Source organism: Vibrio hepatarius (assembly GCF_001274785.1).
GTDB classification, from domain to species: Bacteria; Pseudomonadota; Gammaproteobacteria; order Enterobacterales; family Vibrionaceae; genus Vibrio; species Vibrio hepatarius.
This window is the reverse complement of the sequence record NZ_LHPI01000012.1, coordinates 230,687-288,357: the sequence shown is the minus strand read 5'-3', so window position 1 is coordinate 288,357 and position 57,671 is coordinate 230,687. Positions and strand designations below refer to the sequence as shown.

The following is a 57,671-nucleotide window of genomic DNA, read 5'->3' as shown; positions in this document are numbered from 1 at the left end:
ATGCCTAAAGCTGGTCCACAGCTTCTAGAGCCAATCATGAAAGTTGACGTATTCACTCCAGAAGATCACGTTGGTGACGTAATCGGTGACCTTAACCGTCGTCGTGGCATGATCAAAGACCAACAAGCTGGTACTACTGGCGTACGTATCAAGGGTGATGTACCTCTATCAGAAATGTTCGGTTACATCGGCTCTCTACGTACAATGACTTCTGGTCGTGGTCAGTTCTCTATGGAGTTCTCTCACTACGCACCATGTCCAGCAAACGTTGCTGAGCAAGTAATCGCAGAAGTTAAAGAGCGTAACGAGAAGAAGTAATTCTTTAAGTTAACTCAATAACTTAAAAGCCCCTGAAGTGAAAGCTTCAGGGGCTTTTTATTGCTTGCGATGTTTAAACCTAGACTACTCAAGGCTACGTGTATCGATGATTTCACAATCGAGTTCGCAAAAGGCTTGCGCTTCTTTTACTTGGTTGAAAATCCAATCACAGAAATGACGGATCTTTTCTCGCTTAAAGTAGGCGCTAGGTGCACAGAGGAAGTAGTTAAAGTCTGTTCGCTGCGCAAGGTGCCCGATTCGAACTAATTTCCCTTCTTTTATGTATCGATGTACAAGGCTGTGTTTTGCTAATGCAACCCCTTGTACTGCCAATGCAGCTTCCAACACAAAGTGTGAACCATTGTACTTCAACGTCGGCTTTTGTCGTTGATAGCCCACATTATGTAGCCAATTTCCCCAGTTCATATCTGGCCAATAGTCTTCAATTAAATCGGCTCCAGTTAAGTCACTTAACTCATAAATGCCGTGTTGTTGTTGATAGATCGGGTGGCAAACTGGATAAAGCAACTCTTCCATTAGGAATCGACTTTCTACATTTGAATATCGTCCTGGGCCGTAACGAATACATAGGTCGACACTGGAATTTTGAAAGTTCACCAGTTTGTTGGTGGGTTCGATCATCAGTTCCTGATTCGGGTAAAGCTCCCTAAAGTGACCAATTCGAGGCACCAACCAGTGTTGAGCGAATGACGGTATCGTGGAGATGGAAAGTTGGGTAGGGTTAGGGTCTTGGTTGATTTGTCTGACCCCTTGAGCAAGATGTTCGAACCCTCTTTGTGCTTGTTCAAACAACTGCTGGCCTTCTACCGTGAGCGCGACTTTTCTGTGCTGTCGAATAAATAGCTCTACGCCTAAAAACTCTTCCAACTGTCTTATTTGTTGGCTTATCGCGGCCGCAGTGACAAATAATTCACTCGCAGCAAGTTTGAAACTGCCAAGTTTGGCGGCCATGTAAAAGTAGTAGAGTCCTTGCAGGGGAGGTAACCGTTCTTTCACTTAAGTTTTCCTTAACCGAGTGTCAGGTAGTATCGTTTGAGAGAATCTCATCCATAGTCGATTATTTACTCATTGAATGCAATAGGAGTATAGATTATGGAAACTTCGGAATTTGGCTACAGAGTGAAATTAAGCGAGACGCTGAGTTGGAATAAGAAAATTTTAGCTAATCTGACTCGGTGGTGGAGAAACTACCGAACCAGAAAACAGCTACCGCAGCTGTCTAATCACTTGCTGGAAGATATTGGTATCACTCACGAGCAAGCCAGAAAAGAAAGCATGAGACATTTCTGGGATGGCTAAGTGCGTCGCTACTCGGCAATCTCGCTGTGGAGCCAGTTAGAAAACGCTGCGATTCTGTCTCGGCGAGGGGAACTTTCATCATAGAATAAGTTAAATTGGATACCCGGCGTCATACCGATATCAAATGGCTTAATGAGTAACCCTCGCTCAACATAATCGCTGGCTAACGAATCAGAGGCTAAGCACGCGCCATGGCCAGCCATAACGGCATTCATTGCGTGATCGAACGTACTGACATCCATCCATTGAACAGACTCTTTGTTCATCGTTACCCCTGCTTGTGCGAACCAACTTTGCCAAGGGTAACCACCAGATTCATAGTGAATTAACCAACAATTAAGTAGTTGTTCAGGCTTAGTCAGATTGATCGCTTTTGCTAAGTGGGGAGAGCAAAACGGATAGATGGTTTCTTCAAACAGGAAGCGTTTTTGCAGTTTATTCTCTGTGGTTAATTCTAGTTCTTCACCTTGCCAAATGGCGAGATCCGCAGCACCTTGTTTTAAGTTGGGCGCGTCACAACTGGTAAGAATACGAATTGGAATGTTAGGGTGCTGAGTGGAAAATTTCCATAGGCGGGGCAGTAACCAGCGAGAGGCAAATGAAGGCGTTGAGCTGACACATAATAGCCCTTCAACGGGTTCGCTTTGGATTTGATTCAAGCCGGTAACAATTTGTTCTAGTCCTTGCGAAACATGTTTATAGAGAATTTTTCCCTGCTCGGTTAGGCGCATTTCACGACCATCGCGAACAAACAGTTTGCATGCTAATCCATCTTCCAACTGACGTATCTTTTGGCTAACTGCAGCTTGGCTTACAAACAACTCATCTGCTGCACGGCTGTAGCTATTGAGTCGTGCAGCGACTTCGAAATAACGAAGTCCGGGTAAGTGGTGTAGCCTTGCGTCCATTCAAGCAGTCCTAATTTCTCATCCTTGGGCTAAGCATGATAATGGCTAGCCGCGTAAAAAAAAAGAGAGCCGTAGCTCTCCTTATATCTTTATTCTTCCCACACGACCAATTTGTCCTTTGGCCAGTTATGTCCGATATCATGGTACTTTTGTTCCAGCACGTGACGTTTGATTTTCAGCGTTGGCGTCAAAATGCCATTCTCGATAGACCACGGATCTTTGATCATCAGAACCCCTTTGATTTTTTCGTGAGATTCCAATTGGGCGTTCATTTTGTCGATGACCTTTTTCGTTGTGCGCTCATAGCGAGCTCGGTCGAAATTCGGGAAATCATGTGGGACAACCAACAAAATCGGTGCGGGTAACCCCAAACCAATTAAGCACATCATCTCGACGCGGCTGTACTCAAACAGTTTTTTCTCAATGGGCACAGGAGCGACAAACTTACCTTTCGCAGTTTTGAAAGAGTCTTTCTTGCGGCCTTGAATCGTTAAGTAACCGTCAGCATCAATTGCACCGATATCACCGGTGTGTAACCAGCCGTCAACATCGAACGATTCCTGCGTCGCAATATCGTTTTTATAGTAGCCAGAGAAGAGCCCTTTACTGCGCACCATGATCTCGTCGTCTTGCGCTATCTTTAGCTCGATACCTGGGCCTGCGTTACCGACACTGCCTATCTTGTCGGCACGGAACGGATAGTTAAGTGTGCTGTAGGCGAAAGATTCTGTCATTCCCCACGCTTCGGTAATATTGAGTCCTAAGCTGTGATACCACTCTAGCAGGGCCGGAGATACAGGGGCTGAACCACAGCCGAGCACTCGCGCTTGATCCAAACCTAAGCCTTGCGCCAGTTTCTTTTTCAGTAACGTATTCACCAAAGGGATCTTAAGTAAGATGTTGAGCTTCTTCTGTGGCAACTTATCTTGGATGCGCTGTTGGAAAAGCGTCCATAAGCGTGGGACCGAGATAAACAGAGTTGGGCGCTGCATTTTGACGTCTTCGATAAAGGTGTCGAGCGATTCAGGAAATGCGGTTGGTACACCTCCCATAATTGACGAACCAAAAATATAGACACGTTCCGTGATGTGAGCGAGAGGAAGGTAAGAAAACAAGCGGTCGTTTTCTTCGATACCAATGTGATTGATCAATTGCTGTGCAGACCAACTAAATGCGCCGTATGTCAGCATCGCCCCTTTAGGTAATCCAGATGTCCCAGAGGTGTACACCAAAGACATTAGCTTATCATCATAATGCTCGGGTCTTTCTGTACTAGGTTCTACGTTTTCAATTAGTTGTTTGAACTGATGCTGACAATTCGGTGCGGAGTCGTAGGGCAGTGCAATACTGATGAGTTCACTCTGAGCATCAATGATTTGTTGCGTGGCTTGTGCGTTATCTAGCTTGCCTGCTATCAGAGCTTTACTCTCACTATGCTTAATGCAGTACTCGATAGTCTCGGCACCTGCGGTAGGGAAAATTGGCACGCTGATATAATCGCCGAGCATCAAAGCTAAGTCGGTGATAAACCATTCGGCACAGTTTTTGGAAATCAGTGCGACTTTGTCTCCGGGCTTAACCCCGAGATTTCTTAACGCAGTGACCAGCTTAAGCGCTTGGTCTGCGACTTCCTGGTATGTGAATTCGACAAATTGTCGGTTGATAATTTGTTTTAGATATACGTCGTTTGGACGCTCTTCGGCCCATTTGAGGATCATCTCGTTTGGTGGAGGGAGAGCGCAACCAGCTATCATTCTCGAGTTTGGCTGATTCATGTTAGGTGACTCCATGTCTTTATTATCGGTATTTATATTTATAGTTGTTAATGCATTGTTAAATTTAGCATGATTTGTACTGGCAAGGGAATGGTGGTGAATATTTCTTCAGCAAGTTCTATGCAGACTTGTGATGGATGGAGGTTTTCGCTTTGAGGTATTGCTGTCGATACGTGGCTGGAGAAACACCAATCCGCTTTTTAAAAATGCGAGCGAAATAAGAGATATCTTGGTAACCACACTGATAAGCGATATAGGCGATTTTCACATTCGGTTGGTTCTTGAGAAGATCTTTCGCCAGTGTTAGGCGTTTTTCAATCAAGTAATCGCGGAAGCAAACGCCAAGGTGCTTACGAAAATACTTAGAGAAGTATGAGGCAGAGTAGTGGCAAAGCGCGGCGACGTCTTCCTCTCGTACTTCTTTATGGAGGTTTTGTTCAACATAGCGTAATACTTTATTGATCTCCTTTGTTCTGGGAGGTAGTCCACCGTTCAAAGTAGCGTGCTTGTTATGGGGATCGCTATAGGTCGAATAATATTTTTTATCTAAATATTTTAGCCATTTAGGGAATGATTTGACGTCTAGCTCGTGTTGCTCACACACCACGGAATGGTCGGGCAGATCGACAGCGCAGCCTTTTTCTAGCAAGACAAATAATCGTTTGTTTAAATTTTTACATAATGTGCTGACGCAAGAGATGGGCAGAGTCTCTGATCCGCTTAGGTAAACCACGCAAAAATGGACATTAGGCTCGCTTAACACCGAAATATCATCTGCGTATTCGTTGACATTAAACTCTTCTCTTAACGCATTCATACATGATGCTGGAAGCTCGTTAATACTTTTACCTAGCCAGTGGATTCTGGACTTCATTCTTATTTTATATCCTCAATTTCAAGGGTGAACTCAAGAAAATGCGGGTAGTGCTAAAGTTAAGCGTAGAAGAAAAAATCAAAAATAAAAGCCACCTAACTATCTGTAATGCTGGTGGAGTCACTGTTTGATAGCACTCAGATGAATAGGGCAAAAAAGTCCTACCTAAAAACAAAAAAGTCCTAACTAACAACTTAAACACTAACCTACTTTTTAAAATGTGACATCGACCTAAAGATTGATGGACACGAAATTCGAATCAACCTTCGAATAGGATATAGGGGAAGGAAAATGGACAAGTTCACTCACTTAATAAAAGAGTTTTGGAACGACGAGGAAGGCTTAACACTTTTGGAGTACATCCTAGGTGCTGCTTTGATCGTGGCTGCAATGCTAAACCTTGGCTTCTGGGACACACTAGCGGGCGTATTCTCTGATGTGTCTAGTGACATTGAAGGCATTGGTGGTGGCGCTGGCTCTGGTGGTTAACTAAGTAAAGCTTACGGATTTGGAATACTAACGTTAAGTACAGGGAGCGATAAATGGCTATGACATTTCATTTAGTAATCTGGTCCTTACTTATCGTGATTGGTGTCTCTGACGTGATGAGGCACCGTATTCCCAACAAAATGATTTTGCTGCTTATCGTCGCGGTACTAACAGAGCTGAGCTTTGGGAGTAATTTAGGTTGGCGTCTTCATTTGACTGGCTTTTTCTATACGACAACCTTGTGTTTTGTTTTCTACTTTATGAAAGCGATGGCGGGTGGAGACGTAAAACTGTTGGCTGCTATTGGTCTATGGCTTGGTTCAGAGCAAATGTGGCTAGCAACACCTTATATCGTTATCGCTGGTGGCGTAATTGCGACTCTTTTCCTAGCAAGGCATTTAGCCTCATCACCGGTAACGATGACAGAACAGATGCGTAGTTACGCAGTGCAGAAAGTGACACCAGGATGGAAATCCAGTCAACCTCTGGTGATTCCTTTTGCTCCAGCAGTCGTTATTGGTTTGGCTTACTTTTTCTACATTCATTAGCATTAGTGTCTCTTTTGATTAGCTGGAGACTGACCCGAGTGCCAATCATGGGAGGGCACAATTTATGGGAACGGTATTTAAGGACGATCTAATACCTCAAATCTCTCCGCCAGCGGTTCCTTCTGATGAAGAAAGTTTGGGCGTTCCTCCTGTCGTCACAGAAAACTTACTTCTCAAGCATCTTTCTGCTTACCCAAAGTCAGATTTGGTCGAGCTTACCCACCGGATGTGTGTCGTTTCTCATATTGTTGAGACAGCCTTGGCTCATTTGAGAAGTAAAAGTTGGGTTGAAGTCTATCAACCGATGTCTAGTTCTGGCAGTGCCTACAATAAAGTTCGTTACGGACTAACAGAGTTAGGTCTCGCTGAAGCTGAGCTCGCATTTCGTAAGGACGCCTATATCGGTCCTGTTCCCGTTTCCTTGACCCAATATTGGGACATCGTAAAACAGCAAGATCTTCGCAATCAACCGATTACTAGACCGGATGTGGAAAGAGCATTATCCGATGTCTATGGCGCAGAGCGAATTATTCCAGTGCTTGGTCCTGCAATTAATTCTGGTCGAGCGTTGTTGCTCTACGGCCATGCTGGTACGGGTAAGAGCTTCGTTGCAGCTCGAGTGTTGAATGCATTAAACACCTCAGTATTCATTCCTTATGCTGTATATGCGGATGGGAACATTATCAAAGTGTTTTCTGAGCACCACCATCGCCGCTTGGATAACACCCATTCGGAAATTTACGTCAAACTCGATCATCACTATGACAAGCGATGGATTTTGTGTGAGCGACCAAATATCCAAGTCGGTGGGGAATTGACAATGGATATGCTTGAAGTCAATCACAGTGAGCACAACCGAGTTTGGATTGCGCCACTACAGATGATGGCAAATAACGGCATCTTAGTGATAGACGATTTAGGTCGCCAAACGATGCCAGTTGCTGCGCTCCTTAACCGCTGGATTGTACCGATGGAATATTTAGTCGACCACTTAGGTCTACCCAATGGTCAGCAAATATCGGTCCCGTTTCTATTGACCTTAGCTTTCTCTTCTAACCTTCCGCCAAGCGCAATCGCCGACCCTGCATTCTTAAGACGACTTGGTTACAAGATTGAGTTTGAGCCACTTGAGTTGATGGATTATGTCCAGTTGTGGACGGATTTAGCCAAAGAATATCAGCTCAACTTAGAAGCCGGTTTTTTTGAACAACTGAAACAGCTACATAGCGTTAGCGGCACTGGGTATTTCCCGTGTTTACCCAAAGACATTTTGGGGATTAGTCGAGACATATTGCTATTTGAAGCGAGTAATAACAGTGTCTCCAGCGAAATTCTTAATCGCGCCTGGAATTTGTATTTCACGGTTGACGAGTAGAGGAGAAAGGATGCCATGAGTAAGACACAAATCACCATGCTCTTACTGTTATCTATCGCCTTTGGTTTAGGGGCAGTATTGATTGCAAAGCAATGGTTGGATAGCCGAACTCAACCTACCGTGCAAATGGAAGAAGTTGAACGTCACCCTGTATTGGTTGCGGCTGTTGAGTTAGAGCCAGGGATTATTCTGGAGGATAAACATCTGACGACCAAAATGATGGAAGTGGATTGGATTACCGAAGAAACCCTTAAGCTGCCTGAGCAAGCCGTTGGCAAAGTTGTCACCACTTCGATTTTTAAAGATGAACTGATCAATCCGAATCGTATTGCGGTTCCGGGGGAGGGGGTTACATTGGCGGCGTTAATTCCTGAAGATAAACGCGCGCTGACTATCCGTGTCAATGACGTTATTGGTGTTGCTGGATTCCTGTTGCCGGGAAATAAGGTAGATGTGCTCAATACTAAGGGCTCAAGGACGGATACGGTATTGAAGAACCTCAAAGTATTGGCGGTTGACCAGACAGCTAGAACGGATGACAACAAGCCCGTTATCGTTCGAGCTGTGACGTTGGAAGTGACGCCCAAAGAAGCAGAAAAACTGCTCACTGAAAACAGCAAAGGTCAGATCCAGCTTGCGTTACGTAACCCTCATACCGTCGATAAGCCAGCTCCAGTAAAACGTTACGTTCCAGCTCCTAGTGTTACTGTCATCAAAGGATCTCAGGCTTCGAAAGTCCGAGTAAGTAATTAGGTGGATTATGAAAAGAATAATATTAATTTTATGCCAGTTACTATTGGTGGGTTCGAGTTTCACCGTACACGCGGCCGCTCAGTCTGGACGAGTTGTCTCTGTACCTCATCACCAATCTACTCAGTTGATGATTTCGGGAAGCGCGAAGAAAGTAACTTTAGGCGATCCAGCCGTGTTGGATATTTTGGTTCTAAGATCGAATGAGTTGTTCTTGATCGGTAAACGACTAGGCACAACCAATGTATCGGTTTGGGACAGTCGAGGGCGAATCATTGAGTCCTTTAACGTCGAGGTCACTCATGATCTCAATACATTAAAAGCGAAGCTCAATCAGTTTTTACCCAATGAAAGCATCGAAGTCCACAGCACCCAAGACAAAATTGTTCTTAAAGGTCTGATTAGTAATCAGCAGAATATGGATATGGCACTGAAAATTGCTGAAACCTTCGCGGCGGGCAACTCTGCCGATGAAAGTGATGACGATGATAAAGATGGTTCAGTGATCAATTTGCTTTCAATTGGTGGTGCGCAACAGGTGACGTTGGAAGTGACAGTCGCTGAAGTGCAACGCTCTCTAGTGAGACGTTTTGATACTAACTTCCACTTCTTCCAACAAAGCGGTGATATCACTTGGGGGGGGACAACCGTAGGTGGTTCGTTAGAAGGTGTCGGTAGCGCGATTTCTCCAGTGTTAAATGCGCCGGGTGTAAATGAATTTGGGTTCCTAGGTTCATTTATCGACAGCAATACCTTGTTCACCTTTGCGCTTGATATCGCTAAACAAAACGGCGTTGCTAAAGTGTTGGCGGAGCCAAGTTTAACGGCTCTAAGCGGCACAAAAGCTGAGTTTGTAGCTGGCGGTGAATTCCCAATCCCCGTACCTAATGAGAACGGTATTACTATCGCGTACAAAGAGTACGGTGTGTCACTCAACTTTATTCCCTACATTTTAAGTGACAAGAAAATCAACCTGAAACTGGGCGTTAACGTGAGCGAACTTGCGACCACGGGTGTACTGACCTACAACCCAGGGGATACGAACGCGGCTTACTTTATTCCGCCTATCACCAAGCGAAGTGCGGGAACCACACTTGAACTTGCCGATGGCCAAACCATGGGGATTGCAGGTTTGCTCAGCGAGAACTCTCGTAATGTTGACAAAGGGTTACCCGGTATTTCGGACGTACCAATACTCGGTCGCCTATTTAAGAGTGAAGAGTACACCTCCGGTGAAACTGAACTCGTCATTTTAGTGACACCGAAACTAGCCAAACCTATCGATCGCCGCAATATCACGTTACCGACCGACGGATATGTCAGTCCGAACGACATCGAGTTTTATCTCTTGGGTAAAGGGGCAAGACTAGATTTTGACAAATACCAACTCGACAACAATGCCAATAGCAATGATGAGAATGATGCGTATCGATACGGCGGGTCAGAAGGTGGTACAGATGGTTCGTTTGGGCACAGTTTATAGGTGGGGCTGATATGAAAAATACAATGATATTCGCTATTTGTTGCGCTTCACTGAGTCTGAGCGGTTGTGCAAATGACCCAGAGCTTGGTGTTTCCCTTAGTCAGTTGCGAGCAGAGCAGACGCAAAACCCAAATGCTTGGAGAGAAAATCTCGGCTACCTGCCTGAAGGCAGCGGTGAGCGTTCTGAAACGAGTTTGACCATTTATAACAACAATGGGTCATCTAAGAAGAAGTAAGTGATTTAGTCACTTAAGGAACGATGATGATGCACGCAAAGCAAACATTGACCATGAAATCCCAGCAAGGGATCACATTGGTTTTGGTAAGCCTATTGATGCTGATCCTGATCGGTATGGCGGCATTTGTGATTGATTTAAACCACCAAGTGTTGAACAAGACACGACTGCAAAACGCGGTTGATGCAGCAGCACTGGCTTCGGCGGTAGTCGCAGACAAAACCAGCAATGTATATGCATCGAGATCGGCTGCGATAGATACGCTTAACAGCTATGTTGCGGAGTCAGGCAATGCTGAGTTAGTCGATTTACTTGGCGTCAATGCATCCGGTAATAGTTTTGATACGGTCAACGCTAACATCACGTTTTCTACTGATTTACAAACCTTTGTCACTGCGGAGGCGTTTGTCGCACCAACCGGCACAAAATACGACATATACACCCGTGTTGTTGTCGACAGTGTGCCGCTTACTCAATACCTCAGCTTTATCTTTGGCGGTGATAAAGATGTGTCTGCTAGCGCTGTGGCGGGTCGTAGTGCCAGTATCCAGACTACGTGTAACATTGCGCCTGTTGCGATGTGTGGTAATCCGGCATTAACCGATGAAACCGCTTGGGGTTACATTCCTTCTAACTATCCCAATTATGACTCGACCCGAGACAAAGTACCGGACACCATCTACGCGATTAAACCGTCTAGCCATCAAAACGGGGAGTTGGGGCCAGGTAACTTCCAGCTGTTGGACCTCGGCTTGAATGGTAAAGATGGCGTGCGAGATGCGTTTGCAGGTGCAACAGAAAACTGCATTACTGCTGGTCAAGCGATTGATACTGAAACGGGTAAAGGGACCGGTCCAGTCGCTCAAGGCATTAACACGCGCTTTGGCGATTTTACTGGCCCAACCGAAGAAGGCGAAACGGTTAAATCCGATAAATATATCGAAGAGTCAAACGTCACCGAAAGCAACTACAAAGATATTTACGAAAACAATAAGCCGGGGGCGTTTTACTACGCCGATTACTACCAAAAACTAAATAGTTGTATTGAAGGCAACAGTTGCAATTCTCAATACTACGACGCTGATGGTTTAGAAGGTCGTCGTGTACTCCAAGTCCCTATTATCGACTGTTCAAGCTCGACTGGAGGTAAGCAAACGGTAACAGTGCTTGGCTTAGGCTGTTTCTTTTTGACTCAGAAAGTGAAGCAGCAAGGTAATGACTCTGAAGTCATCGGTCAGTTTCTCTATGACTGCGGCATCAATAACGGCTCTACGGGCATTGATCCGAGTGATAACGGTCTTTTTAGAATTCAACTGTATAAAGACCCTTTAGGTAATGGAGCATCATGATATGAACCATTACACCCAGAACATCAAATACAAGCACCAACAATCCGGCTTAGCCGCCGTTGAATTTATTATTTGCTTGCCTGTGCTGCTCATTATGGCCGTACTACTCATTGATGTCGGCAGAGCATTAATCCAATACACGGAAATCAATAAAGCGTTGCAAAACGGAGTGCGATACGCGGTCGTGAATACCTACGGCACGCTTAATTTTACTGATATTGCCAACGAAGACGAAATTAAGAATGTAGTTGTTTACGGCAAGGCTTTTCCCACCGATCAAGACAGCAAAGTGATCAAATATTTAGATCCTATTGACGTATTGATAACTCAACCTACCGCGGCAACCAAAGAAGTCACGCTTTCTGCCAGTTTCTCTTATGAGCCTATTTTTACCCGACTTCCTTTCACTGACACGTCGTTAGAGTTCACTTTTGGAGCATCCACAAAAATGAGGACCGCGCCATGAAAAGAGCAACGAGTAAAGGGGTGACTCAAGTTGAATTCTTGATGATTGCGCTGGCGGTGTTGTTAGTAATTTTCGCGATCATCGAGTTCGCGTTGTATTTCTTCTCCGCGCAAATGGCCAATGAAGTCACACGCAGAGCCGCGAGGTTAGCGACCGTATGTTATATCGCAGACCGCGATGATATTCCGAGTTTACCTTCTTTGACCAATATCTACCCGCCAGGTTTTGAACCTGAAGACCTTACTATCAGCTATCTGGATATTAATGGTGAGGAGGTGGACGTCTCAGGCTTTTTTGCCACTCCACCAGCGAGTGATAGTGAGTTGAATACTACCTTTGGTCAAATCAAGTTTGTCCGTGCTGAAGCAGATTACACGTTTAGATTTTTGGTGTTGTCACTCTTAATTGATGCGGTAGGGACGACACCGAGTTTCATCACCATTTTACCCGCGGAAAGCTTAGGGGTGAGAAGGCCAGAAAGTGGCAATGAAGATATCGAAGATTGTTAGGGGAACTGAATATGTTGAAACCAGTAGAACTAAATATAGATAAATCAGAGATCGAACATAAGTCCCTAAGAACAAACTTAACCGTTTGGGTGGTTTATGCGACGCAAATGTTCAAAAACCATATCGAGTCCGAGCTTTCAAAGTGCATCAGCATCAACCTCGAATGGCTTGATCTAAGTACGGTGACGATGGAGACCATTGCCAATAAACGTACTCCGGACCTGATTTATATTGAGTCAGGCGATAATTGGGTACAGAAAATCGCCCATGTCTACTCCTCGGAGGGCAGCTTGCAGCACAACCAAACTTCCTTGGTGGTATTTGGTGATGAGCATGACGCGACGTCGCTGAAAATGGCGCTCAAGCTGGGGGCTTCCGATTACTTATCACGTAGTGCGGAAATCGGAGAGCTTTATCCGTTCTTACAAGATTTGGCGCATGAAAAAATCGCCACTAAAACACTCGGAGAGCTATCTCTGTTCATTAATACCAAAGGTGGTTCCGGTGCAACCACACTCGCTTTGAACACGGCGATTTCATTATCTAGTTACACGGCCGGAAACGTCTTGCTGGTGGATTTGGATATGCAGTTCAACGATGCGGCGGATTACATAAACAGTAAACCTAAATACAGCATCAATGACGTGGTGGATAATCTTAATGACTTAGATGAAATGTCGCTTGATGGTTTGGTTTTCCAGCACGAATCCGGGCTCAATTATCTCGGATTCAGCCAAGATAATATTCAGGACAACTATAAACGCGCGACGGAAGTGGTGAACTTAATTCCGATTCTTCGTCAGTTCTACTCACACATCATCATCGATATGTCTCACGGTGTTGAGCATGTATTCCAGAAAGCCGTGACTTCTGACGCGCGGGTTTATTTGGTTATGCAGCAAAACGTTACCTCAATTAAACACGCAGCAAACTATGTGAAGTCATTGCAACTGGACTATGGTTTAAGTAGTGAGCAAGTCAAATTGATCGTCAACCGATTCGATAAAAAAGTCTCGATTTCTCTGAAAGATATCGAAGGCACCTTTCCAAACAAAGATATTCATTTAGTGCCCAATGATTTTGCTGTCGCCATGGAGTGCTCGAACTTAGGCACGCCGATTGTTAAAGCGAAAAAGAATACTGCCATCAAGTCAGCCTTGACCGATTTATCACACCTACTTGAAACCCCGCAGGAGCGAGTAGAAAAGAGCTGGATTGGTCGACTATTTTCTTAGCAGGGAGTTGCTATGTTTTTTAAAAGAAAGAATGTAGGGAGTGCATTTCCAAACTCTTCACAAGAAACACAGACAACGCCTGATTCGATGTCTGTTACGCCTCAGAGCGCAGACAACGTGACTCGCTCTGCTGCCATTGAGTCCAAACTTCAGGCGATCGATGAGCAAAGAAAGCAGCTCGAACATGATCTGGCGATCAAGCATTACTACCACAAAAAGTTGCTTGATACGCTCGACTTAGGTTTGTTGTCGCATTTAGACGAAGACCGAGCCAAAGAAGAACTGCGTGAAGCGGTGATGCAGCTTATTACGGAAGACCAGACTCATCCCCTTAGCTCTGAAGCTAGGAATCGAATGATTCGGCAGATTGAGGACGAGGTGTTTGGTTTAGGTCCGCTTGAGCCGCTGCTCGCAGACTCAACCGTATCTGACATTCTGGTTAATGGACCCAAAAGTATCTATGTGGAACGCTTTGGTAAGTTGGAAAAAACGCCACATACATTCTTAGATGACCGACACCTACGAAACATTATCGACCGGATTGTGAGTCAGGTTGGTCGACGCATTGATGAGTCCTCACCTATGGTGGATGCGCGTTTAAAAGATGGCTCTCGTTTCAACGCGATTATTCCGCCGCTAGCGATTGACGGGCCGTCGGTTTCCATTCGACGCTTCTCTGTGGAACGACTCAATATGGGCAATCTGCTTGAGTTGAACTCGCTATCACCCGAGATGGCCAAATTCTTAAATGCTGCGGTGATCGGTGAGCTAAATATCCTTATTTCTGGTGGTACCGGGTCGGGTAAAACCACCACGTTGAACATTCTCTCCGGCTTTATTCCTGCGAACCAACGTATCGTCACGATAGAAGACTCGGCTGAGCTACAAATGCAGCAACCACACGTCGTAAGACTGGAAACCCGACCAGCCAATATCGAAGGCAAAGGTGAGATATCCCAGCGTGAGTTGGTGAAAAACTCATTACGTATGCGGCCGGACCGTATTGTGGTCGGTGAGGTGCGGGGTAGCGAAGCCGTGGATATGTTGTCTGCAATGAATACCGGTCACGATGGTTCATTGGCGACGATTCACGCCAACACCCCGCGCGACGCATTAAGTCGGGTAGAAAATATGTTTTCGATGGCGGGCTGGAACGTATCAACTAAAAACCTACGTTCACAGATTGCTTCGGCTATCCACTTAGTAGTGCAAATGGACAGGCAAGAAGATGGTAAGCGTCGTATGGTCAGCATACAGGAGATCAATGGCATGGAAGGGGAGGTGATCACCATGTCTGAGATCTTCAAGTTCCAGCGTCAAGGGGTCGATCATGACGGTAACGTGTTGGGCGAGTATATTGCAACTGGGATCGTGCCGAGCTGTCATGACCAATTGATCAAGCGTGGACTCGATGTTCCGTTTGACATATTTAACGAAAAACTTCGTTAGGAGGCGTTATGGGCGGCCAACTACCACTCTTTTTGTTACTGCTTTTTCTCTCGGTGTTCTTTATCAGCCAAGCGTTGATCATGCCTTCTGCCGGGAAAAAGGTTAAACATAAGCATCTAATCCAACGAATCAAAGATAGCCACAAGCACATCGACCAAGAGAGTGTTTCGCTATTGCGTGAAAATTCACTCAAGAATCTGTCATCGCTAGAGCGTGCTTTGGTGCGGTTGACCTTCTTTGAGACGCTGAAAAAGAAATTGGAACTTGCTGGGATTGAAATGACCTTTGGTAAGTTTTTGATTTTGTCTTTTTTCGCCGCTCTTATCACGGTCTTAGTTCTCCTTTTACTAGAGCAGCGTTGGTACATCTGCGTGGGCAGCGTCGTGACCATCTTCGTTTGCGAGTACTTTTATATTCAAAAGAAAACTGCCGATCGTTTGATGCGCTTTGAAGAGCAGTTACCCGAAGCGCTCGATATCATTAAACGCGTACTCCAAGCCGGGCAACCTATTAGTCAGGCATTTGGCGAAGTGGGCAAGGAGATGCCAGCGCCTATCGGCCCTGAGTTCAAGAGTACTTTCAGCTTACTTAACTATGGTTACGATATGCGTTTGGCGATTATGCAGATGTCTGAACGTGTGCCAACGGTCTCTATGTTGGCCTTTTCCAGTGCCGTGATGTTGCAAAAAGAAACCGGGGGCAACCTAATCGAGAACGTAGAGAAGCTCTCTCGAGTATTACGCGCTCGTTTCAAACTGGCGCGGAAAATCAAAACCATCTCTGCGGAATCTCGCATGTCGGCTTGGATTTTGGTTCTGGCGCCGTTTGGCATGTACATCATCATTGCGTTAATCAAACCCGATTACATTTCGATTCTCCACAATCACCCGACTGGGGTGAAGATGATCATCGGGGGGATGGTGTCTTTATTGCTCGGCACATTGTGGATACGCAAGATTGTTAACTTCGAGGTGTAGGTATGGACAGCATTGCTAATTGGTTATCCAGCTTTCAGCTAAATCAGGAGATGTTGTTTATCGCGTTCGTGATGATCACCACCGTTCTTTTGGTGATGACCATTGGCTACGTCGTTATTGGCGTTAACTCACCACTAAAACGCAAACTCGCGCAGATCACTACGGGTGAAAAAGTCACCACGCCCGCTAAGAACACCAAAATGCTCAACACCTTGGAATCGCTGGCACCACTGACTTCGTCAAAAAGCACCAAAGAGCGTGAATCGGTTAAAACATTACTGATGCACGCTGGCTACCACCAGAGCAACGCACTGTCATTGTTCTACTCAATTAAGTCTCTCACCACCATTGTTGGTGTGATGATCGCGTTAGCCATGTATGTCGCGTTGCCGGATAACAATAAGCTCTATGTTTACATGGCGGGCTGTATTTTTGGTGGCCTGATCCTGCCTGATATCTTGCTCAAGAGAAAAGTCAAAAAGCGCCAAAACGCAATTCGCAATGGTATGGCCGACATGTTGGACTTGCTCGTTGTGTGTACTGAATCAGGCTTAGGCTTTAATGCTGCGCTGCGAAGAGTAGCTGATGAAATGGTGATTTCTCACCCCGACCTTGCCGATGAGTTGGATACGGTGTGCGTGAAGATTCAAGCGGGTAAACCGATGCCCGAAGCGTTGCGCGAGTTCATCTACCGAACTGGACTCGAAGAGTTTATGGGATTAGTGAGCATGCTGAGCCATGCGTCGCGAGTCGGTGGTAGCTTAGTCGACTCGTTACGAGAGTATACCGAAGATTATCGAGATAAAAGACAGCAAGCCGCGGAAGAAATCGCCGCCAAAATACCCGTCAAAATGATGTTTCCAATGGTGCTGTTCATCTGGCCGTGCTTTTTTATTGTCGCAATAGGACCTGCGTTGATCACCTTGTCCGAAGCATTTTCTAAGTAGAAAAATAATAGGGGTTATTATGTGGAAAAGTTACTTACTCATGATATCTGTTCTCGTTGTCTCAGGATGTGCTTCAAGTGATAACCAGCAAGCCGAGTTTGATAAGAGTCTCTACTCAGGCAAACCAATTGAAGCGTTAACCAACGACGAACCGCCGAAGACCGAGGAAGAGGCGATCTCACGTGGTGATGCTGCGCTGACTAACAATAATGTCGATTTGGCCTTATATGAGTACTTACGCTCGATGACCTTTGCGGATGCCAAACATAAAGACAAAACCTTGTATACCGTCGGACGAATTCATTTGGCGAAAAATGACTATCAGCTTGCGGATCGTGCGTTCCGAGCAGCACTGGAACAGAACCCTAACCATACCGGTTCTTTAGAAGAGCTTGGTAAACTCAATACTAAACAAGGTCGAAGCGATATTGGCGAAAGCTACTATTTACGGGCGATTAATGCTGACCAACTTCGTCTTGGCGGCACGCCGAATATGAAGAGCAACAATATCAATTCTGAAAACGTGCAGAATCTACTGTTTGACGATAACTCTCCAATCCATGCCTACATAGGGCTAGGCGTGTTATTGGATATCGAGGGGCAACACCAACTGGCGCAAACCTTGTTGAATCGAGCTTTAGATATCAAAACTTTCGATGTCAACGCGCTCATCAGTATTGGTTATTCTTATTACATGTCTGAAGACTACGAGCGTGCCCGTTACTACACAAATTTGGCTTTGAAGCAGAAGCCGAATGATGAAAAGGCGATCAACAATCTGGCTTTGATCGCGATTGCACACGGCGAGCCACGGCAAGCACTGAGCATTTTCAATCGTCATATGACAGAGCCTGAAGCGCTCAACAGCGTGGGTTACTTCCTCATCTTAAAGGGAGAGCCAGACGAGGCCATTCCTTACTTACAACAAGCGATCAACAAGAGTCCGGCTTATTATGCTAAAGCGAATGAAAACCTAGAAAGGGCATTAGAAATGATCAGAAAAGAGCGTGATACCTCTAAAGTGACTTTGTAAGCCAACGTAATAAACACAAATCCCCATCTAGTTCGCAACTGGTGGGGATTTTACTTTATACGGTTTTGCCTTGAGTGCTCGGCACAAATATAAGCCGCGGCAACACACAGCACCAACAATGGCGGTGAGTAAAATAAAGTGCCAGACACCAGTCCATGAATAATCAGTGACAGTACGCTTGCTAAGCAGAATAGGTTAATGCTATTGCACTCTCGCAATGTATTGGCTAAGCCGAGATAGCAGAGGTACGCCAAACCAACCAGTGTCATAACCAGTCCTACAACGCCGTACTCCACTAGAAATTGAAGGATGAAGTTATGTGGATGACGACTTTTGATTTGAGCTTCGAAATAGTATGACTCTGCACCATGACCGAAAATGGGCTTATCAGCAGTTAACGCCCAGGCTTTCTGCCATTGTTCTATTCTACCCGAAGAAAGAGAGTTCAAATCCACCTGCTCAGTACTTAGAACATCTGGATTGACGAGCCTAGTCAGTCCATTCCATGAATAAATGTGTAGTGGTGCCGAGATCAATAACGATATCAAAAGAGTAGATAGTAACAGTACGACTCGCTGGCGCACTAAGCGATAGGTACGTTTAAGTACACCGATCGCCAATAGCAACGTTATTACGTAGGAGAGCAGCGCCCCGCGGCCACCTAACCAAACTAAGGTGGCAAACGTGATGCCAGCCAAGGCTATCAAGCTGAGTTGGCGCTTTTCCGTGAGCAACTGAATGGATGAATAGAGACATCCCAACATGATGATATGACCAAAGTGTCGGATGTTGCTTGAGACGACTAGTCGATGTTCACCGTTATCATAGTCAATTCCAGACAGGTTGAGGTTGGCGTCAATAAACACCACGGCAATGGCTAGCACACAAGAATAGACCAGCGGAGAGAAATCTGGCGCGTAGTGAGTACGAGTTATATAGCGGAAGATGAAATAAAAGAAAAACAGATGACTGATATTGGTGAGCTGTCTGAGCAAGGAAAACACAACTTTGAATTCGGTATGGTAACGATAGATAAACATCGCACTGGAAACAGACAACAACAAACTGATGACAACGAATAGACGAAATTTGTCATCATTTCTGTCGCTGTGTTGAACTGGGCCACTCGCGATAAGCCAGACAATCGATAGCTCCAAGAGCATCACGATGACACTGCCAAAAATGGGGGTATAGAAATGATAAAATGCGGAGCAGAGCAAAAGGAGATAGATTCGCTTTTCAATCGAATCGACAGTGTGAATATCGCTAAAGGCTCTTTCCATGCTAACCACTCGTCTAGGCTATCTTTAAAGGATAGCCTAGCGGGGTTTAAGTGATTGCTTTGTTAACGATTAAGCAATAAAAGTGAGAGTTCAATAACACTCGTGAGAAGGTTATAGGTTACCGACCAGTAAGCCACTAACCACAAAGAAACCGATCATCCACAGAATGGAAAGGTTGAGTTTTTTGTGTAGATAAAACCCCGCAATGATCAGTGCGATATCAATAGGAGAAGCCACCGCGCTGCTAAATACTGGTTGATAAAGCGCAGCAAGCAGTAAGCCAACAACAGACGCGTTAACGCCACTGATTGCACCCGATACGCGTGGTTTCGCTGCAAGTGATTGCCAGTTTTTCAATACGCCAAGCAGTAATAGAAAGCCAGGTAGGAACACGGCGATAGTCGCGACTAATGCACCAAGCACTGGCATATCTGACATCTCATAACCGATAAAGGTAGCAAAAGTGAACATCGGTCCCGGCACTGCCTGAGCCGCCGCATAACCAGTTAAGAAAGCGTCTTGGCTTAACTGATCGCCAACGATGTTTTGTAGCAATGGCAGAACGACGTGACCACCGCCAAATACTAAGCTGCCTGCTTGGAAAAAGTCACTAAATAGGCCGAGCATTGGCGTGATATGCGCGAACATTGGTAACGCAAGCAACAGCAGCGCAAACATTGCCAGTGGAGCAATGCTAGGTTTAAACGGTGTATTGTCACTTTGATTTGGGCTTTTAAGCATTTGCATGCCGATCAGTCCTGCCACTAACAAGACGAGCATCTGCGTAGCGATACCGGGAGCGACAAGTAAAGCGATAGCGGTGGCAACACACAGCCCTGCGGTCAACTTATCGCGGCAGAAGTTTTTATACATTCCCCACGTAGCATCAGCGACAACCACAACCGCAAGCAATTTGAGTCCGTGGACGATGTTTTGGAATACGCTGGTATCAGTAATATGACTACTGGCGGCAGCCAACGCCAACATAATCAAGACGGAAGGTAGCGTGAAGCCCAAGAATGCGGCACATGCTCCCGCCAAACCGCCACGTTTGTAGCCCAAAGCGAAACCCACCTGGCTCGAGCCTGGGCCTGGTAAAAACTGGCTCAGAGCAACTATTTGCGCGTACTCACTGTCATCCAGCCATTTTAGTTTCTCAACAAACGTCTGACGAAAGTAACCAATATGGGCTGCTGGGCCGCCGAAGCTAATCCAGCCAAGCCAGAAAAATGTCTTAAAAATCGAAAACACAGCGTACTACTCTTATCAATCAATATGGGCACAATGTACGTAAAAACTCTAAATGACTCAAATTGATAAATTCGATAGTATTTATGAATTAAATAGGATGAGAGTGTGGAATGAAAGAGTTCAACTGGAAAGGCATCGATTTAAACCTGCTGGTGGCATTTCAAGCATTGTATCGCGCTAAGAGCGTTAGTTTGGCTGCTGAGCAGTGCTACGTGAGCCAGTCAGCGATGAGCCATACTCTGCAACGAATGCGCACTTTGTTTGATGATCCGCTGTTTGAACGTGTCGGTATCAAAATGGAGCCGACTCAGCGCGCACATGAGATAGCTCCAGTCATCGACCAGTTACTCGGTAGCATCAAAAATGATTTGCTCAGCAAAAAGCACTTCTCACCAGACGATTACACAGGCGTGTGGCGAATCGGCCTGACCGATTATGCCGAGCAGCTTTTCGCTTCCCATCTGTATGATGCGATTAAACAACACTCTCCCCAGTCTCAGGTCAGTTTTTATAACGTTAACCGCAGTAACTACCTCGAAATTGCAGACAAGGAAAAACTGGACGTAATCATCGGTAGTATCGAAAACCTGAACCGCCGTTTTCTCTGTGAGCATCTATATACGGAACAGCACTTATGTCTGTTTGATCCACAGAGTGTGTCGCTTGATTCACCGCTGACGCTTGAACGCTTCGTCCAGATTGAACACGCGTTGGTCAGCTCAGATGGCAGTTTGCAAACTCAGGTTGATAAACTGCTTGCGAAAAGAGGATTAGAGCGCAGGGTCGGTGTCGCGTCGCGGCATTTCCTAACGGTAAGGCGGTTACTGATTGGCCGTGAGTTGGTGTGTATTGTGCCAAAGCGCTTTGCTGAAATGGAAATGTACAACCACACACTTGCCGCTGTTGCACCGCCGGTAGACGTGCCTGATTTTGATATACGATTACTGTTTTTAAAAGCAAATCAGTATGAAGAAAAGAATATCTGGATCAGAAGGTTAGTGGCTCAAGTCGTTAAATAACATCGAGCAAGGTAAGGTTCGATGAACTAGGGCGCGTTGACCCCAGTTCATCTTGAAACGTGAGAACAGTTAAGCGCGAGCTGAGCTCAACAGAGCGTCAATTTGCTCATGATGCTCAGGTGTCACACCGGCAAGATTGCCATATTTTGGGGCATGGCGGTCATTTTCTAACGGGAAATGCCAGCCGAAAGTATGTTCAACGAACTGTTTAGCAAACTGCTCGGATACCTCTAGGCAACCCGCCAAAACCGTATCAACGTAGGTCTGCACGATTGGGCTTAAGTGACATGGTGGCTCTGGGCTATCTTTAATGTACACCCAGACTTGAGCGTCTTTTTCTAGCTCATGGTCACAGTCGATTTGCAGAGCTGGAATCAACACTCGGTGGTAGCCGCGTTCGCGAATATCAAACTCAGCCAGTTCAGCATCATCGACTTGCAATAGTACGCCATTGACTAAGCCTTCCCCTTTATCGACGACCAAAGGTGAAATCGTGTAGCTACTGTCGATTTTCCCCCAATAGCGCTTAAAACCTGTCACTATGGTCGGGATTGCGGTCGAGGTTTGTCCGGTTAGTTGTCGTGACGCCGAATTCATTAAACTGCCATAACCAAATATATACGTCGTCATTATTCTCTCCTTTGCACTGACATTTCTAAGCTACCGATTTCGACAGCAAAAGAGAAGCAGTAATTTATCTACTCTTGTGTGTCAAATTGACTTTTTTTGTTGAGTCTAAATGACTCGTTTTATTGTTGGTTAAGAGTAATATTATCCTGAAAAATAAAGGATTAATAACTTGGAGTGAATTTTGCAGTTACCTATGCAGTATATCTTTAGTCAGGGGGCATAGAGTGCTCAATATTACCGATAAAAAAGTCGAAGAGGCGATCCCACCTCTACTACGTTTAGGGTTTCGTCCATTTTTCTTATTTGGGACGATTTACGCCATTGTCGCGATTGGCTTGTGGGTTTGGATGTTCCAAACGGGGCAGCCTAGCGTACTGAAAGTGCCAGCACTTTGGTGGCATGTACACGAAATGTTGTTTGGTTTTGCAATGGCAATTGTTGTTGGTTTTGTGCTAACTGCGGTACAAAATTGGACGGGGATAAACGGTACTAAACAAACGCGTTTGGCGATACTGGCGCTGTTGTGGCTGCTGCCGCGAGTGCTATTTTGGACACCAGCACCGTTGTGGTTGATATCGAGCATTGAGGCTTTATTTATCGCTTTTGCTGCGTTTGAAGTCGCTCTTCGCGTCGTCAAAGCCAAAGGTTGGCGCAACCTGTTCTTTGTGCCGCTATTTGGATTAGCGATTGTGGCTAACTTTGCCAGCTACGCCACAATTAAAGGGATGCCGCCGTTTCCTGCCTCAGCGGTTTGGCAAGCGATGCTTTGGTGGTTTACCTTGCTGTTGTCGGTAATGGGCAGCCGCGTGATCCCATTCTTCACCGCGCGCCGCTTTAATTTTGAGAAACCTCAACCTTCTATGTTGTTGGATTGGCTTGCAAATCTGCCGCTAGTTGGATTGTTTGTGCTGAGCTTCTTCCCGATGACTTTTGTTCAGTTGGGCCAACCGCTGATGATTGCCTCTGGTCTTGCACATTTGGTTCGTCAATTACGCTGGCAACCTTGGCGCACCTTGAATGAGCCGTTAGTTTGGTCATTGCACGCCGCTTATCTGTGTATTCCGGTTAGTTTGCTGCTGCGTGGATTGCTGCAAAATCCTTTTGCGAGTCACAATATGATTCACCTGTTTGCGATTGGCGCATTGGGTGGTTTGATTCTGGCGATGGTTACGCGTGTGACCATGGGACATACAGGACGCGCTATATATCAAGGTCCGAACATGGCTGTCGCCTTTGCGGCAATTATACTGGCTGCGCTTGTACGTGCGGCTGGAGTAGCATTTATGCCAGAGCAGATGATGATGTGGGTCAATCTTAGTGCAGGACTATGGATTGTTGCTTTTGGTATGTATCTGTGGCGCTTTGGCTTTATGTTACTGACGCCTAGAGCCGACGGACACCCTGGCTAAGCATATTGAATCGATAAAAAAATCCCTCGCTAGACGAGGGATTTTTACCATTTGTGATTAGCTTACTTTAGATAGGCTTAGCACCTTTTCCTGAGGATGCTTTGCGTCGATGTATTCGGCAACTTTAGCTTGAGCTTGCGCGTCTAAATAGAGACCGAGCTTGGTACGACGCCACAATAAATCTTCGGCGTTTTTGACGTACTCGTGTTCAATCAAGTAATCCAATTCGCGTTGGTAAACGCTGTCCGCAAATTTCTCGCCCATGTCTTGCTCACAAGCGATATTCGCCAATAGTTTGTGAGTGTAAGTACCAAACTGACGTACATAACGCATCGCCAGCTTATCCGTTAACCACGGATGTTGCTGAGTGAGTGATGTTGCCAATTGGTCACGGCTACAGCTGAAATTACCACCCGGCAGCACTTGGTCTTTTGTCCAAGGTTTACCCATAGCCGCAAAGAATGGCTCAAGCTTCTTCATCGCCGCTTCACCTAGTTTGCGGTAGGTTGTGAGTTTGCCACCGAAGATCGACAATAACGGGGCTTGATCCAACTCTTGTTCAAGCTCGAGCGTGTAATCACGTGTGATCGCTTGTGGTGAGTCAGACTCATCATCACACAATGGGCGTACGCCACTGTAAGTCCACACGACATCATCAGCGGAAATCTGTTTGATAAAGTGTTGATTGACGATATCAACCAAGTACTCGATTTCATCTTCTTCGATCGCTACTTTGCGCGGATCGCCTTTGTATTCAACGTCTGTGGTACCGATGATCGAAAAGTCATCCATATACGGGATCACAAATACAATGCGGTTGTCTTTGTTCTGCAGGATGTACGCTTGCTCTTCGTCGTGTACTTTCGGCACTACGATGTGAGAGCCTTTGATCAAACGAATGTTACGTGGCGACGGTGTGCTCAGACCATCATCAAAGAACTGTTTCACCCAAGGGCCAGCCGCATTGACGAGCGCTTTCGCTTTACGTTCGAACTGTTCACCGGTTAGTTGGTTGCTGATGGTGACTTTCCAAATGCCTTGTTCACGTACCGCCGATTCAACTTTGCAGTAGTTCGCGACTTCCGCGCCGTTTTCCTGCGCAGCCATGATGTTCAATACCACCAAACGAGCATCATCCACCCAGCAATCTGAATACTCAAAGCCAACCTTCATCTCTTCTTTAAGCAGACCAGATTTTGCCAGATTAACCATATGGCTTGACGGCAGAGTGGTACGTTTGCCTAAGTTATCGTAGAGGAACAGGCCGCAACGAATCATCCAAGCAGGGCGAAGGTAAGGACGGTGTGGCAGACGAAAGCGCATCGGCTGTGCCACGTGTGGCGCTTTCTTGAGGATCACTTCGCGCTCTGCAAGTGCTTCCGAAACCAAACGAAACTCGTAATGCTCAAGATAACGCAAGCCGCCATGGATCAGTTTCGAACTGGCTGATGAAGTCGCGGAAGCAAAGTCATTGGCTTCGAAAAGAGCAACAGACAAACCACGTCCTGCCGCATCAGCAGCAATACCTGCACCATTGATCCCACCACCGATGACCAGTACATCCAGTACTTTTGAGTCGTTGTTTTGTTTGTTTGTATCCATAGTCACTGACCTAGCTATTTTTGAGCGAACGAACATTTAAGAACATAAAGGAACTGTAGCTTAAGTTTCGTTTTTGGTCATCTTTTATTTTCGTTAATGAGCGTTTATGTGATTTATGCATAAAAAAACCTCTCCATAGGGAGAGGTTAAGCATTTTATTCACTAAACGAACACGCGTTTTAGATAGAAGCGGCGACTTCTACTGGTATTTGGTGCTCTTTTAAGATGTCTTGGATCTCAGTCGGCGGCGCTTGATCGGTAAACAGGGTATGGATTTGCGTGATATTTCCCAGTTTGACCATCGCGTTGCGGCCAAATTTAGAATGGTCAACCGCGAGGAAGACGCTGCGGCTGTTTTCTATAATCGCTTGTTTGACGCGGACTTCATGGTAATCAAAGTCGAGCAATGAGCCGTCATAATCGATGCCACTAATCCCGAGTATGCCGAAATCGAGTCGGAACTGTTTAATAAAATCGAGAGTGGCTTCGCCGACGATACCGCCGTCGCGATTGCGAACTTCACCACCAGCGAGAATCACCGATATTTCTGGGTTTGGTAATAAAATACTGGCCACGTTGAGGTTGTTGGTGACAACGCGCAGTTGTTTGTGATTTTCACAGAGCGATCTGGCGACGGCTTCTGGCGTAGTACCAATATCGATAAACAGGGTCGCGCCGTCAGGGATATGTTTGACCAACTCTTCAGCAATTAAATCTTTCTCATTAAAGTTCTGTGACTTACGAGTTGAGTACGAGGTGTTTTCGGAGCTTAGCGGTACGGTTGCACCACCGTGGTAGCGGCGAATTTGGTTTTTGTCAGCGAGTTCGTTTAGGTCACGGCGGATGGTTTGTGGGCTGACATCAAATCGTTCTACTAGTTCTTCGGTACTGACATAGCCTTGCTTTTTCACCAGCTCAATAATCTGCTGGTGTCTTGGAATTTGTTTCACACATCACTCCCTAGTGTGTACGGAAGATTCAAATGAAATCTTCGAAAATGCTCACTTGCGATATTGTGCGACAATTCATGGGCACAGAGAAGCGGCAATCCACGGGAATCACGGGTCAAACGCAAAAAAGAGCATTCAAGGAATGCTCTTTTGCTCATAATTAACCGAATAGTGTGTCAGTCGTCTTGTTCTTAATCGTCGGAGTCGCGCAGCTCGGCCCAAGTCTGCGCACATTTCACCGCTCGCTTCCAGCCTTTGTAGCGACGAGCACGTTTTTCTTCATCGTGATGAGGAACGAAAGTACGGTCAAGTTCTGCTTTGCCTTTCAATTCATCAATACTGTGCCAGAAGTCGACAGCCAGACCTGCAAGGTAAGCGGCGCCCAGCGCTGTGACCTCAGTTACTTTTGGTCGCAATACTTCGGTATCAAGTACGTCAGATTGGAACTGCATCAGGAAGTTGTTTGCGACCGCGCCACCATCTACACGCAGGTTCGCCAGTTTGATTTCTGAATCCGCTTGCATCGCGTCTAGTACGTCACGAGTTTGGTAAGCAATGCCTTCCAGTGTTGCGCGGATAATGTGGTTTGAGCTCACGCCGCGAGTTAAACCAACGATTGTACCGCGAGCATAGGCATCCCAGTAAGGTGCGCCAAGGCCGGTGAAAGCTGGAACTACGTAGACACCGTTTGATGAGTCCACTTTTGTCGCAAAGTACTCTGAGTCTTTTGCGTCCGCTAGCAGTTTCATTTCATCACGTAGCCATTGGATTGACGCGCCACCCATAAACACCGCACCTTCCAATGCATACGCTGGCTCACCCGCTGGGCCACACGCTAGCGTGGTCAGTAGGCCGTTGCGAGAGGTTACTTTTTCTTGGCCTGTGTTCATCAACAAGAAACAACCCGTGCCGTAGGTGTTTTTCGCTTGGCCTGCTTCGACACACATTTGGCCGTAAAGCGCCGCTTGTTGGTCACCCGCAATACCAGCGATTGGAATACGAGTACCACCTTTACCACCAATGTTGGTTTTGCCGTACACTTCCGATGAGCGTCTTACTTCAGGCATCATTGATGCAGGAATGTCGAGCTCTTTCAGTAGTTTCTCATCCCAACATAGGTCGTTGATGTTAAACAGCATAGTACGTGATGCGTTGGTGTAGTCAGTCACGTGTACGCGGCCTTGAGTCATCTTCCAAACTAGCCAAGTATCCACAGTACCAAACAACAGTTTGCCTGCTTCTGCGTCTTCACGTGCACCTTCAACGTTGTCGAGAATCCATTTTACTTTGGTGCCTGAGAAGTACGGGTCAAGTACCAGACCCGTGTTCTCACGTACGTAGTCTTCCAGTCCGCGCGCTTTTAAACCTTCACAGATATCGGCGGTACGACGACACTGCCAAACGATAGCGTTGTAAACCGGTTTACCGGTTTCTTTGTTCCAAACGATTGTGGTTTCACGTTGGTTAGTGATACCAATCGCTGCGATCTCATCGCTGCTGATGCCTGATTTACCCAGTACTTCAACCAGTGTAGAGCTTTGCGTTGCCCAAATTTCCATTGGGTCGTGTTCAACCCAGCCAGCTTCAGGGTAGATTTGGGTAAATTCACGTTGTGACACGGCGACGATGTTCGCATCATGATCTAAAACGACAGCGCGTGAGCTTGTAGTACCTTGGTCAAGAGCAACAATGTATTTAGGGTCGGTCATGGTCAGATCCTTTTAATCTCGTTCTTTATATTTTAGTTAATTAAGCGCGAACTTCTTTTGTGTCTTCCGCGTCGTCACATTGGTTAGGAATAGTGCAGCCTTGACCTGTAGTTGGTAGGTGAGCCGCAATCGCTTTAGGGTATAACCAGCCGCCAAAGCATGCACCAGCAATCGGTGCCAAGATTGGTACGATAAAGTAAGGAATATCTTTCGCGCCAGTCAGAGCGTAATCCCAACCCGCAAAGTAAGCGAACAACTTAGGACCAAAGTCACGAGCAGGGTTCATTGCAAAACCAGTCAGTGGACCTAAAGAGCCACCGATCACCGCGATAAGAATACCGATCAACAGTGGGTTCATCGCACCGCGTGATGCACCGTTGTGTTCATCGCCTAGCGCCAGAATCGCAAACATTAGTACCGCGGTAATCACAAATTCCACCGCAAACGCCCCGAAGAATGACAATGCAGCATTCGGGTAAGTTGAGAAGATACCTGCAGTCGCCAACGCTTCTGGGCTTGAACGAACCAGATCATGCGCGACTTCGTATTCCGTAAATAGGTTTGCATACAAGCTGTAGACCAGTGCAGCAGAGCAGAAAGCACCTAAAAGTTGAGAAAGAATGTAAGGAATAACTTTCGCTTTATCAAAGCCATGGAATGCTGCAAGCGCGATAGTAACCGCTGGGTTGATATGAGCACCGGACACACCTGCGGTGCAGTAGATTGCGATGGTGACACCAAAGCCCCATACAATACTGATTTCCCATTGCCCGAACTGAGCTCCAGTCAGTACCAGTGCAGCGACACAGCCAACGCCAAAAAATATCAGTAATCCCGTACCGATGAACTCGGCCAGGCACTCTCCGAAAAGAGAGGGTTGTTTATTGTTCATAGTGAGAGTCCTTTTTGTTCCATTTGTGTGCGTTATTAGTAATGGCACATCGCACATTCTGCACATTCAAATCAATTCGAAAACAAACAAACGCAAAAAATGAGCGTTCGAGCATTATTTTGATAACGAAAAGTGGCTTTTTTGTTAATGCAGTCATCGTTTTTGATCATTTTACACACGAGGAGGAGAGTTACCTTAGATCATGTGGTGGTAAGTGTTTTGTTCAAAGGAATGCTTGAAGATGTAAATGTAAATCCATGTATATATTACATTTTTATAACTTTAAGATATGAGTTCTGTTGCTTGGTTGTGATGTTGATTATAAGAATGCTGTACGGACGGCGATTGGTTGACCAATGTGTTTATTAACTGGTCATACCAAATGGAATGTTATTGAGCAAATGTGAAAGTGATGAGTGATAACGCTCATTAAATGAACGTTATCACTAGTTGATAAGTTGCTGAAATTTATCTTTTAGTTCAGCCAGAGCTTGTTCAACGCAAGGGGTTGGCTTGCTAAGGTGGGTAATCAACGTCATGAAATAGCAATCGATGATCAACTGCATTTTGTTTTTTAACTCGGGCGTGATGCAAACGGAATCAAACAATCCTTGGTTGAAGCTTTGATAGTAATCGAGATCCCAGATCACTTCTTTTAGTAGCGCCTTGCTCAGTGCCACATTGGCGAAGTAGAAGCGGTAGTACTCTTCAACTAATGTCATCCCTAATTCGATATCGCTTGCTGCACCGATTGAAGAGAGTGCTTTGGCGCTCAATTCTGACAGTTGCGCCAACATGCCTTCACGTAGCATGTCTAATTTTGTCGGAAAATGGCTAAACACGGTGCCATCTGCGACTTCTGCATGGCGAGCGATTTGACGGGTAGTGGTTTCGTCATAGCCTTGCTCGGCGAATAAGTGCCAAGCAGAGGATAGAATGCGCGCTCGGGTGATTTGTCGTTTGCTCATCGTTAATCCTGTCAGTGATTCGTCGATGATCATACCTATCGATCGTTTATTTGACAAATTGAGCGCGCTCAATTATAAAAATTGAGCATGCTCAATTTTTATAATAAAGGTGATGGAGATGAAATATATTGAGAGATTGGCTCAACTGCTGATTTTTTTACCGACGATTTTCTGTTTTTCGTATCTGCTTAGGCCAATACTGATGGCTATTCTTATTCCTGGTGGGCTGGTTTTATTGGCGTTGATAGGGGGGAAGGAAGTTCGTACGGAAATGGTTCACATGATTAAGGAACAGCTATGGTTCAGCCCGACAAACTCCCGCAACAGAGTCAGTTAATCCCAATTGCGAAACAAAGCGATTTTCATGATGCGTTTACGTTTTTAGTCGCGAAGCAAGGGCAAACTCCAGCACAGGTTTATCACGCCATTTTTGGTCAGCTGCCAAGGCTTGTGCAACAGTTGATGTCGGTGCGAAACAAGCTCGTTAAACCGCTGGGCTTTCAGGTGCAAGATATCCAAGCCATCCCGTCAGCAGAGGCGTTACAAGTCGGTAAGGGAGAAGGGTTGCATCGGGTCGAATACTTGGATGAGAATGAAATTGTCTGCAGCACGAGCGAGAAGCATATGCGGGTTTGGCTATCTGTGTACAAACGCTCGGCTTGCCAATTTACGATAAGTACGATGGTAGAAACACATTCAAGCATCGGCAAAGGTTATCTAATGGCGATTATCCCATTCCATAAGTTGGTGGCGATCGCGAGTATCCAATCAATGCTGACGCGGTCTGAAAAGCAATAAAAAGCCGAGCGTTGTGCTCGGCTTCATTCTACTCTCGATGATTCACATTGAATCGATCGCGCGTATTAGTTGTTGCTGTGTAGCATGCTGTTGAGCTCAACAGCCGTTTTGTTGGCAAGGCACTCGATTTGACCAGTAACAGAGTTGCGACGGAATAGTAGGTCAGAAACACCAGCAAGGTCACGAGCTTTCACCACTTCAACTTCATTACCATCAGAATCCAGCATACGTACTTTAGAGCCAGCCGTTACGTACAGACCAGATTCAACCGTACAACGGTCACCTAGTGGGAAACCAAGACCTGCGTTCGCGCCCAGTAGTGAGTTTTCACCGATAGAAACCACCACTTTACCGCCACCAGAGAGTGTACCCATGATAGACGCGCCGCCGCCGATATCAGAGCCGTTGCCGACAACCACACCAGCTGAAATACGGCCTTCAACCATGCTCACGCCAGTTGTACCCGCGTTGAAGTTGATGAAACCTTCGTGCATGACTGTGGTGCCTTCACCAACGTGCGCGCCTAGGCGAACGCGAGAAGTATCAGCGATACGAACACCAGCTGGAACCACGTAATCGACCATTTTCGGGAATTTGTCGACACAGTCTACAGACAGAGTACGACCTGCAAGGCGAGCTTCGATTTGACGATTCGCTAGCTCAGGTAGGTCGATCGGGCCTTCGTTGGTCCACGCGATGTTGTGTAGCAGGCCGAAGATACCGTCTAGCACTGTGCCATGTGGCTGAACTAGGCGGTTAGAAATCAGTTGTAGTTTTAAGAAGCCTTCAGCAACCGATTGAGGCTGTTCGTCAGTTGCTAGGATAACCAGAACAAGAGGCTGTGTTGACTGCGCTGCTTTTTGAGCAAATGCTGCGTTTGCCGCGTCGCCGTTTGCTTCAAATACCGCTGCTAGCTCAGCGCTTTGTGCCGCAGAGATCTCGATAGCTTGGTTGCCTTGCTCGTAACCTGCGATTTTTGCTACTGCTTCTACAACAGCGTCTGCAGGGTTAAGAACTGGGTTTGGGAAAAACGCTTCGATAATTTTTCCATCACGGTTTTTAGTTGCCGTACCAAAGGCTAGTGAAAAGTAAGCCATGTTGAGTCTCCATGTAGTTTAATCTGTAAAGAGAGCTATTAGCCTCTCATCTGTGTTTCATCATAAAGAGTGCTTTTTCGACTTTAAAGAGCCGAGCAAGATAAAGTCCGTAAGACGATACGTTTTGTCTCTTTGGCGATATTGTGTCTTTTGGGATATATCATCCCGTTTTCAATCAATTCTTGTTTGCTCTACTGAGGTACAGCCAGCGATGATAAACGTTAATAAAAAAGCCCGAAGCAGTGCTTCGGGCTTTTATAGGACTTTACTTAGAACTGATTGGCGCTGTGCTTTTATTTAATTAGCTTTATATTGTCCAACCATCACACCCGATGAGCGAGGGTGTGTAAGCAGAATTACTTCTTGCCTAGGTCTGATGCGTGCTCAGATAGGAACGCTGCAACACCTTTTGGAGATGCGTCCATACCTGCTTTACCTTCTTCCCATTGTGCTGGGCAAACTTCACCATGCTTCTGGTGGAAGTTTAGTGCGTCAACCATGCGTAGCATTTCGTCGATGTTACGACCTAGTGGTAGATCGTTCACTACTTGGTGACGAACTAGACCGTCTTCGTCGATTAGGAAAGAACCACGGAAAGCAACGCCTGCTTCAGGGTGCTCAACGTCGTATGCTTTACAGATTTCGTGCTTAACGTCAGCAACTAGTGGGTACTTAACTTGACCGATGCCGCCGTCTTCGATAGCAGTGTTACGCCATGCGTTGTGAGAGAACTGAGAATCGATAGAAACACCGATTACTTCAACACCTTTAGCTTGGAAATCAGCTAGACGGTTGTCGAATGCGATTAGCTCAGATGGGCAAACGAAAGTGAAATCTAGTGGGTAGAAGAAAACAACAGCTTTCTTACCTTTTGTGAACTCTGCAAAGTTGAAGTTATCAACGATTTCGCCGTTACCTAGAACAGCTGCAGCAGTAAAATCTGGGGCTTGACGACCTACTAGTACCATTTTTTTGCTCCTAAAAAGTATGGTTAGTTCCAAACCAAATTGATTGTTATTGGTTTGGTCCGTGTTTGTACGAGACAAACTATAGTACAGATTGTAGTATGGAAAAAAGCGAATTAAATAGATTAAGTTAATCGAAAAAAGCGATAAACGTAAAACTTTTAACTTGGTCAACATCTGTTCTGATTTAGAAAGCAAACTATGAATAAGTGGCCCAGCCTCAAACAGTTACATTACCTTGTGACTTTGCACGAAACCCGTCATTTTAGCGAAGCCGCCGAACGCTGCTTTGTGAGCCAGTCGACCCTAAGTAAAGGCATTCAAAACCTAGAAGAGCTGATTGGTTGTCCTTTATACGAGAAGAAAGATAAGAAAAGCCCGCTGGTGTTTACTCATGCCGGTGAGATGGTGGTACTTCAAGGGCGAGAGCTGCTAGCAAAAGGGCAAGATTTAGTCGAGCTTGGCCGTTTGTGTCAGGGCGGGGAAATGCAAGGTCAGTTGAAAGTCGGCTGTATCCCAACCATTGCGCCTTTCTTATTGTGCGATTTAGTCCAAGAAGTGAACCAACGTTTCCCACAACTGAACATGTTATTAAGAGAAGACACCACAACGAACTTGCTGGCCGCGCTGCGACAAGGGGAATTGGATGTGTTGATCTTAGCTTTACCTGTCGATATCGATGGTATGGAAAGTCGTATTGTCGGCTCTGACCCGTTTCGTATGATCATTAGCCGCAATCAGGCCGATTCGATCAAAGTGCCGATTCGCTACGCTGACCTTCCGGATGAATCCGTGTTCTTACTTGAAAGAGAACATTGTTTAACCGAGCATGCGGTGTCGGCGTGCAAACTCACCGATAAAGAAAAGATCAATCCTTTCTCTGCGACCAGTCTACACACCCTAGTGCAAATGGTGGCGAATGGTTTGGGTACTACCTTTATTCCGCAAATGGCCATCGACCATGGTCTGATCGAGAATCAAAATTTGGTCGTAGTAGATCCACCAGGTAAGCAGGCGCATCGTCATATTGGCTTGGTTTGGCGACCAAGTTCGTCACGAGTCAGCACTTTTAATCAATTAGCGGATGTCGTGTCAGGACTGCTTTAGCGAATAGTATTAGACCTATTCTCCCGATTAGACTTAAAAAGCACACTAGTTTTAGTGTGCTTTTTAGCATTTTATGCTGTTGGTTAACTTTAACTTGTAAAATTTTACAAAGAAATTTTGATGAAGATTTCATTAAATTGTGAAATTTCACAGTGTCAATTTTACAGCAACGCAAAATCGACTTGTTTAATACACCCTCAGAAATCCTTGCTTAAGCCGTGCAAATAAAGGCTTCTCTTTCTCCCTTACAAAGTTAAACGCTTGTTTGAACTATTTATACATGCTCAATTTTACTGTAATTAAATTACGTAACTAATTACAGTTTTGCGTGTAAAAATAGGGCTTTTTACCTTACGGAATAAAACTTCGAATTTAACTTTTTGTTTACTTTTGGGGTTCCTAAATACTCGGGTCTGGTATAGCTTAAATGCAAGCTTTTTAAGACTTATGTCTAGATTGCAAAGCGATCCAAGGTTAGCGAAAGTAAAGCCACAGACAGAAGATAAGCCGGAAACGAATAACAATTGAGTTGGATGTTAATTGTTGTTTGATACTTACAAATGTAATCCGGCGTCAATTACTCTAGTAAGGAAAAGATTATGCTTGCTCAAACACCAGATAGAGAAAAAACAACAGAAGCCCAAGAAGGCAAGCTTGAAGTGACGGATACCCTTTCCCCAGAGCATCAAGCGGTTTTCCCTGTTGAAGCCCAAAACTTTTTGTCTACTCTGTGTGCAAAGTTCGCTGGACGCATTGATAGCTTGTTAGCTGCTCGTGAAGAAAAGCAAGCCGCTATCGATGCGGGCGAACTGCCGGACTTTCTCCAAGATACGCAAGATATCAGAGAAGGTAGCTGGAAGATCCTGGGGATTCCTCAAGACCTTCAAGACCGCCGTGTAGAGATTACCGGTCCTACGGATCGTAAGATGGTAATCAACGCATTGAACGCGAACGTTAAAGTGTTCATGGCGGACTTTGAAGACTCGATGTCTCCAGCTTGGGATAAGGTGCTTGACGGTCAAATTAACTTGCGTGATGCAGTGAATGGTGACATTAGCTACACCAACCCGGTTAACGGCAAGCAATACCAGTTGGACAATGATCCAGCCGTGTTGATCTGTCGCGTTCGCGGCTTACACCTAAAAGAAAAACACGTAACGTTTAACGATCAAATTATCCCTGGGGCGCTGTTTGATTTCGCGCTTTATTTCTACAACAACTACCGAGCGTTGTTGAAAAAAGGCAGCGGCCCTTACTTTTATATTCCTAAGTTGCAGTCCTACAAAGAGGCGCAGTGGTGGAGTGAGGTATTCCACTTTACCGAAGACTACTTTGGCTTAGACACTGGCACGATCAAAGCAACCGTATTGATCGAAACCTTGCCAGCGGTATTTGAGATGGACGAGATTTTGTTCTCTCTGAAAGAGCACATCGTAGGCCTTAACTGTGGTCGCTGGGACTACATCTTCAGCTACATCAAAACTCTTAAGAAACACCCAGACCGCGTTCTTCCAGATCGCCAAGTGGTCACGATGGATAAGCCGTTCCTTAACGCGTACTCGCGACTGCTTATTCGTACTTGTCACAAGCGTGGCGCGTTCGCAATGGGAGGAATGGCCGCCTTTATCCCAGCGAAAGACCCGCAAGAGAACCAAAAGGTACTGGATAAAATTCAAAACGATAAAGCGCTTGAAGCTAACAACGGACACGATGGCACTTGGGTTGCGCACCCTGGCTTGGCAAATACGGCAATGGAAGTATTTGGCAGCGTACTCGGTCAGCGCAGCAATCAATTGGATGTATCTCGCGAAGAAGACGCACCAATTACGGCGAAAGATCTGCTTGAACCATGTGAAGGTGAAAGAACCGAGCAAGGGATGCGTCACAACATCCGCGTCGCATTGCAGTACATCGAAGCGTGGATCTCTGGCAACGGCTGTGTACCTATCTACGGTTTGATGGAAGACGCGGCAACCGCAGAAATCTCCCGCGCTTCAATCTGGCAATGGATTCAGCATGGTAAAGCGCTCGATAACGGCCAAGTGGTGACCAACGAGTTGTTTGAGCAGTACCTCGCTGAAGAGATCAACGTGGTGAAAGCCGAAGTCGGTGAACAGCGTTACAACTCCGGTCGCTTTGAAGAAGCTGCTGAGCTGATGGCAAGACTGACAACCAGCAAAGAACTGACGAATTTCTTAACCGTTCCGGGATACGACTACCTGGACTAACAAGCAAACACACATTTTCACAACCAATAACGTAAACATTCCGCGGCGGAGCAGGAAGTACCGCCAAAGAAAAGGAAAAATCAGCGCCCATTTCTAACAAACAAGAGGCGCTCATCTAAAGAGGGATAGACCAATGACTACATTAACTCGCCGCCAACAAATTGAAGCTCTGGAAAAAGACTGGGCAACAAACCCACGCTGGAAACACGTTAAGCGTCCATACACTGCTGAAGAAGTAGTTGAACTACGCGGTTCAATGGTTCCTGCAAACACAATTGCACAACGTGGTGCAGACAAGCTGTGGTCACTGGTCAACGGTAGCGCGAAAAAAGGCTATGTTAACTGTCTGGGCGCACTGACGGGTGGTCAAGCGGTACAGCAAGCTAAAGCGGGCATCGAAGCGATTTACCTTTCTGGCTGGCAGGTAGCGGCAGATAACAACACTGCGTCAACTATGTACCCAGACCAATCGCTATACCCAGTGGATTCAGTTCCTTCGGTAGTAAAACGCATCAACAACTCGTTCCGTCGTGCAGACCAAATTCAATGGTCTAGCGGTAAGTCACCAGAGGATGAAGGCGGTATTGACTACTTCCTACCAATCGTAGCGGACGCTGAAGCAGGTTTTGGTGGCGTACTAAACGCATACGAACTGATGAAGTCGATGATTGAAGCGGGTGCAGCAGGCGTTCACTTTGAAGACCAGTTAGCATCAGTGAAGAAGTGTGGTCACATGGGCGGTAAAGTACTGGTTCCGACTCAAGAAGCGGTACAAAAACTGGTCGCTGCACGTCTTGCTGCAGACGTTTCTGGCACAACAACGCTAGTAATCGCTCGTACCGATGCGAATGCGGCTGACCTACTGACGTCAGATTGCGACCCATACGATAAAGACTTCATTGAAGGCGAACGTACACAGGAAGGTTTCTACCGAGTGCGTGCAGGTATCGATCAAGCTATCGCTCGTGGCCTAGCTTACGCACCATACGCAGACTTAATCTGGTGTGAAACAGCAACGCCTTGTCTGGAAGAAGCGCGCAAGTTTGCTGAAGCAATCCACGCGGAATACCCAGATCAACTACTTGCGTACAACTGTTCTCCATCGTTCAACTGGGAGAAAAACCTAGACGCTGAAACGATCGCTAAGTTCCAGCAAGAGCTTTCAGACATGGGCTACAAGTACCAGTTCATCACTCTGGCGGGTATCCACAACATGTGGTTCAACATGTTCGAGCTAGCGCATGACTACGCGAAAGGTGAAGGTATGCGTCACTACGTTGAGAAAGTACAGCGCCCAGAATTCCAGGCGGCTGAGAAGGGCTACACATTCGTAGCGCACCAGCAAGAAGTAGGTACGGGTTACTTTGATAAGATGACGAATACTATTCAGGGCGGTAACTCTTCAGTCACAGCATTGACTGGTTCAACTGAAGAAGACCAATTCTAATCCCTAGCCTTAGTACCACGTCAGGCGAGTTAAGGAGTGCAGGCCTCTAACTCGCCACTATTTTGGTATTGATATTCTGTTTTAGGCATAAACTTTGACATGCTTTTGAGCGGTGCAGACCGCTCTTTTTTCGTTTTTCTCCCGCCAACTTTAACTTGGCGATGTTGACGACACGTTTCGTTTATTGCTCTACAAAGACGCCATCAATTGCGCTCGAGTTGGTAACGCCGTCATCGCGCCTTTTTGTGTGGTTGCTAACGCGCCGCAATGATTGCCCCAAATAATCGCTTGTAGAATCGTCGGCTGATGTTGCCACTCTGGATGTTGCGATAGCTTAGCCAATAGTCCACTCACAAACGCGTCGCCAGCACCAGTCGTATCGACGACTTTCGCTTCTGTTACGCCGACTTGATGTTGTTTACCGTTGAAGATTGCCAGTGAGCCTTGCTTCCCAAGAGTGATCAGTACCAAGGGGATATCCAACGAACGTAGCGCCGCAATACCCGCTTCCATAGTGTCCGTTTCAGTAAGGAAAAGTAGCTCTTCTTCGGAGAACTTAACAACATCTGCTTGTGCGACCGCTCGCATCACGACTTCTCGAATCTGCTCTGGTTCCGCCCAGACTTCCTCACGCAAGTTCGGGTCGAAACTGACAAAGCCGCCTGCGCTTTTTATCGCTTCAACCGCCGTCAGAGTTGTGCCTCGACTTGGCTCGTTGGCCAGTGCAATCGAGCAAAAGTGTAGCCACTCACCCTTGGCAAAACTCGGAACATCTTGTGGCTGGGTGAACTGGTCGGCACTTGGCTTGACCATAAAGGTAAAAGTGCGTTCGCCAAACGTATCCAAATCAACCAAAACGGTTGAAGTTCGGTGTTCGTCATCCAGTGTTAAATGACTGGTTTCGACTTTTTCTTTGTTGAGCACTTTTTGCATGAAGCGCCCAAATGGGTCGTTACCGACACGACCAAAAAATCCGCATTCTCCACCGAGGCGTGCAATCCCAACCGCAACATTGGCTGGTGCGCCGCCAGGGCATTTTAAGTACGTGTTGTAGCTCTCTGGGATAAGGTCAACGACCGCGTCTCCGGTTAACCAAACTTTGCTCATCATCTGCATCCTTATATTTTATTGTTTGATGGAACATGCCCATCACGGGTGGATGAATGGCGCCAGAACGATAGTGCGCTCTGGCGCGTAGCGTTATTCTCTACGCTCGCTTAATTGGGTTGTAAAAGCGAGTTAATAGGAACGAAGTTGCGAAGGCGCTGGCAATCACACACAAGTAGCCGATCACTGCCGTCAAAGATTGTGAGTAAAGCAGTACGCCCGGTAAGAAGGTGATGCCCATACCTGTTGCGCTGATGCCAAGCACGTAAGTCACCAATCCGCCGACTGCGCCGCCAATCATACCGAACATAAACACTTTGCCGTATTGTAGGTTTACACCGAACAGTAGCGGCTCGGTAATACCAAACAGTGTCGACATCGACGCACCGTAAGCGTTACCTTTTTTCACCTTATCTTTCAGTAGCGTCGCAACCGCAATCGCAGCACCGAACTGACCAGCCATAGACGCCGTTGCTAGTGGCTGAATTGGGTTCGCGCCAGTTTCGTTCAATAGACCGATTTCAATCACACCGAGTGCGTGGTGCAGACCGGTAATAACAATCATCTGCTGAACCGCGCCAAATAGGATGTAACCAATCCCCATCGGTAGCTCTAACGCCATGCGAACCAGTGAGGTACAGCCGTGTTCGATAGTCTGCAAAATTGGACCAAAGCCGAATAGGATGACAAACACCGCGATAGTGATGGTCAGAAACGGCGTGAACACCAAATCCATGCTCGCAGGAATAAAGCGGCGTAGATTGCGCTCTAGATAAGCGACAAACCAACCAGCAAAAATCGCAGGCAGAACCGTGCCTTGATAGCCAACGAGCGGGAAGTCGAAACCAAACAGTTTCACCATCATCGGCTCAGCAGCACCGTTGGCGACTGCCCAAGCGTTAGGCAGTTGCGGCGCGACCATCATCAAACCGACTACGATTGCGATGATCGTATTACCACCGAATTTCTTTGCCGCAGAGAAGGCGATTAAAACGGGTAAGAAGGCAAAGGCGGTATCGGTTAGCATGCTAAATAGCGCTAGGGTCTCGGCAGAAAACTGTGCGCCTGAATGGAGCAGCATGCCGCGTAGACCCATCAACAAACCAGTCGTTACCAGCGCTGGGATAAGCGGAATAAGGATATCGGCCAATGTACGTACCAGTTTTTGACTGATGGTCATATCGGCAAATGCATCTTGTTTGAAATCTGTTGATTCAAACTCGCCGCCTAGCGCTTTTTTCAAGGTGTCGTAGACGTGCGAGACTTTACCCGTACCGATGATAAATTGATGCTGGCCCGATTGATAAAAGTAACCACTGATCTGCTCAATGTTTTTGGCTTTTTCACTGTTTACTTTGTCGTTGTCTTTGAGGATCAAACGTAGACGGGTCGCACAGTGCTCAGCATTGCGGATGTTGTCTACACCTCCGATACTGTCGAGTATCTCGTTGACGGTTGCTTGATAGTTCATTCTGTTCACCACTTATTATTTTGTTAGGTACTGTAGGTTGATGTTGAGTTTGGTATTGTCGGTTGAAGAAATATGCAGTCGATGTTCGACGTCTTGTGGGAAAAACAAACAGGTAAAAACATCTCGGCCATCATTGATGTATATTTCGATGATGCTTTCATCGCATATCAATGAAATCGTATTGATGTCGTAATCTGTTTCTAATTCGCGTGTTGAACCAAAGCACCAGTCTTCGGCGTGGTGCTCGTAGTTGGTTCGAAATAGTGAGATATGATTGTCATTCACAACTAAGTTAACCGAGCGGTTGTTCTCATTGACCAGCGCAACTTCGAAGTTACAACCACCTTGCTCAAGCTCTAGGTTGAGAGCAAAAGAGAGGCTGTCTAAGTGAATAGACTGCTCGCCGTTGAGCTGCAGAGATTCGCTTTGTACCGCGAGCACTTTCTCAAACAGTTTTTCCGGATACTGATGTAAGCGCTGCTGTTTGACCGACAAACTTCTCGGCAAGGTTAAACAGTGAATCCAGCCGTAATCCATGCTTGGCAATTCTTCGTCTGTACCTGCCCAAGCGATTAAGGTCGGCTTGTCCGGTGAGTTCGCTAAGGTTTGCGGCGCGTAGAAGTCAAAGCCGCGATCCAGCTCATCCCAATGTTCAACCTTAAAGCTCAAGTTGTCGAAATCGACCGCGCCTAAGCAGTAGACGACGTTAAATTTGTTGTGGAAGCGAAACTCTTGTGGCTCCACGCCTTGCGGTGAAAAGATCAGTACATCTTGACCGTCCACCTTGAGTAAGTCTGGGCACTCAAACATATAGGCAGATTGAAATGGAGCGTTGATCTCGATGTTTAGCTCACCTTGGAACTCCCATTTCGTTAGGTCGAATGACTTATAAACGATAATGCAGCCTTTCATATCCGCCTTGCGCTGCGCACCCAATAACATGAAGTAACGACCGCCGTCTTTGAGCACTTTCGGATCTCGTACATGTCCGGTATAGCCTTCCGGCACCGATTGGATCACTGGGTTGCCCGCATATTTGGTCACGCTGTTGTCCGAGCTGAGTAGTGCTAAACACTGGTTCGCGTCTCGGTCGGATTCGAGCTTTATGTTACCGGTGTAAAATAGGTACGCTTGGTCATCTTCAACGATCGCCGCACCTGAATAGGCACCATGTGATTCATAGCCTTCTGTTGGCGTGATTTTCGCGCCGTGCTCTTGCCAGTGGATTAAATCGGATGAGGTCAAGTGCATCCAATGCTTCATTCCATGGAAGGTATCGAAAGGAAACCACTGATAAAACAAATGGTATTGATGGTTGTAATAGCAGAAACCGTTTGGATCATTGAGTAACCCGTGCGGTGGCGTAATATGAAACTTAGGTCTGTATTTCGAGTTGGTTTTGATCTTTTCAAAATTACGCACATCGCGTTCTGTTGCTAAGTCGATCGTTTTGTATTTTAAGTTTTCCACGTTACGCCACCTGAGTTCTTTGCCTGTGAAAATCATAGTGACACCGCTAAGCGGAGAAAACCGCGCGGCAAGTTTATTCACCGATTTGTCGATAAAAACGGTCAAATATGCAGCGCTCTGTGATGTAACACTAAATCTTGTTACATGATTTGCGATACCATTTAGTCACGACTAAAAGTGGGGCGGTAAATGGTATGACAATCAGAGATGTAGCCAAGCAAGCGGGCGTATCGATCGCCACCGTCTCAAGGGTTTTGAACGGCAGTGACAAGGTGTCCCCTGACGCTAAACAGGCGGTTGACCGCGCAATGGCGTCGCTTAACTATCAGAAGCCTGCTATCAAACGGCGTAAGCCGACCAAGCTGTTTGCCGTGATTGTGCGTAACATGACTAACCCATTTTTCGCTCAGTTGGTTGATGTGCTTGAAGAAGAGGCCTACAAACACGGCCGCAGTATCTTGCTGTTTAACAGCCGCAATAATTTGCAGTTGGAGAAGACCTTCATGTCGGAGTGTGTTAATCACAAAGTCGACGGAGTGTTTTTGATCCCACGTTCTTTAAAACCACAGCATTTGGCCGATCTGGACGCACTTCCTTTTCCGGTGGTGTTACTCACCGCAACCAGCAATCAAACCGCGAGCATTGGTACCAATCACCGTCACGGTGGTGAGCTGGTGGCCAAATATTTTGTTGAGCAAGGTTATCACCGGATTGGTTTTATCGGCGCGAGTGACAAACTCTCCGACCGCTTTATCGGCTTTAGGCGTGAACTGGAACGGTTAGGGCGGGAATTACCAGAGCAACGTGTGCTGGCACCTTACACTTCGCAGTCTCTGCAAGCATTTATCTCACGTGAGATCGCGCAACAAGACACCCAGCTTGAAGCTGTCTTTTGCTCCGATGATATCTGTGCGAGCCATTTGTACAACGCGATGAAAGCGATGGAGATAGCACGGAGAAAGCAAGTTGAAGTCGTCGGGTTTGATGACACCTTTATCGCTCAGTCGCTGGGCTTTTCCAGTGTCCGTCAACCGATGAAACAAATCGCGCTATTGGGGTTCGATAAGATGATTGCCGCATTGCAAGATGGAGAGTTGGAACAGTCGCCAACTTTGCTGGAGCCGACATTAGTCGTTCGCCATGCTCCAGCGATAACCGCACTCGAGCGTGCTCCAGAAATTCTGCGCAGCGAATAGACCAATAAAAAGCAGTACATTTGAGATTGGATATGGCGAGTCCAGCTTTCAACCTGACACTCGCCACTTCGTACTTTCTATTTGCATACCCTCGAAAGCCAATTCAAGAGAGTGTTTTGGCTCTATAGCTTAAAGAAACCTAACAGCTCTTTTTGTCTTTCGGCTAAAGACGCCAGTTCTTCGCTCGCTTTTTGGCTTTGTTGTATGCCCGCAACGTTCTGATGAACCAGATCGAAGGTCAGCGAGACATTTTGTGAGATATCCTGAGTGACACCTGATTGCTCTTCAGAGGCGGTCGCCACTTGTGTGTTCATGTCTGAGATAAGTTGAACTGAGTTGGTGATCGAAGAGAACGCGGCTCTGAGCTGCTTACTGTAGTTGCTCGATTCTTCGGTCAACACAAGGTTCGACTGCATAAAGTCATTCGCATCATTCGCTTGAGCTTGCAGCTTGGAAATGATCTCATGAATATCGATCGTTGACTGCTGAGTTTTGGCGGCAAGTGAGCGTACTTCGTCTGCAACCACCGCGAATCCACGTCCTTGTTCACCAGCGCGCGCCGCTTCTATCGCCGCGTTGAGTGCCAACAAGTTGGTTTGCTCTGAGATAGAGTTGATCACTTCCACTACTGTGCCAATTTCAACCGAGTACTCTTGTAACTGATTGACAATACGCGATGTTTCGTCAACCGAACTGATGACTTTTTGTGTGATTTCGTCGGTTGAATCAAGTGCGTTGGCGCCATCTTTCACTTGCAAAGTCGCGTCACCCGCGGCGTTTTCCGCATTGGCGGCATTTTGGCTGACTTCGCTGGCGGTGCTTGATAGCTCGTTGATCGCAGTAGCAATTTGCTCCATCTGGCTCAGTTCTTGTCGCGCATTGCTCTCGGTATCATTCATCACAGCGGTTAGCTCGACGGAAGCCGATGAAACATTGTCGGAGATTTGGTGGAATCCGTCGATGATTCGGCGTAGTTCTTGTCTCATGTTGAGGATGTTGGCATAAATCCCCGTTTCCTTGCCATTGGTGGCAATTTGACTAGAGAGATCACCGGATGAAACCTGTTCGACGATCGCTTGAATCGAGCTTGGCTCACCACCGACGGTTTTGATAACGCTGCGGTAGATTTGATAAGCAATGACCAGTGCAGATAACACAACGAAAGCGGCGAGAAAAACCAGCATAAACTGCGTGGTGTTAAAGCGCTCGATCATTATAGGGCCTAGCGTATCTTGATCGGTTTTAATCGCGAGCTTTAGTTCTTCAATTGAAGCTGCCATCGAAGCGCCGAGCACATCTAGGGTGCCTGATATAATCTCGTTGCGTTGATTTATGGTGTCTAAAATTTGTTTAAAAGAGGTTTGATAAGTATCAAACGCCATAGACAACTCATTGAGGTCTGAGCGGTAGCTAGAAGCCGTGAGTTGTGAGCTGATTAACTTCTCTTGCTGTCGAGCTAACTCAAACTCGTTAGCGGCTTTTTCTGCGTCTGCCTGAGCATTGGTAGTTAAAAAGCTCGATACGTAACGCTGGCTAAATAGTAGATGGAGCTGTAGCTGGTTGGTATTAACTACCGCTTCAAAATCATCGTTTGCTATCGCGTCATTGACAATGTTGGTTAAAGATTGGTTCATCGTCACTCTTGATGGTGTGAGTAGTTCGTCGACCAATCGATTTCTCTCATCGACTAATTCGGTCACGCTGTTAAAGCCAAGCTGATACTGATGAAGTTGTTCGGTAACGGCGGCCAGTGCAGATTTCTGCGCGTCATCCAGGTGGTTAACTTTCGCTTCGTCGATCAGTTGTTGAGAGGCAGAAGTGCGTTGAGTAAATTTCTCCATTTCGCTCGCTTCGTGAGTACGAATGTATTTCAGCGCGGCCAATCGTGCTTCGAGAATGTTTGCCTGTACTCGCCCGATCGCGACGTTGGTTAATGCTAGCCCTCGATAACTTTGGAACCCATGATTTGACTGATAGAAACGCCACGATGAGATAACTGAAATGGTGAGAATCAGTGCGAGAATCGCTCCAAACCCCATGGTTAGTAGTTTTTTAAGACTCATAATTGCTCCCCGGAAATTAGCTACGAGTAATTGTGTTAACTGATTATTGTTATTTGATTTGCCGTTATTGTTATTTTTGTTAGTTTAGTCGCAGTACGCTATGTTGATGAATTTATTAATAATCTTTTAGGGGAAACGTGATCTAATCTTGTGTTTTTACAACGGGTTAAAGCGATTGTGGGAGATTCGTGGTAGCACTAGATTGAGGTGTGTCCTCACCTAGGTCAGGGAAGTGGGTATGCGACAGGGTAGGGTTCAGACTTATTGCACGTAGGATGCAACACGCCTGAAACCGAGAGTTGCAATAAAAATAGCCGTGTATCTAGTCGAGCTCTTCTGGCTCAACTTCTTCTTGTAACTCAAGCAGATTGATCGCGATGGTGACAAAGTCGCTGTCAGTGATGATTCCAACCAAGTGGCCTTTTTCTACCACAGGTAAACAGCCGACTTTGTGCTTTTGCATGTACAAGGCGCTCTCTTTTAAACCCGCTTGCGGAGCAACCGACATGACACCCGTTTTCATCACATCTTGTAGCGGCGTATTTAGAGTGTAAGAGCTGCTATCTGGTAGCTTTTGCAAACTCGACTCTTGCGCAGCAAGTACATCACGGTGAGAAACCACGCCAAGCAACCGTTTTTCCGCGTCAACAATCGGCACGTGGCGAATGTCGAGCTCTTGCATCATGTTCTTGGCGTCGGCGAGATTATTGGAGCGAAGCAGCGTATGAGGGTTACGCGTCATCATGTCTTCGACCTTAATCATGGCAGCCTCCTAGTTATTATTTTGTCCTCTTTTAATATAGTAATTTTTACTCGCAGAGTTTGAGAGCCAAGCAGGTTTTTGTTACTAGACACGAAATATTTACCGTATATTTGACCTTGCTGAATATCTTGTCGCAGCACGGTGCGTTTTTACGCATTTTAAGCACTTGGATTACAATAATTCACATCTCTTTTCTTGCTATTGCTATCGTCCGACATATACTAGTCGGCTGCGAAAAAACGCGCTTTATTTCCAATAGAGACCACGGTAAAAGATTAGGCACATGCAAGTATCAGATTTCCACTTTGACCTGCCAGACGAACTCATTGCTCGTTACCCTCAACCTGAGCGTACCGCGAGCCGATTGCTGCAACTTGATGGCAATACGGGCGAGTTAGTTGACGGCACCTTCACCGACGTATTGAGTCAAGTACAGCCAGGAGACTTGGTTGTATTTAACAACACTCGAGTGATCCCTGCGCGTATGTTTGGTCGCAAAGAGTCAGGTGGCAAACTGGAAGTGCTGGTTGAACGCATGCTGGATGACAAGAGCATCCTTGCGCACGTACGCTGCTCGAAATCGCCAAAGCCGGGTTCGACCATCATTGTTGGTGACAACGATGAATACTCAGCAGAGATGGTGGCTCGCCATGATGCGCTGTTTGAACTTAAGTTCAACGCAGACAAAACGGTACTGGAAATTCTGGAAGAGATCGGCCACATGCCGCTTCCTCCTTACATCGACCGTCCGGATGAAGACGCCGACAAAGAGCGCTACCAAACGGTATACAACCAAAAGCCAGGTGCGGTTGCTGCGCCGACAGCAGGTCTGCACTTTGATGACGTTCTTTTAGAGCAGATCAAAGCAAAAGGTGCTGAATTCGCTTATGTTACGTTGCACGTTGGTGCAGGTACCTTCCAGCCAGTGAAAGTTGACAATATCAACGATCACCACATGCACGCGGAATACGTCGAAGTCCCACAAGAGGTTGTTGACGCTATCAGCGCAACCAAACAACGCGGTGGTCGTATTATCGCGGTTGGCACGACGTCGGTACGTTCACTGGAAAGTGCCGCTCAAGACGCGCTGAAAAAGGGTACCGAACTGAAACCATTCTTTGGTGATACCGAGATCTTTATCTTCCCGGGTTACGAGTACCAATTGGTGGATTGTTTGATTACCAACTTCCACTTGCCAGAATCGACGCTGATCATGCTTGTAAGCGCATTCGCTGGATACGAGAACACCATGAATGCTTACAAGCATGCGGTGGAAAACAAATACCGTTTCTTCTCATATGGCGATTCAATGTTCATCAAGAAGAAAACGGCATAGTTAAAAATAGATTTACGAGTGCTAGCAGTAAGCTAGGAAGCAAAGCGGAGACGCCGCTTTGTCTCTCGCACGGAAAAGCGACCGCTCCTTAAAGTAGGGTTAAGCCCTAAACACATCGTCAGACTGTTTCTCTGACAATCGGAGGCTTCGTGAAGTTAAAATTTGAACTGAAGAAAAAAGATGGTGTTGCACGTCGTGGTCAACTGACTTTCGAACGTGGCACTGTTCAAACACCGGCGTTCATGCCAGTGGGTACTTACGGTACCGTTAAAGGTATGACACCAGAAGAAGTAAAAGGCACTGGCGCTGAGATTCTTCTCGGTAACACATTCCACCTGTGGCTACGTCCTGGTCAGGAAGTGATGAAAATGCACGGTGACCTGCACGATTTTATGAACTGGCAAGGTCCTATCCTTACGGATTCAGGCGGTTTCCAAGTATTCAGCCTAGGTAAAATGCGTACTATCACTGAGCAAGGCGTGCATTTCCGCAATCCAGTGAACGGTGACAAGATTTTCATGGACGCTGAAAAGTCGATGGAAATCCAAAAAGACCTAGGTTCAGACATCGTGATGATCTTCGACGAGTGTACGCCATACCCAGCGACACACGACGAAGCGAAGAAATCGATGGAAATGTCACTACGTTGGGCACAACGTTCTCGCGACCACTTCGATAAGCTAGAAAACCCGAACAACCTATTTGGTATCGTTCAAGGTGGCGTTTACGAAGACCTGCGTGATGTGTCTGTTAAAGGCCTGACTGAGATCGGCTTTGACGGTTACGCGGTTGGTGGTCTGGCAGTTGGTGAACCGAAAGAAGATATGCACCGTATCCTAGAGCACACTTGTCCTCAACTTCCAGAAGACAAGCCACGTTACTTGATGGGTGTTGGTAAACCTGAAGACTTAGTTGAAGGTGTTCGCCGCGGTATCGATATGTTCGACTGTGTAATGCCAACGCGTAACGCGCGTAATGGTCACCTGTTTGTGACTGGCGGTGTGATCAAGATCCGTAATGCGAAACATAAAACCGATACGACGCCACTAGATCCACACTGTGACTGTTACACTTGCCAAAACTACAGCAAGTCGTACTTGCACCACCTAGAGCGTTGTAACGAAATTCTGGGTGCGCGTTTGAATACGATCCATAACTTACGCTACTACCAGCGTCTGATGGAAAGCATCCGTAAGGCGATTGACGAAGACCGTTTCGATCAGTTCGTTGAAGAGTTCTATGCTCGTCGTGACCGCGAAGTGCCACCACTAGCAAAAGAACAATAATAGATGTAAAGCCTTTGGTATTTTGCCAAAGGCTTTTGCTAATAAATTAGGCAGACGCGCGTGATTTTTGAGAGAGTGATCTCTAATAAAAACACTCTCTCTTGATTCTCAATCGCGAAAGCCCCATTTGGATTATTAATAATAAAATAATGAGGACGTTTTAATGTTTATCTCTCAAGCTCATGCAGCAGCAGAAGGCGCACCAGCAGGTGGCGGTTTTGAAATGATTATCATGCTAGGTATGTTTGCGGTGATCTTCTACTTCATGATCTACCGTCCACAAGCTAAGCGTGTAAAAGAGCACAAAAACCTAATGGCTTCTATGGGCAAAGGTGACGAAGTTCTAACTAGCGGTGGTCTAGTTGGTAAAATCACTAAGATCGCAGAAGACAACGACTTCATCACTATCGAGCTGAACACCAACAACGAAGTAGTGATCAAGAAAGACTTCGTTACTGCAGTGCTACCAAAGGGTACGCTGAAGTCTCTATAAAACAGCTAAAGGATCCTCGCTGTGTTAAACCGCTATCCATTGTGGAAGTACTTGATGGTGGTGTTTACCATTGCCATTGCAGCATTGTATGCACTTCCGAACATTTACGGTGAAGATCCGGCTATTCAAGTTACAGGGGCGCGTGGCGCCTCTGTAGATATGTCAACGCTGGATACTGTCACTCAAGCTCTAGATAAACAGGGCTTATCTCATAAATCCATTGCTCTTGAAAATGGATCCATTCTTGTTCGTTTCAACGACACTGATACTCAGATTAGTGCCCGCGATATTATTAACGAAGCTCTAGGTCGCGACACAATCGTTGCGTTGAACCTAGCACCTTCTACTCCTGACTGGCTTGAGTCTATTGGCGCTGCGCCAATGAAACTTGGTCTTGATCTACGTGGTGGTGTTCACTTCTTGATGGAAGTGGATATGGACGCCGCGATGGAAAAACTGGTTGGTCAGCAAGAAGAAGCTTTCCGTAGTGAACTGCGTGAAGAGAAGATTCGTTACCGTTCGATTCGTCCGTCAGGAAAAGACGCTGTTGAAGTGGTACTTCGTAACGAAGAACAACTGGCGCAAGCGAAAAGCGTACTGGAAAAAAATCACCCAGATATGCTGTTTAGCGAAACAGGTTCAGATAGCCGTTTTGCGCTTAAAGCTTCGTTTACTGAGCAACGTCTAACTGAAATTCGCAACTACGCGGTTGAACAGAACATCACCATTCTACGTAACCGTGTGAATGAACTGGGTGTTGCTGAACCACTGGTTCAACGTCAAGGCGCAAGCCGTATCGTTGTTGAACTGCCTGGTGTTCAGGACACGGCTCGTGCGAAAGAAATTCTTGGTGCAACCGCAACACTTGAATTTCGCGAAGTTGACTCAAAAGCCGACCTTGCTGCCGCAGCAAGTGGTCGCGCACCAGCGGGTAGCGAAATCAAGCTAGACCGCGATGGTCGCCCAGTGGTACTGAAAAAGCGTGTCATTCTTGGTGGTTCTAGCATCACGGATGCAAGCTCAAGTGTTGATGAATACGGTCGTCCACAGGTAAATATTTCGCTAGATAGCGAAGGTGGCAGCAAGATGTCAGCATTCTCCAAGAAGAATATTGGCAAGCTGATGGCTACGGTATTTGCCGAGTACAAAGACAGTGGTCGTCGTACGCCTGAAGGCAAAGTAATTCTGACCAAGCACGAAGAAGTGATTAACCAAGCGACGATTCAGTCAGCGCTTGGCCGTAACTTCCGTATCACAGGTATCGACTCTGCAGCAGAAGCGCACAACCTAGCACTACTACTTCGTGCGGGTGCATTGATTGCGCCGATTTCGATTGTAGAAGAGCGCACCATTGGTCCATCTATGGGTCAACAGAATATCGATATGGGTATTCAAGCGTGTATCTGGGGTATGGTGGCAGTAATGCTGTTCACTCTGCTTTACTACCGTAAGTTTGGCTTTATCGCCAACATGGCGTTGATGGCGAACCTAGTGTTAATCATCGGTGTAATGTCAATGATCCCAGGCGCAACCATGACGCTACCGGGTATTGCGGGTATCGTGTTGACGGTTGGTATGGCGGTCGATGCGAACGTGCTTATCTTTGAGCGTATCCGTGAAGAGCTGCGTGACGGACGTAATCCGCAACAAGCGATTCACCAAGGTTACGCAAACGCGTTCAGCACTATCGCCGATGCAAACATCACCACTCTTATCACAGCGATTATCCTATTCGCTGTCGGTACAGGTGCGATCAAAGGCTTCGCGGTAACACTGTCTATCGGTATCTTAACCTCTATGTTTACAGCCATTATTGGTACACGTTGTGTCGTGAACCTGCTTTATGGCGGCAAACGCGTAAACAAACTGTCGATCTAAGGCTGGGAATTAGTCATGTTTCAAATTCTAAAAGCAGAAAAAACGATCGACTTTATGCGTTGGTCGAAAGTCGCGTTCGTATTGTCTCTTGTGATGATCGGTGCGGCTATCTTCACTCTCTCTACCAAATGGTTGAACTGGGGGCTGGACTTTACCGGCGGTACGTTGATCGAAGTCGGCTTTGAACAGCCTGCGAACCTAGAGCGAATCCGCTCTTCATTAGAAGCGGAAGGCTTTGGTGACGCGACGGTGCAGAACTTTGGTTCAGCACGTGACGTGATGGTTCGTCTTCGTCCTCGTGAAGATATTGCAGGTGAAACGCTGGGCAACCAGATCATCGCCGCTATCAAACAAGGTACGGGCGAGAACGTAGAAATGCGTCGTATCGAGTTCGTTGGTCCAAACGTTGGTGACGAGCTTACAGAAGCGGGTGGTCTTGCGATTCTCGTGTCTCTGATCTGTATTCTTATCTACGTATCGGTTCGATTCGAGTGGCGTTTAGCTGCCGGTGCGGTACTGGCACTGGCGCACGACGTTATCATCACGCTAGGTATTTTCTCTTTGATGCAAATCGAAGTGGACTTAACCATCGTTGCGGCACTGTTAACGGTTGTCGGTTACTCGCTCAACGATACCATCGTTGTATTTGACCGTATCCGTGAAAACTTCCGTAAGATGCGTAAAGGTGAACCAGCAGAAATCATGAACAGCTCAATCACGCAAACATTGAGCCGTACATTGATCACCTCTGCGACCACTTTGTTCGTAGTCATTGCGCTGTTTACTCAAGGCGGTGCGATGATTCACGGCTTTGCGACTGCGCTTCTACTGGGTATCACAGTGGGTACATACTCTTCGATCTACGTGGCTTCGGCGCTGGCTCTGAAACTGGGTATTACCAAAGAACACTTGATGCCACCTCAAGTAGAAAAAGAAGGTGCAGAATTCGACGAGATGCCTTAAGTCTCGTTTATCTGATACAAAGCCGCTGCCTGTCAGCGGCTTTGTTTTTTCTAGAGAACAACCACATCGCCAATCAACTAGACTCAAGGTGTATAGAACAAAATGTGCGCGCGAGTAACAAGTTAATACACAGTAAACAAGACATCATGGTTTAACTTGGTATCATAGCTCGACAGATAAAAAAGGAAGCAAGTTATGCCGCATTTACGTTTTCGAGCTGTAGAACCACAGACGGTTCAGCCGCTGTCTAAATCTTTGATTGATGTTCTCCAGCCTTTGATGGATTGCCCGCGTGAAGATTTCACCTTCGAATATGTTTACACCACTTTTTACCATGAAGGTGAAGTCACTCCGGCTTACCCATTTGTTGAAGTGCTATGGTTTGACCGAGGGCAAGAGACGCAGGATAAAGTCGCTAAGCTTATCACTCAGCAAGTGCGCGGAATGATCGGCGAAGATGTCGATGTTGCAGTTATTTTCACCGCCCTCAACGCGAGCGGCTACTATGATAATGGCGAACATTATTAATTAGGACTCCATCGATGAGGAAGATATCTGCAGTTAGTTTCCGTTACCTATCTTTCTTATCACTATTGATTGTTGCTCCCTCCGTTATTGCCAGCGCGTGGGAGCATGTTGATTCTCCCTCCCACCACTCTCCTCAATCAATAGGCAGTTACGCCAATGGATGCCTTTCCGGTGCGTCAGCGTTGCCATTAGAAGGGCTTGGCTACCAAGTTTTGCGTAGTGAACGACTGCGATACTTTGGTCACCCTAATTCGGTCAGCTTTATTCAGCGCCTTGGCGAGTTTTCTGCTCATCAGCTCCAGACAAATTTACTGGTGGGAGATATTTCTCTGCCGCGTGGCGGACGTTTTTCTAGCGGTCATTCTAGCCATCAAACCGGATTGGATATCGATATCTGGTTGAAACTGGCGGACGAAAGATTATCAGCGCAGCAGTTGAGTCAGCCCAGAGCGATCAGCGTGGTCGATATCGAACAGTACCGGTTGCAAAAACAGAATTGGGACTCGCGCCACTTTCAATTGATCAAGCGCGCTGCCAGTGATCAAGCAGTGGCGAGAATTTTTGTTCACCCAGTGATTAAAGAGAAACTGTGCAGCAGTGAAACCTCCAACGATCGGGCTTGGCTAAGAAAAGTCCGCCCGTGGTGGGGCCACCATTACCACATGCACGTGCGCCTAAAATGCCCTCAAGGCAGTGCGGTATGTCAGCCTCAAGCAGCGCCGCCCAAAGGGGATGGTTGCGGTTATGAGTTGACGAGTTGGCGACCAAAACCTCAAATCGATGAACCCGAAGTCGCGGCGGTGAAGCCGAAGAAAAAGCCACCTAAAATCATGCCTGCGCAGTGTGAAATGCTGCTCCCTGACACACAAAGTTAACCTCCTTTTTTGACTGATACGACCAATATCTTTTTCAGAACAGTATCAAGTATGAAACTGGAGAAACATCACGCTAGTGTCTACAGTGATTAATATAACTATAAATAACGAACCAGCTTGCTTTAAACGTATCGAGATTAGATTACTGATAAATAATATTTTTTTATCTAATTATTTGTCGGTTTTCCGTCTGATGTCGAGATACGAGTTCGAAGCGTAAAAGTTGTCGGTTTAGATATTAGTTTGTTGAGTTGGTTAAGTAATATCTTTGAACAACATAGATAGGCGAAGTGGTGGGTGCAGTGGACGGCAACCTGCCAGAGCGTTCATTAAGGACAAGACCATGACGATGATTTGTGCAAAAGAATTTGCAGAGTGGTTGAGGCATAGATTTAGCGGTGAAACTACTGGCGTATCAATAACTCGCGAAGATATCAATCAATTGACGGGAAGGCAGAGGCTTGATCTCGGGTTTGTAAACGATGTGCATTATGAGTTGATGCAACACGGTTTCGCGTTTGTCACCGATACGGGGCGGGAGAATTACTATTTGCTGCCGGTAACCCTAACAAAGAACTGGCGAGAGCGCCTTGAGTACCACTTCGAGAAAGAGCTGTTTTGTAATATCTATCCTATTGAAAAGTCGGGTTAAAAAAAGGTCCAACTTAATAAATAAGTTGGACCTTCTAGTTTTTAAGCTAAACCTTGAATTATTACGAATTTCTCAAGTAACTCTTCTTCGGTTTCAATATGATTCGGGTCAGTGATAATGCACTTGGTAATTGGACAAACCGACTGACAGGTTGGTTTGTCGTAATGACCTTTACACTCAGTACATAAGTCTGGGTCAATTTCAAAGATAGTGTCACCCATTGAGATCGCACCGTTAGGGCACTCTGGGTCGCACATATCACAGTTAATGCACTTATCAGTGATCAGCAGAGCCATGCTTATTTACCTGTTGGGTTACGGGTATCCTGACCTGCGTTTAGGTTGCGCATTAGAAGGCCGTATTCTAGATCCATATCTTCTGGAACTGGAATAAATACAAAGTGGCCGTTGCCTTTCGCGTCTTCAATTGACTCTGACTTGCGGTTTTCCATTGCTTCTAGCGTGAAGACAACGTTACCTTTTGGCGTCATAAGTTCTAGGCTGTCACCGACAACGAATTTGTTTTTCACTTCCACTTCTGCCATGTCACCACGACGTTTGCCAGTGAACTCACCAACGAACTGCTGAGCGTCAGATACTGAGTAACCGTAGTCGTAGTTTTGGTACGCATCGTGTGTGTGACGGCGTAGGAAACCTTCGGTGTAACCACGGTGAGCTAGGCTTTCTAGCGTGCCCATTAGGTTTTCATCGAATGGCTTGCCTGCAACTGCGTCGTCGATCGCTTTACGGTAAACCTGAGCAGTACGTGCACAGTAGTAGAAAGACTTAGTACGGCCTTCGATTTTCAGCGAGTGAACACCCATTTTCGTTAGACGCTCAACGTGTTGAACCGCACGTAGGTCTTTTGAGTTCATGATGTAAGTGCCGTGCTCGTCTTCGTAAGCTGCCATCTTTTCTTCTGGACGGTGAGCTTCAGAAAGAAGAACCACTTCATCCGTTGGTTTGCCACGACCGATAGTGGTTTCAGGGCGCTCGTCCTGAACTTCAACAGGCTGCGCTTCAGCTGGGTCGAATTTCTCAACGATGTCGCCAGCGTCGTTTTCTTTGCCTTCTTCAACTTTGTATTCCCAACGACATGCGTTAGTACATGTACCTTGGTTAGGGTCGCGTTTGTTGATGTAACCAGACAGTAGGCAGCGGCCAGAGTAGGCCATGCATAGCGCACCGTGAACGAAAACTTCAAGTTCGGTTTCAGGACAGTGCTCGCGAATTTCTTCGATTTCTTCTAGAGAAAGCTCACGAGATACGATTACGCGCTCAACGCCGTTTGCTGCCCAGAATTTTACTGTTGCCCAGTTTACCGCGTTCGCCTGTACTGACAGGTGAATTGGCATTTCAGGGAAAGCTTCACGAACCATCATGATTAGGCCAGGGTCAGACATAATCAGTGCGTCTGGGCCCATTTCTACTACCGGTTTAAGGTCGCGAATAAAGGTTTTTAGCTTAGAGTTGTGCGGTTGGATGTTACATACCACGTACAGTTTTTTACCTAAAGCGTGTGCTTCATCGATACCGATTTTTAGGTTTTCGTGGTTGAACTCGTTGTTACGTACGCGAAGGCTGTAGCGAGGTTGGCCTGCGTATACCGCGTCTGCGCCGTAGGCAAATGCGTAACGCATGTTTTTAAGGCTACCTGCCGGTGACAGTAGCTCAGGTACGAATGCTTTCTCAGTTGTCATGTGTAATTCTCTTAGTCTGATCTCAAGTCAGGGCTATTCCACCAGATGGAATAGGGGCGCAAATTTTACGTTAAAATGTGACTTGTGACTAGCAGAATTCGATACGGGGCAAAGTAGGTGCGCCTGAGGGGAAGCAGGCGCGGGTGGTTAAGGGCTAGGTAATTAAAAGCGGTAGCCGAGTGACAATGAATAACTCGTCGCTTTGGCATCGGAGAAATGCTCGCTGAGCTCGACACCTGTGTTGATCACTAAGCTGCGTGTGAGGTTGAAATCAACACCCGCACCAATAGCAAAGCTTTCATCTTCGCGGGTGGATTTAGGTAGACCATAACCTTTGCGTTCAACCGAGTATTCGGCATAGCCTAGCGTCGCGTAGCCACTGACAAAGTCATTGAAGCGGTATGTTGGGCCAAGGTGCAGGCTACTGTAAATACTCGTCGTCTTGCCTGATTCGACAAACTTTATCCCAGGTTGCAAAGTGTATTCTTTGTCTTCGTTCGTGGTGACGGAGGCACTGGCCAACAAGCCGATGCGACTTGCGCCTTCGTAGCGGTATTTAACAGTTAATCCGTGCAGTTTATCTTTGGCGTTTTTGATATCGGTTGCGGCATAACCCGCCATGATCGTGTGATCGGCGGCTTGAACGGCAAAAGACAAGCTTAGAAGTGCAGCGGTAGTAAGAATAGGTATCGTACGCATAACTAGAGCCTCAATGGTTATTGTTTATTTGTGGCTGTTTTTTATACGCAGCATAAGCGCTTGAATGTAGGCGTTTAAATGGAAAATAAAACTCGAATGCTAAGCGAAAACTACGGGTGGTGTGGGAATCAAATTTCGTCGTCAGGAAAGGAAATCAGCCTTCTGAGAAGGCTGATTTGTGTGGGAGCGTGTTACGCGTTCGGGTGAGGCAAGCCGCCCAGTGATTCGTACAGGCTTGGTAGGAATACACTCAGTTCACCGCACATTAACGAGAAGTCTGCGTCAAAGCGTGCTGCTTGGTCTTCGCGTGGGATATCGTCGTTTTGATCTTTTAGGTCATCAGAGAATTTCAGGCGTTTGATGCTGCCGTCTTCCGCAAGAATAAACTCGATACGCTCTTGCCACCAAAGCGCAAGTTTCGTCACTACTTTGTCTGCTTCAATATGGCTACGGATTTCATCTGCCGTAAGTTCTTGTTTCTTACAACGAATCACGCCGCCTTCTTCCAGTACCGATTTCAGCTCGGCTTCGTCTAGCATCTGCATGCCAACTGGCGTGTTACCAGTTTTCACCCACTCAGTCAGTGTGGTTTCAATCGCTTGTTCTGGAATCGCAGGTACGACGGGTAGGCTACCCATCGTCTTACGCAGTAACGCCAAAACGTCTTCCGCTTTCTTGAAGCTGCTTGCATCAACCAGAATAAAGCCTTCTTTTGGCAGAATCAGAACATAAGTGTGGTTGCTGCGGCTAAACGCGCGTGGCAGCAAATCCATCACGATGTCTTCTTTTAGATTGTCTTTCTCTTTTTTCTTCAGAGGACGACCTTCTTGCGCTTCCATCGCATCGACTTTCGCGTTGAGAGACTCTTTGATCACCGATGCTGGCAGCATCTTCTCTTCTTTTTTGGCGCAGATCAGGATGCGGTTTTCAGACACGTGCGTCATCATATCGCCGTGTTTACCCATCGCGGTCACCCAGCCAAACTTCTGTTTGTCCTGACTGCCACACGGCGTAAAGCGAAACTCTTGAAGTTGCTTTTCTAGTTGGTCTGCATTGAATTCGATATCACGGTTAAATCGGTAAACCAGACAATTTTTAAACCACATATTCTTTCTCTATACCTAGACTTAGCTGCTAATCATAAAGGCTTTTTACGCCCTTGTCTTAACGCAAATACACAATAGTGGGATGAAAGTTATATGAAAATTTGTTTTCAAAGGTCACAAAAGTGTCATAATTGCTAGTAATAATGCTTATCGTTGCAGAGGCCTGATGTGGCCTAAAATAATTTAACTAACATAAGGTTATTCAATTATGTCTAGAAGGATTCTAGTTGTTGAAGACGAAGCTCCAATCCGCGAAATGCTTTGCTTTGTTCTTGAACAAAAGGGTTACCAAGCGGTAGAGGCAGAAGATTACGATACTGCGGTAACTAAACTGGCTGAACCCTTCCCAGATCTTGTTCTGCTAGATTGGATGCTACCTGGTGGTAGTGGTATCAACTTTATCAAACACATGAAACGTGAAGAGCTAACACGCAATATCCCAGTGGTAATGCTGACGGCTCGTGGTGAAGAAGAAGACAAAGTTCGCGGCCTAGAAGTGGGCGCGGACGACTACATCACCAAACCATTTTCTCCAAAAGAGCTAGTGGCACGCCTGAAAGCGGTAATTCGCCGCGTTACGCCAACCGCGTTAGAAGATGTAATTGATGTTCAAGGCTTAAAGCTCGACCCTGTTTCTCATCGCGTGACCGCGAATGACCAGCCGCTGGATATGGGGCCGACAGAATTCAA

Annotated in this window: 55 protein-coding genes (2 of these 55 running past the window's edge); 32 read left to right on the top strand and 23 right to left on the bottom strand. The window is 46.4% G+C overall.

Annotated elements, in window-relative coordinates; all coding sequences use genetic code 11:
* Positions 1-318 carry the 3' portion of an elongation factor G gene (gene fusA / locus AKJ31_RS13950; RefSeq protein WP_053409707.1) on the top strand. It extends 1,773 nt beyond the left edge of the window, so the window shows 318 of its 2,091 coding nt (coding positions 1,774-2,091); the start codon falls outside the window, past its left edge; it ends in the stop codon at positions 316-318.
* A gap of 84 nt (positions 319-402) precedes the next feature.
* On the opposite strand, the gene AKJ31_RS13945 is transcribed toward fusA, so the two are convergent.
* Positions 403-1,335, bottom strand: a complete 933-nt coding sequence (locus AKJ31_RS13945) for a LysR substrate-binding domain-containing protein (RefSeq protein ID WP_053409706.1) — start codon at positions 1,333-1,335, stop codon at positions 403-405.
* 96 nt (positions 1,336-1,431) lie between these two features.
* Between AKJ31_RS13945 and AKJ31_RS13940 the strand changes: the two genes are divergently transcribed.
* Positions 1,432-1,638: a DUF1127 domain-containing protein gene (locus AKJ31_RS13940; RefSeq protein ID WP_053409705.1), complete on the top strand. Its 207-nt coding sequence runs from the start codon at positions 1,432-1,434 to the stop codon at positions 1,636-1,638.
* A gap of 8 nt (positions 1,639-1,646) precedes the next feature.
* Here the strand turns inward: AKJ31_RS13940 and AKJ31_RS13935 are convergent, their stop codons facing one another.
* From AKJ31_RS13935 to AKJ31_RS13925, 3 genes are all read right to left on the bottom strand, one after another.
* Complete coding sequence (locus AKJ31_RS13935; protein ID WP_053409704.1) at positions 1,647-2,546, bottom strand: LysR substrate-binding domain-containing protein; 900 nt, start codon at positions 2,544-2,546, stop codon at positions 1,647-1,649.
* Positions 2,547-2,635: 89 nt separating this feature from the next.
* On the bottom strand, positions 2,636-4,321 hold the full coding sequence (locus AKJ31_RS13930; RefSeq protein ID WP_053409703.1) for an AMP-binding protein: 1,686 nt from the start codon (positions 4,319-4,321) through the stop codon (positions 2,636-2,638).
* A 118-nt stretch (positions 4,322-4,439) separates the two neighbouring features.
* Complete coding sequence (locus AKJ31_RS13925; protein ID WP_053409702.1) at positions 4,440-5,195, bottom strand: helix-turn-helix domain-containing protein; 756 nt, start codon at positions 5,193-5,195, stop codon at positions 4,440-4,442.
* 291 nt (positions 5,196-5,486) lie between these two features.
* Between AKJ31_RS13925 and AKJ31_RS13920 the strand changes: the two genes are divergently transcribed.
* The 14 genes from AKJ31_RS13920 (at position 5,487) to AKJ31_RS13855 (ending at position 18,041) form a co-directional block, all read left to right on the top strand.
* Positions 5,487-5,684, top strand: a complete 198-nt coding sequence (locus AKJ31_RS13920) for a Flp family type IVb pilin (protein WP_053409701.1) — start codon at positions 5,487-5,489, stop codon at positions 5,682-5,684.
* 53 nt (positions 5,685-5,737) lie between these two features.
* On the top strand, positions 5,738-6,232 hold the full coding sequence (locus AKJ31_RS13915; RefSeq protein WP_342665549.1) for an A24 family peptidase: 495 nt from the start codon (positions 5,738-5,740) through the stop codon (positions 6,230-6,232).
* Between the two features lie 64 nt (positions 6,233-6,296).
* Positions 6,297-7,607 (top strand): P-loop NTPase family protein, encoded by a 1,311-nt coding sequence (locus AKJ31_RS13910; protein WP_053409700.1) that lies wholly within the window; start codon positions 6,297-6,299, stop codon positions 7,605-7,607.
* Positions 7,608-7,622: 15 nt separating this feature from the next.
* Complete coding sequence (gene cpaB, locus AKJ31_RS13905) at positions 7,623-8,360, top strand: Flp pilus assembly protein CpaB (protein ID WP_053409699.1); 738 nt, start codon at positions 7,623-7,625, stop codon at positions 8,358-8,360.
* A 7-nt stretch (positions 8,361-8,367) separates the two neighbouring features.
* The gene (locus AKJ31_RS13900; protein WP_053409698.1) at positions 8,368-9,840 is read left to right on the top strand and encodes a type II and III secretion system protein family protein; all 1,473 of its coding nucleotides are present in this window, start codon (positions 8,368-8,370) and stop codon (positions 9,838-9,840) included.
* An 11-nt stretch (positions 9,841-9,851) separates the two neighbouring features.
* The gene (locus tag AKJ31_RS13895; RefSeq protein ID WP_053409697.1) at positions 9,852-10,076 is read left to right on the top strand and encodes a hypothetical protein; all 225 of its coding nucleotides are present in this window, start codon (positions 9,852-9,854) and stop codon (positions 10,074-10,076) included.
* A gap of 26 nt (positions 10,077-10,102) precedes the next feature.
* Positions 10,103-11,425: a pilus assembly protein TadG-related protein gene (locus tag AKJ31_RS13890; RefSeq protein WP_053409696.1), complete on the top strand. Its 1,323-nt coding sequence runs from the start codon at positions 10,103-10,105 to the stop codon at positions 11,423-11,425.
* A 1-nt stretch (position 11,426) separates the two neighbouring features.
* Positions 11,427-11,891, top strand: coding sequence for a TadE/TadG family type IV pilus assembly protein (locus AKJ31_RS13885; RefSeq protein WP_083439984.1), 465 nt, complete (start codon positions 11,427-11,429; stop codon positions 11,889-11,891).
* Positions 11,888-12,400 (top strand): TadE family protein, encoded by a 513-nt coding sequence (locus AKJ31_RS13880; RefSeq protein WP_053409694.1) that lies wholly within the window; start codon positions 11,888-11,890, stop codon positions 12,398-12,400. The genes AKJ31_RS13885 and AKJ31_RS13880 overlap by 4 nt, the downstream gene beginning before the upstream one ends.
* A gap of 11 nt (positions 12,401-12,411) precedes the next feature.
* Positions 12,412-13,635: an AAA family ATPase gene (locus AKJ31_RS13875; protein ID WP_053409693.1), complete on the top strand. Its 1,224-nt coding sequence runs from the start codon at positions 12,412-12,414 to the stop codon at positions 13,633-13,635.
* A gap of 87 nt (positions 13,636-13,722) precedes the next feature.
* On the top strand, positions 13,723-15,084 hold the full coding sequence (locus AKJ31_RS13870; RefSeq protein ID WP_416340953.1) for a TadA family conjugal transfer-associated ATPase: 1,362 nt from the start codon (positions 13,723-13,725) through the stop codon (positions 15,082-15,084).
* An 8-nt stretch (positions 15,085-15,092) separates the two neighbouring features.
* Positions 15,093-16,061, top strand: a complete 969-nt coding sequence (locus tag AKJ31_RS13865) for a type II secretion system F family protein (RefSeq protein ID WP_053409691.1) — start codon at positions 15,093-15,095, stop codon at positions 16,059-16,061.
* Positions 16,062-16,063: 2 nt separating this feature from the next.
* A complete protein-coding gene (locus tag AKJ31_RS13860; protein ID WP_053409690.1) occupies positions 16,064-17,008 on the top strand; it encodes a type II secretion system F family protein in 945 nt (314 codons plus the stop codon).
* Between the two features lie 19 nt (positions 17,009-17,027).
* Positions 17,028-18,041, top strand: a complete 1,014-nt coding sequence (locus AKJ31_RS13855; protein WP_053409689.1) for a tetratricopeptide repeat protein — start codon at positions 17,028-17,030, stop codon at positions 18,039-18,041.
* Between the two features lie 50 nt (positions 18,042-18,091).
* Here the strand turns inward: AKJ31_RS13855 and AKJ31_RS13850 are convergent, their stop codons facing one another.
* Both AKJ31_RS13850 and chrA read right to left on the bottom strand, forming a co-directional pair.
* Positions 18,092-19,324, bottom strand: coding sequence for an O-antigen ligase family protein (locus AKJ31_RS13850; RefSeq protein ID WP_053409688.1), 1,233 nt, complete (start codon positions 19,322-19,324; stop codon positions 18,092-18,094).
* 111 nt (positions 19,325-19,435) lie between these two features.
* Positions 19,436-20,575 carry a chromate efflux transporter gene (gene chrA, locus AKJ31_RS13845; RefSeq protein ID WP_053409687.1) on the bottom strand — a complete coding sequence of 380 codons (1,140 nt, stop codon included), beginning with the start codon at positions 20,573-20,575 and terminating at the stop codon, positions 19,436-19,438.
* A 110-nt stretch (positions 20,576-20,685) separates the two neighbouring features.
* On the opposite strand from chrA, the gene AKJ31_RS13840 reads away from it, so the two are divergent.
* Positions 20,686-21,594 (top strand): LysR family transcriptional regulator, encoded by a 909-nt coding sequence (locus tag AKJ31_RS13840; protein ID WP_053409686.1) that lies wholly within the window; start codon positions 20,686-20,688, stop codon positions 21,592-21,594.
* A gap of 69 nt (positions 21,595-21,663) precedes the next feature.
* Here the strand turns inward: AKJ31_RS13840 and AKJ31_RS13835 are convergent, their stop codons facing one another.
* Positions 21,664-22,224, bottom strand: coding sequence for a gamma-glutamylcyclotransferase family protein (locus tag AKJ31_RS13835; RefSeq protein WP_053409685.1), 561 nt, complete (start codon positions 22,222-22,224; stop codon positions 21,664-21,666).
* A 224-nt stretch (positions 22,225-22,448) separates the two neighbouring features.
* Here AKJ31_RS13835 and AKJ31_RS13830 point away from each other — a divergent pair, with 224 nt between their 5' ends.
* Complete coding sequence (locus AKJ31_RS13830; RefSeq protein WP_053409684.1) at positions 22,449-23,633, top strand: NnrS family protein; 1,185 nt, start codon at positions 22,449-22,451, stop codon at positions 23,631-23,633.
* Positions 23,634-23,690: 57 nt separating this feature from the next.
* On the opposite strand, the gene glpD is transcribed toward AKJ31_RS13830, so the two are convergent.
* The 5 genes from glpD to AKJ31_RS13805 all read right to left on the bottom strand — a co-directional run bounded on the left by glpD (position 23,691) and on the right by AKJ31_RS13805 (position 29,754).
* Positions 23,691-25,235, bottom strand: a complete 1,545-nt coding sequence (gene glpD, locus AKJ31_RS13825; RefSeq protein WP_053409683.1) for a glycerol-3-phosphate dehydrogenase — start codon at positions 25,233-25,235, stop codon at positions 23,691-23,693.
* 179 nt (positions 25,236-25,414) lie between these two features.
* A complete protein-coding gene (locus tag AKJ31_RS13820; RefSeq protein WP_053409682.1) occupies positions 25,415-26,185 on the bottom strand; it encodes a DeoR/GlpR family transcriptional regulator in 771 nt (256 codons plus the stop codon).
* A 191-nt stretch (positions 26,186-26,376) separates the two neighbouring features.
* Positions 26,377-27,894, bottom strand: a complete 1,518-nt coding sequence (glpK, locus tag AKJ31_RS13815; protein ID WP_053409681.1) for a glycerol kinase GlpK — start codon at positions 27,892-27,894, stop codon at positions 26,377-26,379.
* Positions 27,895-27,934: 40 nt separating this feature from the next.
* Positions 27,935-28,786, bottom strand: coding sequence for an MIP/aquaporin family protein (locus AKJ31_RS13810; protein ID WP_053409680.1), 852 nt, complete (start codon positions 28,784-28,786; stop codon positions 27,935-27,937).
* Between the two features lie 446 nt (positions 28,787-29,232).
* Complete coding sequence (locus AKJ31_RS13805; RefSeq protein WP_053409732.1) at positions 29,233-29,754, bottom strand: TetR/AcrR family transcriptional regulator; 522 nt, start codon at positions 29,752-29,754, stop codon at positions 29,233-29,235.
* Between the two features lie 297 nt (positions 29,755-30,051).
* On the opposite strand from AKJ31_RS13805, the gene AKJ31_RS13800 reads away from it, so the two are divergent.
* Positions 30,052-30,552: a DUF2867 domain-containing protein gene (locus AKJ31_RS13800; protein WP_053409679.1), complete on the top strand. Its 501-nt coding sequence runs from the start codon at positions 30,052-30,054 to the stop codon at positions 30,550-30,552.
* 65 nt (positions 30,553-30,617) lie between these two features.
* Here the strand turns inward: AKJ31_RS13800 and dapD are convergent, their stop codons facing one another.
* A complete protein-coding gene (gene dapD / locus AKJ31_RS13795) occupies positions 30,618-31,649 on the bottom strand; it encodes a 2,3,4,5-tetrahydropyridine-2,6-dicarboxylate N-succinyltransferase (RefSeq protein WP_053409678.1) in 1,032 nt (343 codons plus the stop codon).
* A 356-nt stretch (positions 31,650-32,005) separates the two neighbouring features.
* Positions 32,006-32,617, bottom strand: coding sequence for a peroxiredoxin C (locus AKJ31_RS13790; RefSeq protein WP_053409677.1), 612 nt, complete (start codon positions 32,615-32,617; stop codon positions 32,006-32,008).
* Positions 32,618-32,815: 198 nt separating this feature from the next.
* Between AKJ31_RS13790 and AKJ31_RS13785 the strand changes: the two genes are divergently transcribed.
* The 3 genes from AKJ31_RS13785 (at position 32,816) to aceA (ending at position 37,396) form a co-directional block, all read left to right on the top strand.
* The gene (locus AKJ31_RS13785; RefSeq protein ID WP_053409676.1) at positions 32,816-33,721 is read left to right on the top strand and encodes a hydrogen peroxide-inducible genes activator; all 906 of its coding nucleotides are present in this window, start codon (positions 32,816-32,818) and stop codon (positions 33,719-33,721) included.
* A gap of 599 nt (positions 33,722-34,320) precedes the next feature.
* The gene (gene aceB / locus AKJ31_RS13780) at positions 34,321-35,949 is read left to right on the top strand and encodes a malate synthase A (protein ID WP_053409675.1); all 1,629 of its coding nucleotides are present in this window, start codon (positions 34,321-34,323) and stop codon (positions 35,947-35,949) included.
* A gap of 133 nt (positions 35,950-36,082) precedes the next feature.
* Complete coding sequence (gene aceA, locus AKJ31_RS13775; RefSeq protein ID WP_053409674.1) at positions 36,083-37,396, top strand: isocitrate lyase; 1,314 nt, start codon at positions 36,083-36,085, stop codon at positions 37,394-37,396.
* A gap of 189 nt (positions 37,397-37,585) precedes the next feature.
* Here the strand turns inward: aceA and AKJ31_RS13770 are convergent, their stop codons facing one another.
* The 3 genes from AKJ31_RS13770 to AKJ31_RS13760 all read right to left on the bottom strand — a co-directional run bounded on the left by AKJ31_RS13770 (position 37,586) and on the right by AKJ31_RS13760 (position 41,444).
* Positions 37,586-38,503 (bottom strand): aminoimidazole riboside kinase, encoded by a 918-nt coding sequence (locus tag AKJ31_RS13770; RefSeq protein WP_053409673.1) that lies wholly within the window; start codon positions 38,501-38,503, stop codon positions 37,586-37,588.
* A 100-nt stretch (positions 38,504-38,603) separates the two neighbouring features.
* Entirely contained in the window at positions 38,604-39,974 is a 1,371-nt protein-coding gene (locus AKJ31_RS13765; RefSeq protein ID WP_053409672.1) for a PTS transporter subunit EIIC, read from the bottom strand.
* A 15-nt stretch (positions 39,975-39,989) separates the two neighbouring features.
* Positions 39,990-41,444, bottom strand: coding sequence for a glycoside hydrolase family 32 protein (locus tag AKJ31_RS13760; RefSeq protein WP_053409731.1), 1,455 nt, complete (start codon positions 41,442-41,444; stop codon positions 39,990-39,992).
* Between the two features lie 194 nt (positions 41,445-41,638).
* On the opposite strand from AKJ31_RS13760, the gene AKJ31_RS13755 reads away from it, so the two are divergent.
* Positions 41,639-42,640, top strand: coding sequence for a LacI family DNA-binding transcriptional regulator (locus tag AKJ31_RS13755; RefSeq protein ID WP_053409671.1), 1,002 nt, complete (start codon positions 41,639-41,641; stop codon positions 42,638-42,640).
* A 122-nt stretch (positions 42,641-42,762) separates the two neighbouring features.
* On the opposite strand, the gene AKJ31_RS13750 is transcribed toward AKJ31_RS13755, so the two are convergent.
* The gene (locus tag AKJ31_RS13750; protein ID WP_053409670.1) at positions 42,763-44,703 is read right to left on the bottom strand and encodes a HAMP domain-containing methyl-accepting chemotaxis protein; all 1,941 of its coding nucleotides are present in this window, start codon (positions 44,701-44,703) and stop codon (positions 42,763-42,765) included.
* A 322-nt stretch (positions 44,704-45,025) separates the two neighbouring features.
* Positions 45,026-45,466, bottom strand: a complete 441-nt coding sequence (locus AKJ31_RS13745; protein ID WP_053409669.1) for a CBS domain-containing protein — start codon at positions 45,464-45,466, stop codon at positions 45,026-45,028.
* A gap of 283 nt (positions 45,467-45,749) precedes the next feature.
* Here AKJ31_RS13745 and queA point away from each other — a divergent pair, with 283 nt between their 5' ends.
* The 8 genes from queA to AKJ31_RS13705 all read left to right on the top strand — a co-directional run bounded on the left by queA (position 45,750) and on the right by AKJ31_RS13705 (position 53,477).
* Positions 45,750-46,802: a tRNA preQ1(34) S-adenosylmethionine ribosyltransferase-isomerase QueA gene (gene queA / locus AKJ31_RS13740; RefSeq protein ID WP_053409668.1), complete on the top strand. Its 1,053-nt coding sequence runs from the start codon at positions 45,750-45,752 to the stop codon at positions 46,800-46,802.
* Positions 46,803-46,951: 149 nt separating this feature from the next.
* Positions 46,952-48,088, top strand: a complete 1,137-nt coding sequence (gene tgt, locus AKJ31_RS13735) for a tRNA guanosine(34) transglycosylase Tgt (protein WP_053409667.1) — start codon at positions 46,952-46,954, stop codon at positions 48,086-48,088.
* A 163-nt stretch (positions 48,089-48,251) separates the two neighbouring features.
* Complete coding sequence (gene yajC / locus AKJ31_RS13730) at positions 48,252-48,581, top strand: preprotein translocase subunit YajC (protein ID WP_053409666.1); 330 nt, start codon at positions 48,252-48,254, stop codon at positions 48,579-48,581.
* A 21-nt stretch (positions 48,582-48,602) separates the two neighbouring features.
* Positions 48,603-50,459, top strand: coding sequence for a protein translocase subunit SecD (gene secD, locus AKJ31_RS13725; protein ID WP_072161345.1), 1,857 nt, complete (start codon positions 48,603-48,605; stop codon positions 50,457-50,459).
* A 15-nt stretch (positions 50,460-50,474) separates the two neighbouring features.
* Entirely contained in the window at positions 50,475-51,422 is a 948-nt protein-coding gene (gene secF / locus AKJ31_RS13720) for a protein translocase subunit SecF (RefSeq protein WP_053409665.1), read from the top strand.
* 195 nt (positions 51,423-51,617) lie between these two features.
* A complete protein-coding gene (locus AKJ31_RS13715) occupies positions 51,618-51,950 on the top strand; it encodes a DUF1904 domain-containing protein (RefSeq protein WP_053409664.1) in 333 nt (110 codons plus the stop codon).
* 14 nt (positions 51,951-51,964) lie between these two features.
* Positions 51,965-52,825 (top strand): penicillin-insensitive murein endopeptidase, encoded by an 861-nt coding sequence (mepA, locus tag AKJ31_RS13710; protein ID WP_053409663.1) that lies wholly within the window; start codon positions 51,965-51,967, stop codon positions 52,823-52,825.
* Positions 52,826-53,168: 343 nt separating this feature from the next.
* Positions 53,169-53,477 carry a hypothetical protein gene (locus tag AKJ31_RS13705; protein ID WP_053409662.1) on the top strand — a complete coding sequence of 103 codons (309 nt, stop codon included), beginning with the start codon at positions 53,169-53,171 and terminating at the stop codon, positions 53,475-53,477.
* Between the two features lie 41 nt (positions 53,478-53,518).
* On the opposite strand, the gene AKJ31_RS13700 is transcribed toward AKJ31_RS13705, so the two are convergent.
* From AKJ31_RS13700 to rdgC, 4 genes are all read right to left on the bottom strand, one after another.
* Positions 53,519-53,773, bottom strand: a complete 255-nt coding sequence (locus AKJ31_RS13700; protein WP_053409661.1) for a YfhL family 4Fe-4S dicluster ferredoxin — start codon at positions 53,771-53,773, stop codon at positions 53,519-53,521.
* 2 nt (positions 53,774-53,775) lie between these two features.
* The gene (gene trhP, locus AKJ31_RS13695) at positions 53,776-55,176 is read right to left on the bottom strand and encodes a prephenate-dependent tRNA uridine(34) hydroxylase TrhP (RefSeq protein ID WP_053409660.1); all 1,401 of its coding nucleotides are present in this window, start codon (positions 55,174-55,176) and stop codon (positions 53,776-53,778) included.
* A 162-nt stretch (positions 55,177-55,338) separates the two neighbouring features.
* Entirely contained in the window at positions 55,339-55,875 is a 537-nt protein-coding gene (locus AKJ31_RS13690) for an Ail/Lom family outer membrane beta-barrel protein (protein ID WP_053409659.1), read from the bottom strand.
* Positions 55,876-56,066: 191 nt separating this feature from the next.
* Positions 56,067-56,981, bottom strand: a complete 915-nt coding sequence (rdgC, locus tag AKJ31_RS13685; protein WP_053409658.1) for a recombination-associated protein RdgC — start codon at positions 56,979-56,981, stop codon at positions 56,067-56,069.
* Positions 56,982-57,189: 208 nt separating this feature from the next.
* Between rdgC and phoB the strand changes: the two genes are divergently transcribed.
* A protein-coding gene (gene phoB, locus AKJ31_RS13680; RefSeq protein ID WP_053409657.1) for a phosphate regulon transcriptional regulator PhoB crosses the window boundary here: on the top strand, positions 57,190-57,671 show its 5' portion. Its footprint extends 208 nt past the window's final position; the window shows 482 of its 690 coding nt (coding positions 1-482); it begins with the start codon at positions 57,190-57,192; its stop codon lies off the right edge, out of view.

Excerpts from the sequence above, each read along its gene's own strand:
- AKJ31_RS13940 (WP_053409705.1), top strand. The coding sequence starts at position 1,432 with ATGGAAACTTCGGAATTTGGCTACAGAGTGAAATTAAGCGAGACGCTG.
- AKJ31_RS13935 (WP_053409704.1), bottom strand. The coding sequence starts at position 2,546 with ATGGACGCAAGGCTACACCACTTACCCGGACTTCGTTATTTCGAAGTC.
- AKJ31_RS13930 (WP_053409703.1), bottom strand. The coding sequence starts at position 4,321 with ATGAATCAGCCAAACTCGAGAATGATAGCTGGTTGCGCTCTCCCTCCA.
- AKJ31_RS13925 (WP_053409702.1), bottom strand. The coding sequence starts at position 5,195 with ATGAAGTCCAGAATCCACTGGCTAGGTAAAAGTATTAACGAGCTTCCA.
- AKJ31_RS13920 (WP_053409701.1), top strand. The coding sequence starts at position 5,487 with ATGGACAAGTTCACTCACTTAATAAAAGAGTTTTGGAACGACGAGGAA.
- AKJ31_RS13915 (WP_342665549.1), top strand. The coding sequence starts at position 5,738 with ATGGCTATGACATTTCATTTAGTAATCTGGTCCTTACTTATCGTGATT.
- AKJ31_RS13910 (WP_053409700.1), top strand. The coding sequence starts at position 6,297 with ATGGGAACGGTATTTAAGGACGATCTAATACCTCAAATCTCTCCGCCA.
- cpaB (WP_053409699.1), top strand. The coding sequence starts at position 7,623 with ATGAGTAAGACACAAATCACCATGCTCTTACTGTTATCTATCGCCTTT.
- AKJ31_RS13900 (WP_053409698.1), top strand. The coding sequence starts at position 8,368 with ATGAAAAGAATAATATTAATTTTATGCCAGTTACTATTGGTGGGTTCG.
- AKJ31_RS13895 (WP_053409697.1), top strand. The coding sequence starts at position 9,852 with ATGAAAAATACAATGATATTCGCTATTTGTTGCGCTTCACTGAGTCTG.
- AKJ31_RS13890 (WP_053409696.1), top strand. The coding sequence starts at position 10,103 with ATGATGCACGCAAAGCAAACATTGACCATGAAATCCCAGCAAGGGATC.
- AKJ31_RS13885 (WP_083439984.1), top strand. The coding sequence starts at position 11,427 with ATGAACCATTACACCCAGAACATCAAATACAAGCACCAACAATCCGGC.
- AKJ31_RS13880 (WP_053409694.1), top strand. The coding sequence starts at position 11,888 with ATGAAAAGAGCAACGAGTAAAGGGGTGACTCAAGTTGAATTCTTGATG.
- AKJ31_RS13875 (WP_053409693.1), top strand. The coding sequence starts at position 12,412 with ATGTTGAAACCAGTAGAACTAAATATAGATAAATCAGAGATCGAACAT.
- AKJ31_RS13870 (WP_416340953.1), top strand. The coding sequence starts at position 13,723 with ATGTCTGTTACGCCTCAGAGCGCAGACAACGTGACTCGCTCTGCTGCC.
- AKJ31_RS13865 (WP_053409691.1), top strand. The coding sequence starts at position 15,093 with ATGGGCGGCCAACTACCACTCTTTTTGTTACTGCTTTTTCTCTCGGTG.
- AKJ31_RS13860 (WP_053409690.1), top strand. The coding sequence starts at position 16,064 with ATGGACAGCATTGCTAATTGGTTATCCAGCTTTCAGCTAAATCAGGAG.
- AKJ31_RS13855 (WP_053409689.1), top strand. The coding sequence starts at position 17,028 with ATGTGGAAAAGTTACTTACTCATGATATCTGTTCTCGTTGTCTCAGGA.
- AKJ31_RS13850 (WP_053409688.1), bottom strand. The coding sequence starts at position 19,324 with ATGGAAAGAGCCTTTAGCGATATTCACACTGTCGATTCGATTGAAAAG.
- AKJ31_RS13840 (WP_053409686.1), top strand. The coding sequence starts at position 20,686 with ATGAAAGAGTTCAACTGGAAAGGCATCGATTTAAACCTGCTGGTGGCA.
- AKJ31_RS13835 (WP_053409685.1), bottom strand. The coding sequence starts at position 22,224 with ATGACGACGTATATATTTGGTTATGGCAGTTTAATGAATTCGGCGTCA.
- glpD (WP_053409683.1), bottom strand. The coding sequence starts at position 25,235 with ATGGATACAAACAAACAAAACAACGACTCAAAAGTACTGGATGTACTG.
- glpK (WP_053409681.1), bottom strand. The coding sequence starts at position 27,894 with ATGACCGACCCTAAATACATTGTTGCTCTTGACCAAGGTACTACAAGC.
- AKJ31_RS13810 (WP_053409680.1), bottom strand. The coding sequence starts at position 28,786 with ATGAACAATAAACAACCCTCTCTTTTCGGAGAGTGCCTGGCCGAGTTC.
- AKJ31_RS13805 (WP_053409732.1), bottom strand. The coding sequence starts at position 29,754 with ATGAGCAAACGACAAATCACCCGAGCGCGCATTCTATCCTCTGCTTGG.
- AKJ31_RS13800 (WP_053409679.1), top strand. The coding sequence starts at position 30,052 with ATGGTTCAGCCCGACAAACTCCCGCAACAGAGTCAGTTAATCCCAATT.
- dapD (WP_053409678.1), bottom strand. The coding sequence starts at position 31,649 with ATGGCTTACTTTTCACTAGCCTTTGGTACGGCAACTAAAAACCGTGAT.
- AKJ31_RS13790 (WP_053409677.1), bottom strand. The coding sequence starts at position 32,617 with ATGGTACTAGTAGGTCGTCAAGCCCCAGATTTTACTGCTGCAGCTGTT.
- AKJ31_RS13785 (WP_053409676.1), top strand. The coding sequence starts at position 32,816 with ATGAATAAGTGGCCCAGCCTCAAACAGTTACATTACCTTGTGACTTTG.
- aceB (WP_053409675.1), top strand. The coding sequence starts at position 34,321 with ATGCTTGCTCAAACACCAGATAGAGAAAAAACAACAGAAGCCCAAGAA.
- aceA (WP_053409674.1), top strand. The coding sequence starts at position 36,083 with ATGACTACATTAACTCGCCGCCAACAAATTGAAGCTCTGGAAAAAGAC.
- AKJ31_RS13770 (WP_053409673.1), bottom strand. The coding sequence starts at position 38,503 with ATGAGCAAAGTTTGGTTAACCGGAGACGCGGTCGTTGACCTTATCCCA.
- AKJ31_RS13765 (WP_053409672.1), bottom strand. The coding sequence starts at position 39,974 with ATGAACTATCAAGCAACCGTCAACGAGATACTCGACAGTATCGGAGGT.
- AKJ31_RS13755 (WP_053409671.1), top strand. The coding sequence starts at position 41,639 with ATGACAATCAGAGATGTAGCCAAGCAAGCGGGCGTATCGATCGCCACC.
- AKJ31_RS13750 (WP_053409670.1), bottom strand. The coding sequence starts at position 44,703 with ATGAGTCTTAAAAAACTACTAACCATGGGGTTTGGAGCGATTCTCGCA.
- AKJ31_RS13745 (WP_053409669.1), bottom strand. The coding sequence starts at position 45,466 with ATGATTAAGGTCGAAGACATGATGACGCGTAACCCTCATACGCTGCTT.
- queA (WP_053409668.1), top strand. The coding sequence starts at position 45,750 with ATGCAAGTATCAGATTTCCACTTTGACCTGCCAGACGAACTCATTGCT.
- yajC (WP_053409666.1), top strand. The coding sequence starts at position 48,252 with ATGTTTATCTCTCAAGCTCATGCAGCAGCAGAAGGCGCACCAGCAGGT.
- secF (WP_053409665.1), top strand. The coding sequence starts at position 50,475 with ATGTTTCAAATTCTAAAAGCAGAAAAAACGATCGACTTTATGCGTTGG.
- AKJ31_RS13715 (WP_053409664.1), top strand. The coding sequence starts at position 51,618 with ATGCCGCATTTACGTTTTCGAGCTGTAGAACCACAGACGGTTCAGCCG.
- mepA (WP_053409663.1), top strand. The coding sequence starts at position 51,965 with ATGAGGAAGATATCTGCAGTTAGTTTCCGTTACCTATCTTTCTTATCA.
- AKJ31_RS13705 (WP_053409662.1), top strand. The coding sequence starts at position 53,169 with ATGACGATGATTTGTGCAAAAGAATTTGCAGAGTGGTTGAGGCATAGA.
- AKJ31_RS13700 (WP_053409661.1), bottom strand. The coding sequence starts at position 53,773 with ATGGCTCTGCTGATCACTGATAAGTGCATTAACTGTGATATGTGCGAC.
- trhP (WP_053409660.1), bottom strand. The coding sequence starts at position 55,176 with ATGACAACTGAGAAAGCATTCGTACCTGAGCTACTGTCACCGGCAGGT.
- AKJ31_RS13690 (WP_053409659.1), bottom strand. The coding sequence starts at position 55,875 with ATGCGTACGATACCTATTCTTACTACCGCTGCACTTCTAAGCTTGTCT.
- rdgC (WP_053409658.1), bottom strand. The coding sequence starts at position 56,981 with ATGTGGTTTAAAAATTGTCTGGTTTACCGATTTAACCGTGATATCGAA.